General features: G+C 49.4%; 45 protein-coding genes (1 of these 45 running past the window's edge). 16 read left to right on the top strand and 29 right to left on the bottom strand.

All coding sequences use genetic code 11. The features are described from left to right. From H6F86_RS14380 to H6F86_RS14360, 5 genes are all read right to left on the bottom strand, one after another. Positions 1–536, bottom strand: the 5' portion of a protein-coding gene (locus tag H6F86_RS14380; protein WP_190449297.1) for a PTPA-CTERM sorting domain-containing protein. Its footprint begins 163 nt before the window's first position; 536 of the gene's 699 nt are visible here — the first part of the coding sequence; the start codon lies at positions 534–536; its stop codon lies beyond the left edge, outside the window. A 505-nt stretch (positions 537–1,041) separates the two neighbouring features. Then, the gene (locus H6F86_RS14375; protein WP_190449296.1) at positions 1,042–2,517 is read right to left on the bottom strand and encodes a CoA-acylating methylmalonate-semialdehyde dehydrogenase; all 1,476 of its coding nucleotides are present in this window, start codon (positions 2,515–2,517) and stop codon (positions 1,042–1,044) included. Positions 2,518–2,701: 184 nt separating this feature from the next. Continuing rightward, entirely contained in the window at positions 2,702–4,180 is a 1,479-nt protein-coding gene (locus tag H6F86_RS14370; RefSeq protein WP_190449295.1) for an alpha-amylase, read from the bottom strand. A 631-nt stretch (positions 4,181–4,811) separates the two neighbouring features. Beyond that, positions 4,812–5,447, bottom strand: a complete 636-nt coding sequence (locus H6F86_RS14365; RefSeq protein ID WP_199305285.1) for a DUF1003 domain-containing protein — start codon at positions 5,445–5,447, stop codon at positions 4,812–4,814. After that, on the bottom strand, positions 5,447–5,695 hold the full coding sequence (locus H6F86_RS14360) for a Ycf34 family protein (protein ID WP_190449294.1): 249 nt from the start codon (positions 5,693–5,695) through the stop codon (positions 5,447–5,449). The genes H6F86_RS14365 and H6F86_RS14360 overlap by 1 nt, the downstream gene beginning before the upstream one ends. A 243-nt stretch (positions 5,696–5,938) precedes the next feature. Here H6F86_RS14360 and H6F86_RS14355 point away from each other — a divergent pair, with 243 nt between their 5' ends. From H6F86_RS14355 to H6F86_RS14335, 5 genes are all read left to right on the top strand, one after another. Next, complete coding sequence (locus H6F86_RS14355; protein ID WP_199305284.1) at positions 5,939–7,372, top strand: CCA tRNA nucleotidyltransferase; 1,434 nt, start codon at positions 5,939–5,941, stop codon at positions 7,370–7,372. Positions 7,373–7,643: 271 nt separating this feature from the next. Next, the gene (gene bchM, locus H6F86_RS14350; protein ID WP_190449292.1) at positions 7,644–8,336 is read left to right on the top strand and encodes a magnesium protoporphyrin IX methyltransferase; all 693 of its coding nucleotides are present in this window, start codon (positions 7,644–7,646) and stop codon (positions 8,334–8,336) included. Between the two features lie 120 nt (positions 8,337–8,456). Then, positions 8,457–9,176, top strand: coding sequence for a bL12 family ribosomal protein (locus H6F86_RS32220; protein ID WP_242033522.1), 720 nt, complete (start codon positions 8,457–8,459; stop codon positions 9,174–9,176). A gap of 111 nt (positions 9,177–9,287) precedes the next feature. Further along, the gene (locus H6F86_RS14340; RefSeq protein WP_199305291.1) at positions 9,288–9,665 is read left to right on the top strand and encodes a DUF423 domain-containing protein; all 378 of its coding nucleotides are present in this window, start codon (positions 9,288–9,290) and stop codon (positions 9,663–9,665) included. Between the two features lie 322 nt (positions 9,666–9,987). Continuing rightward, positions 9,988–11,061, top strand: a complete 1,074-nt coding sequence (locus H6F86_RS14335) for a hypothetical protein (RefSeq protein WP_190449290.1) — start codon at positions 9,988–9,990, stop codon at positions 11,059–11,061. Positions 11,062–11,304: 243 nt separating this feature from the next. On the opposite strand, the gene H6F86_RS14330 is transcribed toward H6F86_RS14335, so the two are convergent. Continuing rightward, positions 11,305–12,615, bottom strand: a complete 1,311-nt coding sequence (locus tag H6F86_RS14330) for a D-alanyl-D-alanine carboxypeptidase (protein ID WP_347240357.1) — start codon at positions 12,613–12,615, stop codon at positions 11,305–11,307. Between the two features lie 273 nt (positions 12,616–12,888). Between H6F86_RS14330 and H6F86_RS14325 the strand changes: the two genes are divergently transcribed. Together H6F86_RS14325 and H6F86_RS14320 are read left to right on the top strand one after the other, a co-directional pair. After that, complete coding sequence (locus H6F86_RS14325; RefSeq protein ID WP_190449288.1) at positions 12,889–13,554, top strand: cofactor assembly of complex C subunit B; 666 nt, start codon at positions 12,889–12,891, stop codon at positions 13,552–13,554. 50 nt (positions 13,555–13,604) lie between these two features. Further along, positions 13,605–14,114: a DUF456 family protein gene (locus H6F86_RS14320; RefSeq protein WP_190449287.1), complete on the top strand. Its 510-nt coding sequence runs from the start codon at positions 13,605–13,607 to the stop codon at positions 14,112–14,114. Here the strand turns inward: H6F86_RS14320 and H6F86_RS14315 are convergent. The 3 genes from H6F86_RS14315 to H6F86_RS14305 all read right to left on the bottom strand — a co-directional run bounded on the left by H6F86_RS14315 (position 14,111) and on the right by H6F86_RS14305 (position 18,332). Beyond that, a complete protein-coding gene (locus H6F86_RS14315) occupies positions 14,111–14,866 on the bottom strand; it encodes a methyltransferase domain-containing protein (RefSeq protein ID WP_190449286.1) in 756 nt (251 codons plus the stop codon). The two genes, H6F86_RS14320 and H6F86_RS14315, sit on opposite strands and share 4 nt — an antisense overlap. A 13-nt stretch (positions 14,867–14,879) precedes the next feature. After that, a complete protein-coding gene (gene ppc / locus H6F86_RS14310) occupies positions 14,880–17,894 on the bottom strand; it encodes a phosphoenolpyruvate carboxylase (protein WP_242033532.1) in 3,015 nt (1,004 codons plus the stop codon). 174 nt (positions 17,895–18,068) lie between these two features. Next, positions 18,069–18,332: a hypothetical protein gene (locus H6F86_RS14305; protein ID WP_199305283.1), complete on the bottom strand. Its 264-nt coding sequence runs from the start codon at positions 18,330–18,332 to the stop codon at positions 18,069–18,071. A 356-nt stretch (positions 18,333–18,688) separates the two neighbouring features. On the opposite strand from H6F86_RS14305, the gene H6F86_RS14300 reads away from it, so the two are divergent. After that, positions 18,689–21,976 carry a DUF1574 domain-containing protein gene (locus tag H6F86_RS14300; RefSeq protein WP_190449284.1) on the top strand — a complete coding sequence of 1,096 codons (3,288 nt, stop codon included), beginning with the start codon at positions 18,689–18,691 and terminating at the stop codon, positions 21,974–21,976. A gap of 59 nt (positions 21,977–22,035) precedes the next feature. Here the strand turns inward: H6F86_RS14300 and H6F86_RS14295 are convergent, their stop codons facing one another. From H6F86_RS14295 to H6F86_RS14260, 8 genes are all read right to left on the bottom strand, one after another. After that, entirely contained in the window at positions 22,036–23,097 is a 1,062-nt protein-coding gene (locus tag H6F86_RS14295; RefSeq protein WP_190449283.1) for a glycosyltransferase, read from the bottom strand. A 415-nt stretch (positions 23,098–23,512) separates the two neighbouring features. Further along, positions 23,513–24,064: a serine O-acetyltransferase gene (locus tag H6F86_RS14290; RefSeq protein ID WP_190449282.1), complete on the bottom strand. Its 552-nt coding sequence runs from the start codon at positions 24,062–24,064 to the stop codon at positions 23,513–23,515. Next, the gene (locus H6F86_RS14285) at positions 24,061–25,050 is read right to left on the bottom strand and encodes a glycosyltransferase family 2 protein (RefSeq protein WP_190449281.1); all 990 of its coding nucleotides are present in this window, start codon (positions 25,048–25,050) and stop codon (positions 24,061–24,063) included. The genes H6F86_RS14290 and H6F86_RS14285 overlap by 4 nt, the downstream gene beginning before the upstream one ends. Before the next feature lie 260 nt (positions 25,051–25,310). Then, positions 25,311–26,639 (bottom strand): O-antigen ligase domain-containing protein, encoded by a 1,329-nt coding sequence (locus H6F86_RS14280; protein ID WP_190449280.1) that lies wholly within the window; start codon positions 26,637–26,639, stop codon positions 25,311–25,313. A 153-nt stretch (positions 26,640–26,792) separates the two neighbouring features. Beyond that, positions 26,793–27,623: a 2OG-Fe(II) oxygenase gene (locus tag H6F86_RS14275; protein ID WP_190449279.1), complete on the bottom strand. Its 831-nt coding sequence runs from the start codon at positions 27,621–27,623 to the stop codon at positions 26,793–26,795. Between the two features lie 158 nt (positions 27,624–27,781). After that, a complete protein-coding gene (locus H6F86_RS14270; protein WP_190449278.1) occupies positions 27,782–29,116 on the bottom strand; it encodes a glycosyltransferase family 4 protein in 1,335 nt (444 codons plus the stop codon). Positions 29,117–29,174: 58 nt separating this feature from the next. After that, the gene (locus tag H6F86_RS14265) at positions 29,175–30,560 is read right to left on the bottom strand and encodes an oligosaccharide flippase family protein (RefSeq protein ID WP_242033521.1); all 1,386 of its coding nucleotides are present in this window, start codon (positions 30,558–30,560) and stop codon (positions 29,175–29,177) included. An 11-nt stretch (positions 30,561–30,571) separates the two neighbouring features. After that, positions 30,572–31,876 carry a glycosyltransferase gene (locus H6F86_RS14260; protein WP_190449276.1) on the bottom strand — a complete coding sequence of 435 codons (1,305 nt, stop codon included), beginning with the start codon at positions 31,874–31,876 and terminating at the stop codon, positions 30,572–30,574. Positions 31,877–32,605: 729 nt separating this feature from the next. On the opposite strand from H6F86_RS14260, the gene H6F86_RS14255 reads away from it, so the two are divergent. The 6 genes from H6F86_RS14255 (at position 32,606) to H6F86_RS14230 (ending at position 41,989) form a co-directional block, all read left to right on the top strand. Next, positions 32,606–33,751, top strand: coding sequence for a polysaccharide biosynthesis/export family protein (locus H6F86_RS14255; protein WP_190449275.1), 1,146 nt, complete (start codon positions 32,606–32,608; stop codon positions 33,749–33,751). Positions 33,752–33,822: 71 nt separating this feature from the next. Next, positions 33,823–36,186: a tyrosine-protein kinase domain-containing protein gene (locus H6F86_RS14250; protein ID WP_190449274.1), complete on the top strand. Its 2,364-nt coding sequence runs from the start codon at positions 33,823–33,825 to the stop codon at positions 36,184–36,186. 91 nt (positions 36,187–36,277) lie between these two features. Continuing rightward, positions 36,278–37,486 carry a glycosyltransferase family 2 protein gene (locus H6F86_RS14245; RefSeq protein WP_190449377.1) on the top strand — a complete coding sequence of 403 codons (1,209 nt, stop codon included), beginning with the start codon at positions 36,278–36,280 and terminating at the stop codon, positions 37,484–37,486. A 547-nt stretch (positions 37,487–38,033) separates the two neighbouring features. After that, the gene (mgtE, locus tag H6F86_RS14240) at positions 38,034–39,383 is read left to right on the top strand and encodes a magnesium transporter (RefSeq protein WP_190449273.1); all 1,350 of its coding nucleotides are present in this window, start codon (positions 38,034–38,036) and stop codon (positions 39,381–39,383) included. A 560-nt stretch (positions 39,384–39,943) separates the two neighbouring features. Beyond that, positions 39,944–41,494 (top strand): carotenoid oxygenase family protein, encoded by a 1,551-nt coding sequence (locus H6F86_RS14235; RefSeq protein ID WP_190449272.1) that lies wholly within the window; start codon positions 39,944–39,946, stop codon positions 41,492–41,494. A 90-nt stretch (positions 41,495–41,584) separates the two neighbouring features. Then, on the top strand, positions 41,585–41,989 hold the full coding sequence (locus H6F86_RS14230; protein WP_190449271.1) for an NIL domain-containing protein: 405 nt from the start codon (positions 41,585–41,587) through the stop codon (positions 41,987–41,989). Positions 41,990–42,021: 32 nt separating this feature from the next. Here the strand turns inward: H6F86_RS14230 and H6F86_RS14225 are convergent, their stop codons facing one another. The 3 genes from H6F86_RS14225 to argB all read right to left on the bottom strand — a co-directional run bounded on the left by H6F86_RS14225 (position 42,022) and on the right by argB (position 45,309). After that, complete coding sequence (locus tag H6F86_RS14225; protein ID WP_190449270.1) at positions 42,022–43,047, bottom strand: alpha/beta fold hydrolase; 1,026 nt, start codon at positions 43,045–43,047, stop codon at positions 42,022–42,024. Positions 43,048–43,238: 191 nt separating this feature from the next. Then, on the bottom strand, positions 43,239–44,270 hold the full coding sequence (locus H6F86_RS14220; protein WP_190449269.1) for an alpha/beta fold hydrolase: 1,032 nt from the start codon (positions 44,268–44,270) through the stop codon (positions 43,239–43,241). Between the two features lie 145 nt (positions 44,271–44,415). Beyond that, on the bottom strand, positions 44,416–45,309 hold the full coding sequence (gene argB, locus H6F86_RS14215; protein ID WP_190449268.1) for an acetylglutamate kinase: 894 nt from the start codon (positions 45,307–45,309) through the stop codon (positions 44,416–44,418). A 194-nt stretch (positions 45,310–45,503) separates the two neighbouring features. On the opposite strand from argB, the gene H6F86_RS14210 reads away from it, so the two are divergent. Next, complete coding sequence (locus H6F86_RS14210) at positions 45,504–46,139, top strand: thioredoxin family protein (protein ID WP_190449267.1); 636 nt, start codon at positions 45,504–45,506, stop codon at positions 46,137–46,139. Between the two features lie 18 nt (positions 46,140–46,157). On the opposite strand, the gene H6F86_RS14205 is transcribed toward H6F86_RS14210, so the two are convergent. Together H6F86_RS14205 and murG are read right to left on the bottom strand one after the other, a co-directional pair. Beyond that, complete coding sequence (locus H6F86_RS14205; protein ID WP_190449266.1) at positions 46,158–46,538, bottom strand: VOC family protein; 381 nt, start codon at positions 46,536–46,538, stop codon at positions 46,158–46,160. A 162-nt stretch (positions 46,539–46,700) separates the two neighbouring features. Continuing rightward, positions 46,701–47,822, bottom strand: coding sequence for an undecaprenyldiphospho-muramoylpentapeptide beta-N-acetylglucosaminyltransferase (gene murG / locus H6F86_RS14200; RefSeq protein WP_190449376.1), 1,122 nt, complete (start codon positions 47,820–47,822; stop codon positions 46,701–46,703). Positions 47,823–48,021: 199 nt separating this feature from the next. Here murG and H6F86_RS14195 point away from each other — a divergent pair, with 199 nt between their 5' ends. After that, positions 48,022–48,885 (top strand): nuclear transport factor 2 family protein, encoded by an 864-nt coding sequence (locus H6F86_RS14195; protein ID WP_199305282.1) that lies wholly within the window; start codon positions 48,022–48,024, stop codon positions 48,883–48,885. A gap of 34 nt (positions 48,886–48,919) precedes the next feature. Here the strand turns inward: H6F86_RS14195 and rfbB are convergent, their stop codons facing one another. From rfbB to H6F86_RS14160, 7 genes are all read right to left on the bottom strand, one after another. Continuing rightward, a complete protein-coding gene (gene rfbB / locus H6F86_RS14190; protein ID WP_190449265.1) occupies positions 48,920–50,020 on the bottom strand; it encodes a dTDP-glucose 4,6-dehydratase in 1,101 nt (366 codons plus the stop codon). Between the two features lie 97 nt (positions 50,021–50,117). Further along, positions 50,118–51,557 (bottom strand): glycosyltransferase family 4 protein, encoded by a 1,440-nt coding sequence (locus H6F86_RS14185; protein WP_190449264.1) that lies wholly within the window; start codon positions 51,555–51,557, stop codon positions 50,118–50,120. A gap of 251 nt (positions 51,558–51,808) precedes the next feature. After that, positions 51,809–52,882 carry a glucose-1-phosphate thymidylyltransferase gene (locus tag H6F86_RS14180; RefSeq protein WP_190449263.1) on the bottom strand — a complete coding sequence of 358 codons (1,074 nt, stop codon included), beginning with the start codon at positions 52,880–52,882 and terminating at the stop codon, positions 51,809–51,811. Positions 52,883–52,910: 28 nt separating this feature from the next. After that, on the bottom strand, positions 52,911–53,456 hold the full coding sequence (gene rfbC / locus H6F86_RS14175; RefSeq protein WP_190449262.1) for a dTDP-4-dehydrorhamnose 3,5-epimerase: 546 nt from the start codon (positions 53,454–53,456) through the stop codon (positions 52,911–52,913). 554 nt (positions 53,457–54,010) lie between these two features. Then, the gene (locus H6F86_RS14170) at positions 54,011–54,409 is read right to left on the bottom strand and encodes a hypothetical protein (RefSeq protein WP_190449261.1); all 399 of its coding nucleotides are present in this window, start codon (positions 54,407–54,409) and stop codon (positions 54,011–54,013) included. A 262-nt stretch (positions 54,410–54,671) separates the two neighbouring features. Further along, a complete protein-coding gene (locus tag H6F86_RS14165; protein WP_190449260.1) occupies positions 54,672–56,888 on the bottom strand; it encodes a phosphoketolase in 2,217 nt (738 codons plus the stop codon). A 157-nt stretch (positions 56,889–57,045) separates the two neighbouring features. Continuing rightward, entirely contained in the window at positions 57,046–57,456 is a 411-nt protein-coding gene (locus H6F86_RS14160) for a DUF202 domain-containing protein (RefSeq protein ID WP_190449259.1), read from the bottom strand. Positions 57,457–57,671: the final 215 nt, after the last annotated feature.

Here is a 57,671-nt window from a genome sequence, read left to right as displayed (position 1 = left end):
CCAGGCTGGAAGCGACCAAGATCGTTGCCATTCTCGTTACTTGCTGCCCAAAACCAGTTAAGGCTAGCATCGGCTTCAGTATTATTGACAATTGAGAGTAGATAGCTGCCAGCCTGAAGCGTAAAGGGCTGCGATGGCGCAAACGAGTAGTTGTAGAAGAATACACTTTGTGGATTGCTTGCTCGCGCAACGCTAATGTCATTAAAGGCAATGATGGGTGAAACCGCAGGTCTATCGTTAAGAAACTCAAAGATACGAACCGAGAATTGATCGATCGTGGGCGTAACGGAAACAGCTTGCCCAGCAGCGTACAATCCACTCCAGGTAATTTTTGTCACGTCATTACTGCTAGTAAGCGTGAAATCATCACCCGCTTCTACTGGCAAAGCAAAATCACTCTCGATCGCAAGTTGAAAATTGGGCGCACCGTTGTTAAAAAGCACTGCTGCTTGAGCAGGGTTATTAATGCTACAAGCCAGAAGCGCTGCACCAAGTACGCCCAGCGTAAGCTGTTGTGGAGCAGTCAGGGTCATCATAAAATTCACTCTTTCAACAGGGGCTGATGAAGCTACTTAAAAGTACGAAGATGCATTGCTAGTAAGAGCCAGCAGCGAAGGCAACCATCTGTTCGCATTACCTCGGCAAAGTGAGAACAGTATGATCTACAGCGATCGCGGTGCCATTTGTTGAGAAGACGTTCATCGAATAAGCTTGCTTTGCTGCGATGTTTCATCCCAAGAAAACAAAGCTAGTCAGTAGGTAGCCTCAATTAAATGCAAGCAGGGGATATGGGGCTTTGCTGCTAAGCAGGAGCTTTTACCTCCCACCTCAAACTCGCTTTCAGTTAATTGCACCCAGCTACTTCACTCCACAACCTCAACATATGCCAATGTTTCACTGCAACCGCCCCACTCCCAAGCCGATGTTGCGGTTACCTTACTCAAAAATTCCTGATAGTTACTTTTGCACAGGCCCTGAGTTATGTCCGGACAATTGTTTTTTGTACCACAACAACCTAATCGATTCGCCCCTGCATTCCCCCTAAAACTGCCGCGTCCAGTCCTTCCAGCGCTCAACTACTACCTTTGTTTGCGTGAAGAACTCAACGGCTTGATGCCCCTGCCCATGCAAATCACCAAAAAAGCTGTCTTTCCAGCCGCTAAAGGGGAAAAACGCCATTGGAGCCGCAACACCAATATTGATACCAATGTTGCCAACTTCGGCTTCATAACGAAACTTGCGTGCAGCGGCACCACTGCTGGTAAAGAGGCACGCCATGTTGCCATATTGCCCACTGTTAATCAGGGCGATCGCGTCCTCAAAGGTTTCTAAATGCATCAGACTCAGGACAGGACCAAAAATTTCAATGCGGGCAATGTCGCCTGTAGGGTCAACGTTCTGAAGAATCGTGGGTCGCACAAAGTAGCCCTTTTCGTAGCGAGAAACCCTCGGCTGACGACCATCTACTAAAACCGTTGCGCCCTCGTCTGCCCCTTTCTGAATCAGTCCTTCAATGCGCGTCTGGCTTTGGGCACTGATGACTGGTCCCATCTGCACATCGTCATTTAAGCCATAGCCAACAATGCGGGACTGAGCCACATCAGCGATCGCCTCTGTAAAAGGTTGTCGTGCGCCTCCAATTGTCACGGCGATCGAGGCTGCTAAACAGCGCTGTCCCGCACAGCCAAAGGCGCTATCCGCCATGATGCGCGTTGTCATGTCGATGTCGGCATCCGGCAAAATAATTACTGGATTTTTGGCTCCGCCCTGACACTGAGCGCGCTTACCATTAGCGGCAGCACGACTGTAGACGTATTTGGCAACGGGTGTCGAACCCACAAAGCTAATCGCTCGAATCAGTGGGTGGTCAAGTATGGCATCGACAACAGTTTTGTCACCATTGACCAGATTGACCACACCCTTTGGCAAGCCCGTTTGCTCTAGCAGTTGCACGATCGCCTGCATCGTCAGCGGCACTCGCTCAGATGGTTTGAGAATGACAGTATTGCCACAAGCGATCGCATAGGGCATGAACCAGAAGGGAATCATGCCGGGAAAGTTAAAAGGTGCAATCACGGCTGTCACTCCAAGTGGCTGACGAATCATGCTTTCGTCAATGCCTTTGGCGATATCTTCAGAGTTGTAGCCCTGCATCAAGATAGGAATGCCACAGGCGACTTCAACGTTTTCGATCGCCCGTCGCAGTTCACCCTTTGACTCGGCTAACGTTTTGCCACACTCCTGCGTAATGGTTTGTGCCAGCGCCTCAAGTTGTTCTTCTAGTAAAGTCTTCAGCTTGAAAAGGTATTGAATGCGATCGGTGGCAGGTGTACGCCGCCAGCTTACAAACGCGGCTTGAGCAGCTTGAGCGGCTTGATCGACTTCACTAGCAGACGACAGTGGCACCGTTGCCAATACGTCGGTTGTCGCTGGATTAATGATATCCAGATGAGTCGTTGCACTAGAAGAGCACCAAGCACCATTGATGTAGTTTTTTAAGACAGTCGAAGCACCCATGTCGATCGTTCTGAAGATGTACAGTACGTGACTCAGACGTTGGCGATCGTGCTGTCGCTAGCACAGGCATGGATGGGTAAAAGGCAACTCATCCACGCATTTATGCCAGAACGGCGACCAGCACCATCACTATCCTGCACTAAATTTTGCTGTGTCGATCGGAGCAGGGGTTTAGCCGCTCTATTTAGTGTTTGGGCACCCAGACAGAGACTGAGCCAGCGTTACAGCGAAAATCACCCCAACCGTCGTCATTGGTAGTCACTGGTTCAGTGATATGACCAGTGATATCAATAAACGTTGCGTTTGGTTGCCCCACTTCCATCAGCTTAGTGCCTTCATCGCCGTTGCTAAGAAGCACTGCCAACCCGCCAGGATGCTCGTCATCGCCCAGACGTGTCCAGCCGATCGTGTTGGGGTGGTCAAAGTAGTCGTACTGCTCACCGTAGGCATAGGTTTGCCGAGCCGAGAGCATTTGATCAAGTATTTCTTGAAAGCTATCTAGCCAAATTTCATGCTCCTCACCATCGTTGCCATGATCTGTATAGTGTGCGCCGTAATAGTCAGCGTAGAAAAGGCATGGGTAGCCCTCACGACGCAGCAAGATTAGCGCATAGGCAAGGGGCTTAAACCAAGGCTCGACTACTGATTCGAGTGATTGCAACGGTTGCGAATCGTGATTTTCGACCAGCGTTACCGCAAGGGTGGGCTGTTGTTGCACTAACGTGTTGTCAAAAATCTGTCGCATATCGTAGCCGTTGCCCGACTGGCTCGCCACGTGAAAGTTGTAGTGGAGCGGTGCATCGAATAGCGTCACTTTGCCGTTGGTTGTTTCAACAAAGCTATGGAGTGCTTCTACGTCATACGACCAGTATTCGCCCACACCAAAAATGTCGCGTTCAGCATAGTGACTAACATGAGCTAGCCATTCTCGAAAGAAGTCCGCTGAAACGTGTTTGACAGCATCAAAGCGAAAGCCATCGACACCCGTTGTATCGATGTACCACTCGCCCCAATACTTGAGTTCGCCGACGACTTCAGGATGATTCATATCTAGATCGCAACCCATCAGGTAGTCAAAGTTGCCGTTCTCTAGGTCAACGTTGCGATCGAACTCTTTGCCTTTAAGCAAGTAAATCGCGTTTTCAGAATCGTTGTAGGCATTGTAATCGATCGCATCGAAGTGCCACCAATGCCATTTCATGCTGGAGTATTTGTCATCGCGTCCAGGAAAGGTGAAATGTGTCCAGGCTTTGATCGTCTGGTACTCGCCAATGGGTGCATTGCGATCGTCCATGCTGAAGGGCGTTGCTTCTGCCTCTTCTTGTTCGTCAGCACCCAACTTGTGATTAAACACCGCATCGGCATAGACTCGGATACCCGCTTTCTGTGCCACTTTAATAGCGTGCAGATATTCTTCTTTCGTGCCGTATTTAGTGCGTACAGAGCCTTTCTGGTCAAATTCGCCTAGGTCAAATAAATCATAGACACCATACCCTACGTCATAGCCCCCGCCAGTGCCTTTATAGGCGGGTGGTAGCCAGACAGAAGTAACGCCAACTTTTGCTAAAGTGTCTGCTGCTTCGGCAAACTGCTTCCAAAGTTGACCATCCGGCGGCAGATACCAATGAAAGTACTGCATCATAACGCCGTTTGTTTCAGACATAGTAGTGATCCGGATAGGGTGAATTGATGGCGAATTTAATCTTGCCCATAACTGATCGCGTCTACAGGCAAACTGCCGTTGATTGCCGGATCAAGATGTTGAGAAACTCGCTGATATAGTCTTATTTTTGTCTTAATAGCAAAATAGCCGGAATTGCACTACCCTACAATCCCTCGCTCGAAAGATTTACCGTCATCCCCAAGACGAAGGAGATGCCCGTAAAACTTCGCTGTGATGTTCTTCACAAAAAAGCTGGCTCTATAGCAGTCCTAAGTCATTTGTAAGTAAGACTGAACTATTTAGCAGTCAGCGGTCAGCTTTTTTGGCGTTGCTGAACGTAGGTATGAACTGCCCTCATCCCTGACCCTTCTCCCCAAGGAGAAGGACGTAGAACGCCTGTTCCCTCTCCATTAGGGAGACGGCTGGGGTGAGGGTCAAGCGGAGCATTCAGACATCAATTCAGCAACGTCGCTTTTTTGCTGGCTGCTGACCGCTGACCGCTCATACCAGCGTAATTCTCAGCATTCAATCAGCATTCAAATAAGATGGCTAGATGTGGCTGAGAGTGGACGCAGCACTATCTACAGTAGGGTTAGCTACAGAGACAAGCTTGTTAAGTTTAAGGACTGCATTACTTTGGCTTCAGGGCATCGGTTGCAACATCAGTTGCCAACTCTTGCGCCAAGTTTTCCTGAAGTGCGTCTAAGACTTCGATCGGATCGGCAGCTGTTTGCATTGCTTGCGCTTCTAGATCCGGTCGATCAATCACGTTGGGCAAATCGGTACGGAGTTCTTCGAGCAGCGCAATAACTTTGGCAAGCTTTTGTTCTGAAAGCAAATTGAGCTGTAGCATGAGTTGAGATCGCTGTTCGGCAAACTTCTCTTGTCGTGATTGCCGGACAAGTACCCCGGTCGAGATAAGTAAGGCAGCCATGTCTAGCCCCTCCTGTGACCATTGAAAGGGTGGTAGGAAGGGTGGCAGAAGACCCGCCTGACTCAGCAGGCTACCGCTAATCCAGAACAAAAAGCCTGCCAACAAACTGTACAAAAACTTGGGTTGCCCAAAGAACGTCGAGATCTGCTCCAGTGATTTTTGATGCGCTGGCAGATCCTGCGCTTCTTGACGATGAAGTGAGATGATCGCATCAATACTCTGGGCGATCGGGTCGGGCAGCGGTGCCGTCAAAACTCTCTGCGGATGGGCTTGGAAGTTAAACTCAGTTAAACCAACTGCTGGGTGCTCATTGTTCGCTTCAACCTTCATCATCAGGTGGGCACCAGTTCGCCTGGACGCAGTTTCGACCACTTGCCTTTTGATTCAGTAAAGCTCAAGCAGCCAACTACATCCCATTCCATCTCAATCACATCGCCATCATGACGAATATTGACGTTGATTGTTGGTTCGGTTGCTTCAAAGTCTGGCGTTTCAGTCAGATGAGGCTGCTGGTGCTGATGTTCGACTGCATTGTAGGTGGTGCAGCGATCGACGTAGTGGCAGTTGATGCAAATACACATGGCTTTACTTCTCGCATCGAAGTGTGAACACTCAGAATGTCAGATGCTTTTCTGTTACTCTAGCTCAGGCGCTCTCATCATGCAGCGCTCATCAGGTTGATTTTCGTTGCACTGCTTTTTGTTTTAACGTGCATGGAGCTTCCGGCAGCGTTAGGCTGGGGTGAGCCGGCTAGGGAAGGGAGCCGTTTGGCTGCTAGATGTTCAGCCAGTTTGTATTGTCAGCGATCGTTGGATTAGACCGGATTGAATCAGCGTTTAGATTTAGAGTATCAATTACGTGTTCCAGCAGTGTCTTCTGCGCTTTCTCCTAAAACCTGGCCCTTTAGCCTGGAGTGGTTGCCACACTCGGCGTGTTTGGTGGGCGGTACGGTGCGAGATGCGCTGTTGGAGCGAGAAAGCGAGTATTTAGACCTCGATTTTGTGCTGCCAGTTGGCGCAGTCGAAACGGCACGGGCGATCGCACGTCACTACAAAGCAGGTTTTGTGCTGCTGGATGCCGAGCGTCAGATTGCCCGTGTGGTGTTTGAGCAAGGTACGGCAGACTTTGCACAGCAGGTTGGTCCAACGCTGGAAGCCGATTTGGAACGACGGGATTTTACGGTCAATGCGATCGCCTACAATCCTCATACTGACCAACTCCTCGATCCGCTTCAGGGATATGCCGATCTGCAAAAGCACCAGCTTCGCATGATCTCGCCCGAAAACCTGCGGGACGATCCGTTGCGTCTACTGCGAGCGTATCGACAGGCAGCGCAGCTTGGCTTTACGGTCGAGGCTGAAACACGGGTGGTGATTCGTGATTTAGCAACGCTGCTGCAACGCATCGCGGCAGAACGAGTGCAGTCAGAGCTAAACTACCTTCTCAATTCGACGAGAGGGGCAACATGGCTCACAATAGCGTGGCAGGATGCTCTGTTAGCTGATTGGTTTCCGGCGGCGACGGCTCAGAGTTTAGCGCTGGTGGGAGCGATCGATCAGGCGGCAGCACTGTTGCAAGAAACCTTGCCTGACTTTGCCTGGGAATTGTTCAGCCGTATGCGTCCGGGTGCTAAAAAGCAGCAAGCGTCTAAGGGCGAAGCTGGCAGCGGAGACTCGACAGTACTATTACCAGCTGTATCGGGTTCAACTCGTACCTGGCTCACCACCGCGAAGCTGACCAGTTTGCTGCCAGCCAATCTTGCTCAAGCAGAAGCGCAACTGCGACGGCTGAAGTATAGCCGTACCGATATGCAAGCGGTTTGCACGATCCTGAAGTGCTTGCCGTTGTTGTGCGCTCCTGGTCAGCCCGAGGACAGTAATCAGACCGAGGACGGTGAGGCTGATTGGAACCTGCAACCGCTTGCCCAGTTAGACCTATCGCTGCGGGAGCAATACGAGTTTTTTCAACTTGCAGGGGCAACCTTTCCCGCGATCGCGCTCTTGGCGATCGCGATCGGCACACCTGTAGCCGCGATCGTACCTCTGGTAAACCGCTTTCTCACGCCAGGTGATCCAGTCGCTCATCCCATGCCCTTGCTTACAGGACAGGATTTGATGACGGCTTTGAATTTGCCTGCTGGACCTCGTATTGGCAAGCTGCTAGCAGCCATTCAGCTAGCCAGAGCCGAAGCAAAAATCACGACATCGATCGAGGCACTGCAATTAGCAGAAACACTGGTGAATCACTGCGATCGATGAGATTTCTGAGAAAGAATGTACCGCTTGTAGGGGGCAGGTTTTGCCAGAAGCTTTGCTGATAGCCGATCACGTTGGTATCAAACTTGCCCCTACGGGTCTTTTGTTTGCTAAAAATCTCTAAGTTAAAACCATACCCGTCCTTCACCCTTCCACCTCTTTACCCCTTCACTTTTCCCCCTCCTCCCTTTCACCCCTTCCCCCTCCCACCCTTCCACTAAAACCCACACAGTAATAGGATGAAGCTGTGAGCAAAATCATGTAAGCCGAATTTATGACTGCTGTTGATGATAAGACCGTTGTTCGCGAGTATTTCAATGCCACTGGGTTCGATCGCTGGCGCAGAATCTATGGGGATGGCGAAGTTAACAAAGTGCAGCTTGACATCCGCACAGGGCATCAGCAAACAGTCGATACAGTGCTGAGCTGGCTACAGGCAGATGGCAATCTAGCGCAACTGTCCGTTTGTGATGCGGGTTGTGGTGTCGGCAGTCTCAGCATTCCGTTGGCAGAAGCAGGCGCAACGGTTTTCGCTAGCGATATTTCTGAAAAAATGGTGGGCGAAGCGAAAGAGCGATCGCAAGCCACGCTAGGACAATCAACCAATCCCACCTTTGCAGTGCAGGACTTGGAAACTCTGAGCGGTCGCTATCACACTGTCATTTGTCTGGATGTGCTGATCCATTATCCGCAAGACAAAGCGGCAGCAATGATTAGTCATCTCAGTTCTCTGGCAGAATCGCGGCTTATTCTCAGCTTTGCGCCCAAAACTCTTGCTTACAGCCTGCTTAAAAAAATTGGCGATTTCTTTCCTGGTCCCAGCAAAGCCACTCGCGCCTACCTGCACCGCGAAGCCGCAGTCGTAAAAATTCTGGAAAGTCAGGGCTGGACGGTACAACGCAACGCCATGACCAAAACGAGCTTCTACTTTTCGCGGTTGCTAGAAGTGACGCGGGAGAAGGGATGAGGGCAAAAGGATGAAAAATGAAGGCTAAAGGCTAATTTTTTTATCCTTCAGCATTTATCCTTTAGTCTTTAGTCTTTCCAAAGGCTAAGATCGCGGCATCGTTGGGAAGTGTGCCGGGTTATGGGGCTAGTCACAAAAATAATGGCAGGTGTGTTGCTGGGTATTGGACTACCAGTCACTGTTTTTACTGTAAGCGCTCTGAACAATCCAGAGGCGACAGATACAAGAAAGGTCTGGTTAACACTCTATGCCCTTGGATTGACACCGATCGCTATTAGTCAGCAATTGATCTCGGAAGAACAGCGTAGAAGTAGAAAACAGCAAGAAGAACACGATCGCCTTCAGTCCACCTTCTTCAAGCTACTCAAGCAAGGTGACGGGCGCATCACTGCCCTCGGCTTTGCGATGGAAACAGGGCTTACTGGTGCGATGGCAAAAGCCTATTTAGATGAACGCGCCGAAGAATTTACCGCCAATTTTGATGTGGATGAGGAAGGCAATATGTCTTACCGCTTCAACCTGGGTGGCGTTAGCCTTCCGAACAGTGGCAGTAAGGTGCAACCGAGAGCAAGCCTGCTTCAACAACAGCAGTTGGTCGTTGGACAGCCAATGGCAGCTCAGGGTAACTTTGATGTCATTTTAGAAGCCGTACCTGGCGTTCACAAAATTGCTGCTATCAAGCTGGTACGAGAACTGACTGGGCTGGGACTCAAGGAAGCAAAAGACCTAGTGGAAGCCGCACCAATGCCCCTTGTCACAGGTGTAAGTGGAACGATCGCCCAACAGTGCAAAAAACAACTAGAGGCGATCGGCGCTACGGTAATGGTGATCGAAAATTAAGTGCGGCAAGCGATCGATTTCGCAATGATGAGACTTTGGCTTCACCGTCACTGAACGTTAAAAAGCCGCTCCCTCCTGATTTTTAGCTACTTGCCGAGGTTTGAGATGCTGTTGACCCGTCTTTTTCTAACCGTTGCCGCCATTCTTGCAGGTTTAGCCGTTGCAGCGGGAGCCTTTGCCTCTCACGCCTTGAAGGAACGCCTAACAGAACGTGCGTTGGAAATCTTTGAGACTGCTGCTCGCTACCAGATGTATCACGCATTAGCACTATTTTTGGTGGCAATACTGCTAAGTCGAGCCGAAACGATCGCACCAACTTTGAGCATCGCAGGCTACGCGTTTATTACTGGCATTACCATCTTTTCTGGTAGCTTTTATGCCCTTAGCCTTACGGACATTAAATGGCTAGGTGCCATCACACCCCTGGGTGGTGTAGCGTTTCTAGTTGGCTGGGGCTGTGTAGCGGTCGCTGCCTGGAGCTTCAAGTGAATCATCTCAGCCTCTTTAAGAAGCGATAAGGGGATCAGGCGCGCTCATCTTTGTATCGCTGACCCTTTGCTTGAGCTATTTCCTTTCCCTCGCTTGACAGAGTAGAGACTGATCCCGTAGACGGAGAACTAACTAGGGTAAAATTTCTAACCTTTAGCTAGTCAACAACAGCTAATCGAATTTTACCTGGAGTCAGTCGTAGCTAACTGAGACTCCCATTGAAGCATGACTCAGGCTGAGGTTAACAATTTGGGAAAGGTACGGCTAGCTGTTGAACGATTGCAAAACGATTCGTCTCAACTGAGGCTCAAAGGAGATATCAATGGACAGAAACAACTCTAGGACTTTACTTATCAAAGCAGCTAGTTTTTTGGGTGCGGCTGGACTCAGCGCTTTAATTAGTCTTCCTGCACTTTCGCAACAGTCTCCTAACAACAGCAATCCTGATGTGCCTTCGACTGCTACTCCAACCAATCCAGCAGGTAGAGATGCTGGCACCACTAATGGTGGAGAAGATCTAAACCGGGTACCAAGCAGTGGTACGAATCCAGTTCCAGGTTCAGATGCTAGTGACCGCCTTGAAAGACAAGGGCAAGAAACCCAGCAGCGCACAAATGTAGCCCCTCGTAGCACCAACCAGCCAGTCAACCAACCTGGTGCAACCACAGGTGGTGAGGCAGTGCAACAAGTACGACCCACTGGCGGTTCGATGACGCAGCAACGGCAAAGAACTCAGCAGCGATCGAACACCAACATATCTCCCCGTAGCATTAACCGTCCAGCAAATCAAAACCGACCAGCAAACCAACCTGGTGCCACCACAGGTGGTGAATCGATACAGCAGGTACGACCCACTGGTGGTTCAATGATGCAGCAACGGCAGGAAACTCAGCAGCGATCGAACACGACCGTATCTCCCCGTAGCACCAACCAGCCAGCGAACCAACCTGGCGCAACTGTAGGTGGTGAAGCAGTACAGCAGGTACGACCCACGGGTGGTTCGACAATGCAGCAACGGCAAGAAACCCAGCCAGCCAGTGCATCACCTCGCAGCGATGGTCAGCCAGGAGATCCAGCCATGCAGCAGATGCAACCTATGAATGGTTCGATGCAGCAGCAACCAGGGCAAGGAGTCTACCCTCGCACCAACGCAACACCTCGTAGCAATAATCAGCCAGACAATCAATCTGGTACGACAACGGGTATCGATGCAGATCAACCGGCGCAACCAACTAATGGTTCAAGTCAGCAACGTACGCAGACAACACCACGAAGCGGTAGCCAAGTTGAGTCTCAGCAAAGCACGCCACGTCGTAACAACGACTCAGAGTTGAATAACCGCCAGAGCAGTCCACAGTCCGAAGCTCCGGGTGAAGGTGTACGCGCTCTTTGGTAGAGGCATCTACAGCAAAAGGATGAGGGATAAGTAGAAGCTCCTGCTTAAAGGAAGTTTTAGGGTTTACGCCTGTCCTAATGTTCTCTCCAACTGCTGTAGCAACTGAGGTGAAGCGGTTGGAGCTGAAGGTAAGGATGTGCTCTCATCTCTGATCCTTCGCTCGCTAAAGTAAACCAACAGCAAGAGACCGCTTGGACTGCATCCAGGCGGTCTTTTAATTTAGACGTTTACGCCTTCATACGGCTAGCGGCGTGAGTCAATACTGACTGGAATCGTTGATCGTATGATCTCATTGCGATCGACTGCACCTAAACGTTTTGCCACGGCTTCGGTGTGGCTAGAGGACAGCGCTATTGGTCGAGTGGTAACTGCGCCCCAGCGATTAACCAATGCTTGCAGGAGATTGTCCTGCTGCTGGCGTAAATCCTCAAGGTCGGTGCCACGATTGATGATGGTGAACCAGACAAGTCCACGATCGCGCGTTGGCACGACACCAGCCAGCGCACTAACATCGTTTAGCGTACCTGTCTTGACGACCGCTGCTAGTGGAAGGCTACGGTAATCGATCGTGCCATAATCAGTACCCGCAACCGGAAATAGATCTGCGATCGTTAGGCTACGAAACTGTAAATAGCGCTGGATTGCAACAAACATCGCGCAAACGGCTCTGGGCGAGATTTGATTTTCGGTGCCTAAACCGGAGCCATTTTTCAACCGAATTTCGTTTTGCGGTATGCCTGCTGCGATCGCGGCTTGCTGGGCAATAAGCGTTGCTCCGCCTATTGAATGAGCGAGAGAATCTGCAATCACATTGTTGCTGTAGATATTCATCAGCTTGAGAATGTCGGTCAAAGGCAGAGAACGATGCCGCACTAGCAAAAGTTGTTTAGGAAGAAAATCGGTGCCATAGGTGATGACCTGAACATTGCCGGCGATCGCAATTTGTGGACGCGGTGTTCCGGGTGGCAATTGTTGATATTGAGCAGCGACCTCATCAGACCAATCTTTTGCATTCAGTGCTTGCTTAAAGAGCGCTCCTGCTTTTTGTGGTTGGGTTTCAAAGTTCATGGCAAAGTCGCCTGTTAGCACCAAATTGCCTGCCACTTTCGTGAGACCGAGCTGCTGCAATGCATTGCCAAGCGCGATCGCCTCTTCCCAAACAAGCAACGGATCGCCACTACCCTGTACGACCAAATCCCCCTGTAAAACCCCATTTTCGATCGGACCCGTCGCGCTAATCAGCGTCTCGAATTGATGGTCTGGTCCCCAGGTCTGCAACGCTGCCAGAGAAGTGGCAACTTTGGTTAGCGAAGCCGCGGGAAGAGGCGTTGTACCCTGATTACTGGCAAGAAACTGAGAGCCAGTCTGGAGCCAAACGCCTTGGGTTGCCTCAGGTAAACCTTTGCGGTTAAGCGTCGCCAGATATTGCCGGAGCGTTGTCTGCGTTACGGCATTGGGTTCTCCTGGCTGCACAATCCAGGGTGTATCTTGCCAGGCAAAGGTACTTGCTCCCGGAGGGCTACCCACGGTAGTAGGACGAGTAAGCCCTGCCATGTTCAGCCAAACCGATATAAGCCCAGAGCTAAATAATTCCAGCAATTTCTGTGTCTCCAACTATGCCAAAGACTATACGGTATGAATAGAGTAATGCGATGCGATTGCTAAGCGGTATTCTAGGTTAGCTCTCAGCCTTCACGTCGTTGGGCTAATCAGCAAGCCACCGTTCTAAAAGCTGCTTGAATAGCTAGCTTGACTATGCATAAATCCTTTCATACTGGCAGCGATCGTTCTAAATAGAATGAATATAAAGGCTTTTACCATAACGGAATGACTAAATCCGACCAAAACCAGTCTTTACGCTTACTTCCACTTGTAGTTGGCGGGTTAGCAGGGTGCCTGTTACTGGCAAATCGACTGCTGACCGCTGATCTAACCAACTCTCAGTCACGATCGGACGCGTTAGGAGTAATTGTGAGTGCCGTCCTGATTCTAACGGGTTTGCTTTGGCAACAGGCGCAGCCCCGCACGCCCGATCGTGTCGATCTGATTGGTGAAGAAGGCTTTGAACTTGATCCAGCGTTACCAGATGCACTCAAAACTGAGCTTGCTTGGGCATCACACCTGCTACTGACAAACACAGTAACGCGATCGCTCACCATCTGGTACGACGGCAAAATTTTGTTGCGACGCGGCATTCTGTCAGCCAAGCGGGACGTTACTCCTGGTCCCATCTTGCAGCGAGTGCTAGAAAAGCAAACACCCGTTTATTTAGTAGCGCTTAAAGTCTATCCGGGACGCATTGAGTTTGATTACTTACCCGAAAACACTCAGGGCGTAATCTGCCAACCCCTTGGTCAGCACGGTGCCATGATCCTGGGCGCAAATGCTCCGCGTAGCTACACTCGCCAGGATGAAAAATGGATTGGTGCGATCGCGGACAAGTTAGAAAATACACTGCTTCAGTCTCTAGAGGTTGAGAAGGCTAAAGGCTAAAGGCTAAAGTAACTTAAAGCTATTCCTTTCCCCACTCCCCACTTCCCAAAATGCTTGCTCTTTACTGGCTACTCGTTGCGCTCATGGTCGTTGGCATTATTGGTGCCGTTGTACCAGCGATTCCTGGCATTAGCTTAATTGCGATCGCTATCTTTGTTTGGGGACTGGTGAACGGTTTTAGTAGTGTCGGTCTCTCGCTGGCGATCGCGATCGTGTTCCTGCTAGTGGGCATTGGTGTTGATTTTCTGGCAACGTACTACGGCGCACAGAAAGCAGGTGCCAGCAAGTGGGGTCAGATTGGTGCTGTCGTTGGTCTTGTTGTCGGCATTCTGGGGCTGCTGCCTGCCTTGCCCATTGGAGGTCCTATCTTGGGCATTCTGATTGGACCGATCCTGGGGGCGATCGTCGGTGAATATATTTATCGTCGCGATCTGAAGCTGGCAGCCAAAGCCGCACTCGGCATCGTAGTTGGCTCACTGGTTGGCAATTTGATCCAGGGGGTTTTGGCGATCGTGACGGTCGGTGTTTTCTTGTGGACAACCTTTCCCTCTGCTGGTTAAGCCTGCTTGCCAAAAAAGAGAATGTGCTGTTGAGGCAAGGTTTCCTTTGTTTCTAGCCAGGTCAAGCCAACGGCTGCCATTTCGCTGCGAACCTGCCGCTGGGTCATTTTGTGCAGAGGCTTGATCGGAATCAAGGGATTCTCGCCGCGATATTCGACGAGGACAACACGCCCATCTGGTTTCAGTGCCTGAGCGATCGCCTGCATCATTTCTCGCGGGTGGTCAAATTCGTGATAGGCATCCACCATTAGCGCCAGGTCGATCGATCCAGCTTTCAAATTTGGAATTGTAGTGCTGCCCAGCACCGTCTCCACATTGCCGACCTTCTTTTCCTGTCTAATCGCTTCGATAATCGCCAACATTTCTGGCTGCACATCCACTGCCAGCACTTTTCCCTGAGGCACCAGCGAACTGATGCGGAAGCTGAAGTAGCCAGTGCCTGCACCAATATCAGCGACAACATCAGTTGGTTTAAGGTCAAGGGCTTTGATTAGTGCCTGCGGTTTCTCCTCTCGTTCGCGGCTGGGGCGCTCTAACCAGCCTGCGCCGAGATGCCCCATTACTTGCGCGATTTCTCTACCCATGTAAAATTTACCAATGCCATCCCGGCTAGGCGATCGCTGTTGGTAAACGGCATCGGCACTGGTCGTGGTCGTTGCAGGCGAGGTCTGACAACCTCCAAGCAAAACAGTGAAGCCGATCAGCAGGATCAGCGCACCATTTAACCAGCGAGATTGCCAACGATGATTCATAACCGTGTTCAAATTAACCTGTATTCCGCATTCCAGCGGCAATGCCGTTGATGGTCAGCAGGGCACCCCGCAGCAGTTCACCTTTGCTATAGCGCGATCGCACTACCCCTGTCACAGCTTCAGTATTGTGCTGTCGCAGCCGCTTCAGCAGCGATACTTGCAGGAAGCCAAGGGGCACGATCGTGCCGTTACGCAACTGCACCGATCGCTGCAAATCGGGATCACCATCCAGCAAACGTTTGTGCCCTGTAATAGCAAGCACCATCTCACGTGTCAGGTGGTATTCATTGGAAATTTGCTCGAACACTGGCTCCAGTCGCGCTTTGTCTTCTGGCTTAGCAAGCTCGTGAACGTAGTGTCCAGCAATTTGCAGATCGACTTTAGAGAGAGTCATTTCGACTTTGGAAATTGCCATCTTAAAGAACTGCCACTTGAAGTAGAAATAGCGCAAGAGCTTCAAATGTTCTTCAGGTTCTTCAACTAAAAAGTCGTTTAGTGCCGTGCCCATGCCATACCAGGCAGGCAGGAGAAAGCGGCTTTGTGTCCAGCTAAACACCCATGGAATTGCCCGTAGACCGCTGAGATCTTTTTTGCCGCCACCGCGCCGTGCTGGACGAGAGCTAATTTGAAGCTGGCTGATTTCTTCGATCGGCGTGACCTGCAAAAAGAAGTCTAGAAAATCTGGTTGTTCATAGATGAGGGCACGATAATGGCTGCGCGATCGTGCTGCCAGTTCTTCCATAATTTCGTGCCACGGCTGGATATCATCAAACCCAGTACGCAGTAAACTGCCCTGAATCACGGCTGTCGTGACGGTTTCCAGGTTATACAGCGCCAGTTCCGGCAACGAATATTTTGATGCCAGCACCTCGCCCTGCTCTGTAATTTTGATGCGTCCATTCACGCTCCGACCGGGCTGCGCCAAGATTGCTTCGTAGGCAGGTCCGCCACCTCGACCGACTGAGCCACCTCGACCATGAAAGATGCGTAGTGACACATCGTACTGCTCCGCCACTGTCTGCAATGCTTGTTGTGCCTTGTGAATTTCCCAACTACTGCTTAAGAAGCCAGAGTCTTTATTACTGTCGGAGTAGCCCAGCATGACCTCCTGGAGCGATGGTGCTTGCGCTTCTAACTGGGCATAGCCACCCGCTAGCACGGCTCGATAAAGGGGCAACTCAAATAAGTGTTTCAGCACGGATGGCGCTTTCAGCAGATCCTCCACCGTCTCAAAAAGGGGCACTACATGAAGGGCACTCGTGCCAGTCGCAGGATCATATAGTCCGGCTTCCTTCGCTAAAAGCAGCACCTCCAACAGGTCGCTCACCTCATGACTCATGCTAATCACGTAGGTGTTGCAAATGTCGGTACCAAACTCCTGCTGGAGCCGCCGCACCATACGAAAGGTTTCGACGGCTTCGCGCGTTTTAGCTGAGAAGTTCAACTCAGTAGGAATCAGCGGTCGGCGTGTCTGTAGCTCGGTTGTTAGCCAGAGCGTCCGCTCATATTCTGTTAGCTCGTTGTATGGCTTAGCCAGCAGTTGAAGGTAGTCAACAATTTCGCCAATAGTGTCAGAGTGGCGCGTACTTTCCTGGCGTACGTCTAGATGCGCCAGCGTAAAGCCGTAGATTTCAACCTGGCAGATTAACGTTTCCAGATCACGGCAGCTTAAGCCTGTTTCAGTCAGGCTCCGCTCGATTAGGCGTAGTTCTGCTAGAAAAGCTGCGCCAGAGGCATAGATAGTGTTGGGGTTGGAGTCTGGGGCATCACCGCGCAGGCAATCGCTGTTGTTGATGATGGCATTACGATCGCGCGTATTCTCCAGACGCTTTTGAATATACGACAGCTTGAGTCGATAGGGTTCTTGGCGATAGCGAATGGCAAGCTGATCATAGACCACAGGCATTTGGAGTTGGTCTTGCTCCAATGATTCCAGCAGTTCAGGCAAGACATCACTCCAATGCAGCGACAAACTTAGCAAGTCCTTGAGCCGATGCACTGATTGAATGTATTTTTCGATGACCATGCCACGCTGATAACACGCAGTCTGCCAGGTGATTTGCGGTGTGACTGAAGGATTACCATCGCGATCGGACCCCACCCACGAGCCAAATTTACAGAAGTTGTTGCTGGGTGGTTCCATCGTTGGAAAGGACGCATGCAATGCTTGCTTAAAGCGTTGGTAAAGCTGCGGAATTGCATCAAACAGCACTTCTTGAAAGTAGTGCAGCGTGTAGTCCACTTCATCCAGCACCGTTGGTTTGAATTGATGCAACTCGTCAGTGCGCCACCAAAGGCGAATTTCTTCTGTCAATTGTTCGCGCAAGACCTCTGCTTCCCAAGAGGCAGCCGGAAGCCCCTGAGCAGTGAGCCGATCTTCTACCTGATCAAGCTGGCGTAAAATGCGCGCAATCCGACGTTGCTTGTCGCGAATAGTATGCCGCACAATTTCAGTCGGATGGGCTGTAAAAACCAACCGAATATCCAACTGCTTGATTAAATTTTGGACGTGCTGCGGCGGCACATTGAGGCTACGAAGCTTGGGAAAGAGCCAGTGAAACGTACCCATCTCTCTACGTGCTTCTGGATCTTGCAGGCTTTTTTCCAGCAGATCTGCTTCGAGCCTGCCCAGTGGTGTTGACGATTCGCCATGTGAGCCGGGATAACCCGCGATCGTCTTACTTTGCTCTACCGCAGCCGATGACGCAGTATCGCGTGAGGCTCGGTATTGCTGCTGCTGATCGCGCTGCTCGTAATGCTGCTCCACAATGTTGATGAGTTGGAAGTAGAGCGCAAAAGCACGCGCTGCCCGGATTGCCTCGTTAAGGTCTAACCGCTCTACCACTCGTAACACTTCTGACTCTAAAAAACTGGGCGCTTGTCCATCCGGTGAACATAGCTCCCGCAACTGATTCAGCAGATCGACTAGTTCCTGACCACATTCCTCTTGCAGCACACAAGCCCATAGATCTTCAACAATCTTGAGCCGATGCCGCAAAAACAAATCAGAGGTAGAAGTCACAGTCATAGCCTCGGGAACTATGGACTCGATCGCTGTTCCAGAGTTCAATCCATCATCTGACGAAGGTCGTGTCGAACTCATGAGGCTGCTCTTGTCAAAGATATTTCAATAATTCTATGGGGTAATCCTCAGTTTTGTGGCTGCGGGAGCCACCAATTTACTTTTTGAGTCAAGGAAATGTTAAGGAGCAGCGCTGTCATCCGGATTTGAGGCAGTATTGCTGGGGAAGTGAAGCACAGGGAGGCGATCGCCCCGAAAAACTTCTTCACTAAACACACTCAGTTCATAGACAACTTTAGTCAAGGCTTTACCACCCACAAAGGCGAACAACACGGGTGCAGTAGCAAGACTTAACAAAAAGGTTGGCGGTACAAAGGGCACAGCATCCGCGCCAGCTTGGGTGTCGCTAGCTTGAAAGGCTTTTTCGGATTCTTCTAATGACATAGTTGAAGCTCGTAAGGTTTATTAGTAACTGCGTTGGGACTGTATGCCAACGGTGATGGCACCGATCATTTGCTCTGACCATTCGCTCTAAGGAGAGATGGATTCAGTGGCTCTGTCAGCTTTGCGGCAACGTAGCCGCTATGATGGTGCAAACTTGCTTGATGAAATGAGTAGCACTGAAAGTCTGATACTCAGGTCTATATGTTTAGATCTAGAGTTACATACAAACTGTGCCAGATCCCCGGGTATGTGTTATTCATATGGGGCAAAATGACTGAATCTCATACTTTAGTCATAGGTTTGCTCGCAACGGCATCTAACCACAACTGATTTAATCGCAACTGTATAAGGCGCTCATGCTGGATGTACATGGACAGAATCCTTCCTCGGCTCGTGAAAAACGCTCTCCAAGAGCGGACGGCACTTTGCTGAACGGTTGGATACAACAGCAAGTAGATCTGCCATACGTGCGGGTAAAGAGCAGACTGCGTGGCAACAACCTTCATCTCTTATTAGAAGGAAGTCCTTGTCCGTCTGGTGCTGTGGTCATACCAAAACTAAGACAGGCACTCTCTGTGACAGCACTAGCTGATCAGCTACCACCGGAGTCTCCTCCAGTCTATCGTGTGATTGTCTATGGACGGCTACCGCAATGCTCCAAGCCAGAGTGGACAGAATCATTTGTGCCTCATGCCGCCGATCGCCCTGCTCTAAAGCCAGGGTCGCTTGAAACAACGCGATCGCCAGAACAAACAAGTCCACGATCGCTCTCAGAGCTTGCTGGCTCTGCCTCTCAAGAATGCAACATTGAAGCAACGGGTGTTTCGATGCTTCATGCAGCACGTCAAGGTCAGCCAGAGGCAATCGCCCGTCATTTGAGCGATGTTTTTGGTTCGCTTGGTATTGCTGTCCGTATTCGGCAAGGAAGCCCCAAGCCCTCTCAGCCAGACGCTTCTTCCACTCCCATTGGGCTGAGCGCTCAGGTCGAAACGCACTCGCCACTCGTCACGCCCCCGTCTTCGCAACGCCTCTTCATCGTCTGCGAGTCTGCCTACAGTCCTGACCCGCTGCTGTTAGCAGAACCGATCGCCCAACGGCTGCGCGCACTCGAACTCAAAGGGTTTCAGGATGCCGTGATCTTTGGGCAGGTCACTGGCGAAACGAAGCCAGAGTGGTTGTTAAGGGTGGATTTAACGCCGCCTAACGACATTTTGAAGGCATGGGCGCGTTGGGGTGATGTGCAGTCCATTACCCGCTTACTTAACCGCATTCTGCTGCCCCACCAGGTGGAGACCTCTGCCTTGCTGAAAGATGCAACCCTTCACTTAACGTGTCGAGGTATGCAGTCAGCTAAGCCGGATAAGCTGACTATGATCGCGGCGATCGTCCCCTTGCTAGAAGCGCTCTCGCCTCAGGGCATCCGTGCTGCCACACTCTACGGCTTTGCTCAGGATGCAAGCAGTGACCTTGTTGAGCCAGCCAGCAGCAGCACTGGTCACCAGAATGGCACTACACCTGCGCCTCTATGGGTACATTGGCTCGATCTATCTACCGATCCCCAGCCCAAAACGGCGCTTAATCTGGCTCAAGAGGGCAATTTGGACGCAATTGCCTTCCTGTTAACTCGGATGCTAAACCCTGACTTAGACACCAAGCTCGCCACTGGTGGTATTCAGCTACAGGTTCGGCAAAAAGCAGATTTGCTGCATGTGATGGGTGAGGCGCCTCTATGCCCGTCACAAAGCCAGATGGGTGGAGCGATCGCGCGGTTTCTCAAACCGTTGCAACTTCCAGCGATTGCAGGAGTACGGATTTATGGTCGCCGCGCAGGGCAAAAACAGCCCCTGTGGAGCTACGGTGTCGATTTTGCTTCGCGCGATCGCCTGGTGCCTGAAGCAGCTCCCGAATTCGCAGTGTCTGATGCATATGTCGGCGATTTGCTGTCACCACCTGGAGCCTTGGTGCTTCGCACAGAACAAGCATCTGAAGCATCACAGTCATGGTTAGGCACTCTGTGGGACAACTCTATCCAGCGTGTGCAGCGATCGCTCCTCTGGTCACAGCTTTTCGTGCCTCTAGAAACGGTACCCCCTAGCCCACAACTGCAACGCTCCTACCGCTCTGGGTTAACGACGCAGCGCAGCGCCTCTGTAGCAGTAGTTTGGGGTACGCTCGGCTTATTGCTTGTTGTTCAAGCCGACTGGCTGCTGAGCCAATGGGTAAAAACACCTCCACCGGTACCGATCGCTAAAGAGATAGAACCCCCAGCCTCCTCGGCTCCAGCCCCAGCCCAACCCTTTCCGACCCTATCGTTGAAGAAAAGCAAGCCTGGGGATCCAACTGTTTTCAACAAGTCTGGCTTCACGCAATCAGGTGAGATCGCGTCTTCCCCAGCAGCAGACTCTAGTGGTTTGGTTGCCGCTGCACTGCCCGCTTCACCACTGCGACCCAAAGCAGGCAATCTCTTGCGCGGGTTAGAGTCGTATCCCACCTTCAACAGTCGTCAGCTCGACGAAAAGCTTGCCCTCTACCAGGCATACCTTACAGACTACGGTACGCCGGATATCTTGATCATTGGCAGCTCAAGAGCATTACGTGGTGTTGATCCAATTGCACTTCAAAAAACGTTGGCTGAACAGGGTTATAGCGGCGCAAAAATCTTCAACTTTGGTGTGAATGGCGCGACCGCTCAGGTTGTTGATGTGATCGTGCAACAGTTGCTACCCCAAGACAAATTGCCCAAATTGATTTTGTGGGCAGATGGTGCCCGTGCCTTTAATAGCGGTCGCAGTGACGTAACGTATGATGGCATTATCGCCTCTGATGGCTATCAGACTCTGGCAGCAGGTCGATCGCCCATTCCTGGCACAGCTACAGCCGAAGTGCCGGACCCTCAAGAGTTGGAAACCAGCAAGACAGAGATGGCAGCAGCAAGCTCAGTTGCAGGAGCGCCAGCCACGTCACTCATGGGTGGTTATCGAACAGTTAACCAGAAGCTGAATCAAGGTCTTGAGGGACTTTCTGCCCTTTACTCTCAACGTGACAACCTCAAACGTTTCTTGCGTGACGGGCTGGTCAGCTTAGTACCCAAAAGCCCTACTGCGATCGCCCTGAATGACGTGATTGTGCCCAATAATCTTAGTGAGGCAACCAGTCCAGGCGCTGTTGCTGCAAACTCTCCAGGCTCTGTACTTTCTGACGGACAGAGCGCGATCGACATAGATGGCTTTTTACCGTTGCCGAATCAGTTCAACCCCGCTACGTATTACCAGAAGTATGCCCGCGTGAATGGCGACTACGACTCTGACTATGAGTCCTTTAACCTTGAAGGCAGCCAAGCTCAAGCTTTGACAAACTTAGTTCAGTTCAGTCAAACGCATCAAATTCCACTGGTCTTTGTCAATTTGCCGCTGACAGGAGATTACCTTGATCCAACGCGCAAGCGACACGAAGAGGCTTTTCAGCAACATATGTTGCGTCTTTCTACCCAGTTAGGGTTTGTCTATCGCGATTTGAATCAGTCTTTGGCAAACCAACCCGCCTACTTTTCCGACCCCAGCCATTTGAATCGCTACGGAGCTTACGAAGTTGCACGCAGGCTGGCGATCGACGTTATGATTCCCTGGAATCAAGCTCGTCCCTAAAGAGGCATTCTGGCTCAAACTTCAGGTTGAAGCAGCACCTCATTGATAGGGTCACTGACTCAACAATCTTTTTTTTGCTGCTCAATCTTTTGCTGTAAAGCTAACAGTTCAGCTTTTAGCTGCTCTGAGAGCGGTAAAGCTAAAACATTGAACATATCTTTTAAGCGATAGCGCCAGTCATGTCGCAACAAACATTCAAGCGAATTTCTCTGTGAGTTAGCAGTGAGGAACTGATCATCATTTAATAACCCTTCTAGAAAGGGAACCCATTCTGATGCCTCGTCTGGCAGTTCGATGGTGCTATCTTCCCAATCCATCAGTGAGGCTACACCTTTGCTTAATGGTCTTTTACCCACGATAGTACAGCCACCAGCCCAACCTTCAAACCACCGGAACAAAATGGGTGAACGACCGCAAAAGCGATCAATCTGACTTGGTTCAAAGCAGAGACTGATACGCGATCGACTTAATAGCTTTGAGTGTAAAGTAATATGCTCTCCCAAATCATGAACGATAGAGCTGTTAAATGTAGAGTGATAATACAAGCGCTCACTACAAGGTTGCGAGTAGTACGATTGCAAGCATTTATGTAGCTCAAGATTTGTTCTACCGTAGTTAATAATATCAATGGGTCGCTGCCTTGCGTTTGAACCTAATCTTAAGGCATCAGTTGCTAGGGGCAGAAAAGTAGTTGCAATCGGGAATGTGCTATTAATTTCAGCCGCCGCCTCAGCATCAATGACAAATAAATGATCTAGGTCAGCAACAATGGAGCGATCGATGTGATTGGGTTCAAAACTATCTAACAAATAAGCAACTCGAAGATCAAACTGTTTTAGCAACGGTCTAAGCGTGTGCATAGACAACAAAAAAAAGGGCGTCATACCTACAGCCAACAGCACGTTTGGTCCATTGCCTAAAGTGGGCAGATCCTTTAGTTCATACCATGACTTAAAAAGGCGATGCCGATAACGCTTGAACAAGCCTATCTTCTTATTGCTTGAAGGATATAAGAACGTTGTCTCACAAACATCTGCCAGTATCGTTTCAAGCGTATGGTTTACTGCCCAACCAACTCGATTATTCTTAAGATAAATTTCTGACAATACAAATAGGTGCATAGCTCGATGGTTAGCCAATAAACAACTATTTCGGCAACTATATTAAAGAGTAAACTACATCAATTAAAGCGTCTGTACAGAAGTTTGCTGCAATTTGCTACAAAGTAATACCTTTGCAACAAAATAACATACTTTTTCAGTTTCTAAGTTCAGGGGATAGTAAAAAACGGCATAAGTTTGTAACCAGTCTTCTACATATAGCAGTCCTAAATCAGTTGTAAGGTTGAGAGGCTTTGTGAGAAAGGATTCCAGTGGAGTCCTTTCTCACAAACCAGATAGGATCGCTATATATGCAGTCATCATGAGGTAACTCACAGACAATACGATGGACACCTCCGCAAAAATCTACTGGCTGATTAGACAACGCAGTTAGACTTGAGCAATTATTTGCCATGCTGGACTTTTGAAACAGATGCTAAGAGGTAATCCCAGTTTTTTGAGAGCTAATTACTTTAGCGGGTATACCAACAGCTGTAGCACCAGGTGGCACATCTGACAGTACGACAGCATTCGCTCCAATATTGGCATCATCGCCAATGGTAATATTGCCAAGAATCACTGCACCAGCGCCGATATTTACTCGCTTACCAAGTTTTGGTGCATCGAACAAGCGATCGAGATAACGTAAGCCAAGCGTTACACCTTGTCGAATGATGCTGTCATCACCGATATGGCAATAGCCATGAATGACGATCGTCCCTTGATGTTCAATGACCACACGCCGACCCAGTTGAACGGTGTAAGGCAATTCAATACCATACCCATTGCGAACTTTTCGATAGAGCGATCGATACAGCAAGCTCAAGGGTGCTCGCAGCAGCCTCGGTTCAATAGTCATGCGCCATACTCCAAAGCGATAGACTGCGACTGCCCGAAACCCTGGTTTTGTCCAGTCTCGTCCGTGCGCTACCCAGTCTTCCTTCAATTGTTGCCACAATCCTAGTGATTCAGCCTCGTTGTTGTTCAAAGCTGTACCCCTCTAACAAAAATGCTGTTAAGCAAAAAATCACTCCATAAATTGGGGCGATCGGTGTCCGGCTTACGTTGAATGGCTCGTCGCCAGCGCCACAGCGTAAAGCCTGAAAGCCAAGCTGCATCTGCAAATGCCGTAAACAGCCAGCCATGATTCTTCAAAAAGTACCGTCGTCTAGAGTCAAACCAGTAGGTCGGCATCCGTTTCGGTGGGCGCTTCGAGTCAGTCACACCGGAACTCTGACCAACAAAGTGAACCACGTGGCTCTGCGGCACGTACCAGCAAGACCAACCCGCCCGATGTGCTCTCAAGCAAAAATCAACTTCCTCAAAATACATGAAGTAGTTCTCATCGAGTAGACCGATCGCGTCAAACACTTCACGGCGAATGATCATGCTTGCACCTGCCACCCAATTAGTCTCATGTGGACAATCGGCAATCGGCGGCACACCAATCCAGCGTGAAAGCAACTTTGACACAAATCCCAAACGCAACCCAAAGTCTAATTCGCTGATCACGCTAGGAAAGCGAAACGCCGAGTGCTGGGGAGAGCCGTCTAAATCTTCCAAACGGCTACCTGCAATACCAGCCTCTGGATGCTCATTCATAAAAGTGAGTAATGACTTCAGCGCACCCGGTCGCACTACCGTATCTGGGTTCAGCAAAAGTACATAAGGACAGGAAACGGCTGATGCTAGAACAGGACGAATGGCAGCATTATTGCCAAAAGCAAAACCGCCATTTTTCTCCAGGGGCATCAACTCAACCCAATCGTGCCAATGGTTTTCACTAATTGCTGACGCAATTTTTTCGACTGAGCCGTCACCAGAGGCATTATCAGTTACCACAACACGGCTACCAGGTATCGCATTGATTTCATCTACTAGCGATCGTAAACAATCGATTGTTAAAGCCGCTGTCTTATAGTTAAGAACAACAACAAGTAGGGTTATTGGTTGATTTAGCTGAATTGTCTTCATAAAAGCAACCTTCGAGTTAGATAGAGCTGTAATTCTTCACTCAGAACCAATGGGTATGGATACGTACGCAAGACTGAAAAAGTGCAGTGACAGTACCTCGTTTTAAGGATGCCTTAAAAGCTTTTTTACATTCTGAAGGGAGAAATGCCGACCATAGCATACTTGACCCTTAGCAAAACTGAGGGTTGGACACTCTTATAAGATACATCGTTACGTTAAGCTCTATCGCCCGCGATCGATAAGCTACAGAATGACATGACTTATCTAACAACCGATTGCCTGGCTGGAAAGCTCTGAAGTTTCTGATTCAATAATATTCCAGTTAAACCACCACTACCTAAGATGAAAACTGGGTTGTAAAAAGCATTTAAGACGTTATCAAATGCGTGCATAGCGAGACCGACAGCAAAGGCAGCGATGATCACGATTGTAGGATGAGACCAAGAAGCCGGTGGATAGAAGAACCAGAAGCTAAAGACAGGCGTAAGCAACGTTGCGAAAACGCTGATCAAGCCAACCAAACCATTCTGCCCAAAAGCGATAATCCAAAGGCTGTCGGTGACGGTAATAGCATAACCGCCCTCCTTATACAGCATGTTTCTGCCAAAACCGCCCCAGCCAAACAGTATTTGTTCACGCGCTTTAGCTGAAAGCATTTCCTCATTCATAAACCTAAATCCAAGCGATTGAAGGCGATCGGGAGGAACGAACTGCCCTAGAAAGTCAATAATTTCCTGACCTGGAAAATCACCAACCACACCAAGATAAAGATAGACAAACGTTGCTCCAAGGAAAAGCCATAGCAAAGAGCCTGTGCCATACCATAGTGCCGTAAGCACAATAGCGATCGCTACAAGCAGTAAAAATGTTGCGCCAGTTGCTTTTACTAAAATAAACGTGATTAGTAAGGCGGTAATAAGCCAAGTAATAGGAATATTTTTAACTTGCTTAATCGTTTTGGTTTTCCATAGAACAACGCCCATTAGCGAAGCGAACATCATCCATGTACCTAAAACCAATCCGTTCCGCTGAAAAACTGATGGTCTATAGCTGCCGTAGCGCAGATCGGCTGCCCCAACCGTGAAACGGTAGATCAGACCGTGTGTATTAATGTGAGTAGCAACCTCAAAGAGACAGAACGGGATGTAAGCCAGTCCACCCAAAAAAATTCCAACCGCTAGTTGCCGAAGCCCAGCAAAGTTGTTGAGATAGATCCGACCTAAGAAGTAAGGTCCTCCCCATTCTACAGTCCGTCCCAAAGTGCTTGAGAACCCATCATAAGCGCCAAGCCCGTTCGTAACTGATGAAGCGAAGGAACAGAGGCACCAAACTACTATAGGAAGATCGAACCAATGAAATCGAAATGACTTAAGACGCTCAACGTCGTAAAGACACGTTGCAAGCAAGATTGCTAAACACGTTGCTGACATTCTGTTGTACTCGAACGGAATTCCAGGCAGCTTGAATCCTGCTAGCGGTAAAAATAGCCATGCTGAAACAAAGCTAATGATCAGCGCCCTTTGAGGTGGAAAGCGTCTGAACAGGTAAAGGACGATTGGAAACCAAGAGTACAGAACAAGACTATTCATAGCCCACCTTTATGAATTCGATCCAGGAAAGAGAAGCAGGACGAGAAACATAAGACGTAGTAAATACTGAAGAATAGCTTATGACTTTCTCGTCCTTATGGTTTAGCAATGCTGTAAATAGAACGCACCTATCAAGAGAAGCTTTCTATTTAGCTATTTGTTTCTTAATGCATCTCTAACATCAATCAAAATCGGCGGTACTAACTTCTTCAAAACAGCTTTAACAGTCAGTGGAGACTCGTCTAATTTGAAGTCATCTTGTGTGCGCGCTTGAAATATGGTCGTGTGTGGCTTTCCTGTAACTTCTTCCGCAGGTCTTCCATTGGTGTAGTAGTAAAGTGCCAGCGATTTTCTTGTTCGATCGTCTGGGCAAGTTAAGGGTTCAGGATGACCGTGATAAGAAAAATCAGTTGTACTAAAAACAACACATCGGTTAAACACGGGGAGGATTTTCTTTTGACATTGAGTCATCTTCGTATCCCATAGCTCAAGGTGTCCGCCGTATTCCTCTTTCCAGTCTTGATTGAGATAGAGAAGGAAGTTTAAGCGGCGATCGAGTCGCAGTTTTTTGTGGTGATTGAAGTCCACGTGCATCTTCAAAAAGCCACCTCTTTCAATTTGATGAAGTCCTCCCCCTTCAAAGTGAGGATCGGGCAGGATGCCATCAATGCCTGTCAGAATTTCTAAGAAAGTGATAAATGTGGAAGAGTTGAGACTATACAGCAGAAGACGCGTTGCATCACCCATTTGCTGTTCATGTCTTGAAGCAAGCTTTTTCTCAGCCGGAGTCTGAAATGTCTGCCAATCAATTTGCTTGGGGTTAGGAAATTCTTTTAGAACTTCCTCTAAAAGAGCTTCGGGTAGAAAATTATCAATAACAATGTGAGGGAAGGGACTAGCTGTAGCATATGCCTCACGATGCTCTAGTGCTAAAGCTTTTAGATAATCTACATCCAGGCGAAACATTGAGAGAGTTGAATTCATGGCGTTCTCCAGAGTTTTTTAGTTAGAGGGTTGACTTCAGTGCAATAAAAAGACGTGGGACAGAAATAGTTTGAAGGCTCTGTTCTATGCAGGTATTTTGTACTCGTGTAGTGAAGTTGTCTTTGGCAGACATCACATGAGTAGAGAAATTTAATGTCTCATAACCTTGTTGTAGCTTTTAATGAGCCGTTTCTACTTTGCGACCAGCGTTCTAGCGTTTCTCGATAAAAGTCGATCGATTGCTTCGCAACGACTTCAGGTGAAAACTGTTCGGCGCAACTTTCACCAGCCTGATGACCAAGTTGAGCAGCAAGGTCTGGGTTTTTTAGCAATCGGATAACCTTAGCAGCAAGATCATCCGCGTTGCCAGCTTGAAACAGTAGCCCAGAAACGCCATCAGCTACGATTTCTGGAATCCCCCCAGCACAAGCTCCAACAATGGGGCAGCCCAGGCTCAAAGCTTCCAGTGCAGTATAGGGGAAGTTATCGTAACGTGATGCCACGATAGTTACTTGCGCTCGCCGCCGCAATTCGCGCAACTTTGAAGGAGGCTGTTGCCCCAAACAGCTAACCTGCCCTGCTTCTAAAGCTCCTGGTATACGGTCACGTATGTACTCTTCAAGATGCCAAACACGGCCATCGTCGTCAATGCAACCACGATCGGGTCCTGCAAAAAGTAGTCGGGTTTTTGGGCATTCTCGTAATACTTGGGCAAACGCATCAATGACAAGATCGCCCCCTTTATGACGGTCAAAGCGACCAATAAAGGCAATAGTATTCGGCTCACAATCATCTGATCGCCAACGCTGCTCTCTAGGCGTACTTGCAATCGGGCAGGGGATAACGACCGCTCGCTCCAAGGGGAGATTGTAGTACTGGCGAGTTTGGTCTAGAACATCACGTGAAGGTGCAGTAATGGCAAAGGCCTTAGCGATCGCCTGCCTTTCGTCTTGCACCCGTTGCAAAAAACCTTGATCTTGCTGGACACCCATCGCCTTGCCATTGAGAAACCAGGGACCGTGAAGGCGTACAACCACTGGTATAGGGAGGCGATCGCTTAAAAAGCCAACCGAGCCAAAGCTCTCCTCCATTTCAAATATATCTAATCTACTTCCAGACATGATGGTGTTGATGCTTTCATGTGCGGCACGGGCAAAGCCAGATTTAAAGGGCATACCTGGTCGAATCCGCCTAGTAACAGCATTAATCAAATAACCAACCATCCCTCCGGGAGGACGGCGGGGAAGTTGAAAAACATTTTGACTATCGTGTTTTAACTCCGTTGAGTCATCAAAGGGAGGTGTCACAACATAAGATTGATGACCTAGCCCTTCTATTCCTTTAAGCATTGATGCTACGTAAGTAACAATCCCATTCGATGAAACTTCAGGTGGCCAATCGGGCGAAAAATAACCAACAGAGAGTGGATCACGACGATGCGTCTGGGAGAATGTGTGGGTATCTATTTTGCTATTAACTGCGTGTTCTTGCATATAACTCTCAGAGGCTCAAATTGAAATTTCTAGAGAAAGCTTGTAGTCCTACAGCTTGCTATTGAGATGAAGCAAACAGTGCATCAAATGGTGTTCCTAAACCTGTACTTATACGAATTGCAATCACCAGGCTTAAAATTGCTAGAAATAATGCCGTCATCAAAAGGTCTTGCCGGAGCGCCAGCAATTTTTCGTGCCAGAGACCGTACATCACTACAAACCAAACGGGAATATTGCTGACTGCTACTGCCAGAACTGCTCCCACTTCACGTAACGGGGAGTTATAGCCCAATGGAATCCCGATGGCATAGCATAGAAAACTCAAGAATGAACCGAATGTCCAATAGTTTGGTTTCCCCAATGCCCACAAGCCTTGATCAATAGTTTGGATGAGAATCAAAGGCCACATTCCTATAGCCAACATAGGGAACATCCAGGTTGCTGCGAGATAGCGATCGTCATAAAGAAACTCTATAACTAAATCTCCTAGTCCAACAATGGAGGCAGTAGCGAGTGCCGACACAATTAACATTGGTTGGCGATGCTGGATGATTTTGGCACGAAATTCAGAGCGAGGCAGCTCGACCAGCTTTGAGTATGCAGGGTAAATAACCTTAGTGGCGACTGCAAAAACGATCTGACGTGGAACCTCCGATAGTGTCAGTGCAATGGTGTAAACGCCCAAGAGTTGAAAGGAAACAAGCTTTCCAAGAATCAGCCGATCAGTCGATGAGGATAAGAAATAAATGGCAGTAGAGAGGAAAATCCATTTGCCAAACGAAATAAGTTCTTTGATTGCGCCACGATCCCAGGCAAGATGGTTGCGCTTGCCATCGTTTAGCCGATGGCTCTGCACTAAGCGAAAGACTGACGAAGCTAGCCCGCCTGCTATCAATGCCAAAATGGATGGGTGAAGCCATGCCCACAAGAGTGTTACAGTAAGGCTTACAAGTTGCCCAGACAGTTCAAATAAAGATAGAGATTTTAAGGATAAATGGCGGTTTAGCGTAGCTAGAGAGGTTGAGTTAAAGCCTCCAATTAATGTGTCGATCCCTACTAGAGGAAGCAGCCATAGTAGCCTGGGCTCGCTGTAATATTGGGCGGCTGGATACGCAATGCCGATACAACACAGCCACAGAAAGGCTCCTCTAATAATTTGCAACGTCCAGGCGGTATTAAGGAAAACGGGATCATCTCCACGTTTACTCTGCACGATGCTGGCGTTAAGACCTAGGTCGGAAAACAGGTGCAACCCGGTTAGGAATGTACCCACCAGTGCCATTAAGCCAAACAGTTCAGGGAAGAGCAATCGCGTCAGGATGAGATTGCTACCGAAACGTAGAATTTGGCTAGCTCCAAAGCCTGCGATCGTCCATACAGTTGCACGAATAGCAGTTTTTTTCAGTGAAGGCATTACTTTATGAGAAGGAGCAGGGTTAGTCATGAAGCACTTTTCTAGTCCAGACTAATATGTTTTTGAGGCTGAAATTTCGTAGTTCTACTTACGCTAAGAAGGGAACTGCCAGGAACTAGTTCCTCTTTAAAGGCTGGTTCGCTTTGTAGCGCAGACTGAAACAGCGTTTTTAGTTTACCCACTTCGATCACAACATTATGCTGTTCAGCAACTCGCTTAGCTCCGGCGCTGCCCCATTGCTCTAAGGTTGCTGGCGAAGCCTCCATCGCTGATTGAATTGCTGTCATCAATGCCTCGACTGAGCCAGGCGGCACCAGCCAACCGCAAACCCCTGGCTCTACAAGTTCAGGAATGCCCGCCACATAAGTGCTAATGACCGGACGACCCAGAGCGAGTGCTTCCATAATTACGACTGGCAGACCCTCCGCAAAGCTAGGTAGCACTAGCACACGCGCATTCAAAATTGCCTGACGAACCTGGTCACTATCAGCCCAGCCTGTAATTTCAACGTGATCGTGCAGTCCGAGTCGAGCGATCGTCGCTTCCAGTTCACTCCGTAAGGGTCCATCTCCAACCAGTACCAATTTAAAAGCTAGCCCGCGCCGCATCAGCTGACCAGCAGCTTCAAGTAGTAGCAGCTGACCTTTTTCAGCACAAAGGCGACCCACACAAACCAGCTTTGGGTCTGATGGTATGGGAGTTGGTGTCGAGTTAAAGAACGCTGAATCCACACCGCAGTGAACAACATGAACTTTTGACCACTGTGCTACTGGGCACCAGCGATAGAGTTGGCTTCTGCCAAAGTTGCTAATCGCGACAACAAAAGCCGCCCGTTCCACTTTTTGCGGCAGAGCGATCGCCGTCACCTTATCAAACTCTTCAGGACCATGCACTGTGAAGCTGTAGGGTGGACCTCCAAGCGCACGGCACAGCAGCGCTACTGTCGTTGAATTGGTACCAAAATGAGCATGGACATGGCTGACATTTGCTTCATGGAACCACTTCAACAAAAGGCACGCTTCAACCAAATAGATTAGATGCCGTAGCATGCCCCGCTCTGAGTGCCAACCTAGCTTAATTGCTAGCTGTATGGTTAACAGAAGTCGAACTGGTCTTGTCAGAACCGCTTGAAGCAGTCCTGAGAGCAGCGCAAGCACTCCAGCCTCTAAAACCACTTGAGTCTTCTTCAACTCAGCTTTATCTGCTGCATCGACCAACTCAGTGCTGCAAGACCGAATCGAGAAGCGAACAACCTCCAACCCGCAAGCCTCTAAACCAAGGATCTCGCGTCGAATAAAGCTATGACTGACTTTAGGATACTGATTGACTAAGTAAGCAATTTTCAAAAAATTCTGGCTCAAGTAGGTCACCGCATTCGTCTTGCCCACTAATAATATGTATAGAACCAGGAGACATGCGATGGTCTTCTCACCCAAACTTTATTTCTTCTTTGATCTAAGTACCTTTATTGAGCCCAGTTATGAATCTTATATAAAGTGACAGGCAAGCTATAGAGAAAGTACAGACGGGCTTTCATAATGGTTTGTACCTAGTATGTGTTGCCTGTTGGCATAACTTGAACTATCGTGAGCTCAGGGAATCTACTTATGAATGACTGGTTGAAAGGCTTGGCGTTGATCGAATGGTAGCTAGATAAAGGGCTTGTGGAAAGGTATGAGCCGTCCGATGGTAGCACCAGGAGTTATTTGTGCAAGCAGTATGACCTAAATTTCCAGTACTACCTGCAATCTTAAGAGCCGCTCCGACAGGCATACAGATATTTAGTCTTTGAGCTATCTAGAATCTTGTGATAGTAATGCCGTAGCCCATGCTCGCCAGCTCATCCGTCAAATATCCTAGAACCTTCTAAAGCCATCACAGTTTTGAGCAAGTCTGAAACATTTAGTCGTTCTTAGTCTTCTTTGTTGTATCCACGACGCTACCGTACTAGCCAAAATGATGAGGCTTATAGTGAAAGAGTTTTTGTGCAAAGCAGCAGTCTAAGGTTTTAGTTCTCCCTAACTCGCCTTGCTTACAGTCCAAAGTTGAATTTTTTCTGCAAATATATAAACATCATGATGAAGGGAACCAATCGCTTAACCGCAAGACTTTTGCTGCTCGTGCTGATCACGGAATGCTATTCTCTGCCAGCATTCGCTCAGACATCGCCGCTGCCACCAACTGTGGAGCAGCAGGATGCTAGCCCTCCGCAATCGAGCGGTGCCAGGCAGCCAGAAAGTGCTTATATCCTTGGCGCAGGCGATTTGCTTAAGATCGATAGCTATGACACTCCAGATCTCGTTTTAGAAACGCGTTATTCTGTTCTACCGGATGGGTCAGTCAATTTACCCTGGGTTGGCAGTCTTCCTGTTGCAGGATTGACGCTTAAGCAAGCCTCTGATCGTCTTAAAACAGCTTATGGCAAATTTATTAAGAACCCTACTGTTACCGTAGGCTTAATTGCTGCCCGCACTTTGAAAATTGGGGTCATTGGCGAAGTTACTCGTCCAGGCTCCTACATTATTGCCAGCAATCTTGTTAGCAGTTCTGCCGTTAGCACTACAGGCACAACTCAAAATATTTTGACTGGGCAGCAGGGAGGCAATGAAAGTGGCAGCCAGTGGCCAACAGTGAGTAAAGCGATTCAAGCTGCTGGAGGCATTACTGAGCAGGCGGATATTCGCCAGATTCAAATCCGTCGTCAAGGCTCTCTTGAAACCGAACCGTTAACGGTTAATCTTTGGGCGTTTTTGAGTGCAGGTGACTTAACCCAGGACGTTCAAGTGAGAGATGGCGATACGATCGTCATTCCGAAAGCAACCTCCGTTGATACGGCAGAGGCACTTCAAGTTGCCAGCAGTAATTTTTCACCAGACGCAATCAAGGTTAATGTTGTGGGTGAAGTGTCTACTCCCGGTGCTGTCGCTGTTAAACCTAATACAACATTAAACCAAGCAATTTTAGCGGCGGGTGGATTTAAAGGAGGACGGGCAAAGAAGGCTGTCGAACTAATTCGTCTTAATCCTGATGGCACGGTTTCTCGGCGCACGATCGCCGTTAATCTTTCCCAGAACCTGGATGAGAAAAGCAATCCGCCCTTACGCAACAACGATGTAGTGGTTGTTAATCGTAATGCGATCGCTCAGATTGGCGATACGGTAGGAACCTTTTTAGGTCCGCTTACCGGTGTATTAGGACTTTTTACTATCTTTGGGCGGTAGGGTTGGCTAGTCCGCCCTAGTAAAGTTCCAAAAAATCGGCATTGAGAGTTAATGAGGAAGAGAGAAAAACCATGAAAGCTGAACAATCCACTCAAGATTTGTCGTTCAACAATCAAGAGCGTTTTAGTGAGAACGGCACATTAGGTGATGAGACAGTAGACTCTAATGCCGGGCAGAAAGGTCTAGACTTGTCACCCGTAGTAAGGATGGTTCAGCGCAATGCTTTCCTCATTGCAGGGGTAACAACCATCTCTGCAGCTTTGGTTGCTTCTTCAATGCTGAATGGTCCGCGAACCTTCAAAGGTAATTTTCAGGTTTTGGTCGAGCCAATCACGTCACAAGCACGTCTCTCTGACCCGGCTGCTATCTCACGACCACTGGCACAACAGGGCGATGGTGTTGACTACCCAACGCTGTTACAAGTGCTACAAAGCCCTGAATTATTAGCCAAAATTGCTACAGAAATTCAACGCCGTTACCCTGATGTTTCAGCTAACTCACTAGCAACGGCTGTAAGCACCAAAAACCTGGAGATCCGACGGCATGAAGTGGAGTCACAGCGTTTTGGTTCTCAGTCCTCTGAGCCAACGAAGCTTATACAAGTTTCCTACAAGGGTACCGATCCTCAAAAAGTAGAGTTTATCTTGCAGGAGCTGGCTAAGGGGTATCTGAGATATAGCCTTGAAGATCGAAAAACCCGCATCGGTGGCGGTGTCCAATTCATCGAAGATCAACTTCCCAGCTTACAGCTTCGCGTTAACGATTTAGAAGCGGAACTACAGGCACTGAAGCAGCGCTATCGGATTACTGACCCAACGACAGAAGGCGCGGAACTCTCTAAGCAAGCTCAAGAGGTCCAGTCCCAGCAATTAGAAACGCAGCGTAATTTAGTAGAGCAGCAAGCACTTTATCAGCGTTTGCAGGCGCAACTCGGTGCGACACCAGAAGTTGCTTTGGCTGCCGCTTCCTTGAGTGAAAACACAAGTTATCAGAGCCTCGTTGCCGAATTGAAAAAGGTGGAAGCCGAGCTTGCGGCTAAATCAGCTCGGTACAATGATGCAAGTCCGGTGATTCAGGCAATTAAAGAGCGTCAAAGGAAACTAGAGCAGCTTTTGGCAACTGAAGCGCGTAAGAACCTGGGTTTAAGTGGTTCTGGCGCGTCTATTGATCCTCGCGTTCTATCGTTTCAAAATGCGTTGCGTGTGGACTTGATCAAACAGCTTGTGGCTGCCTCGAATACAGCGCAACAATTACAAGTACGGAGGCAGGCGATCGCACAATCGCAGGTTTTCCTCAATCAAAAGCTTCAAGAATTTCCCGTTGTGGTGCGTCAGTATACTGGTCTCAGCCAACGACTGGAGCTTGCCAGAACAACATTAAATCAATTTTTGACTCAGCGTGAAACGCTGCGGATTGAAGCGGCTCAGAAAGAGGTGCCATGGGAAATTGTTTCGGCTCCTACGATCGAGCGAGACGGTGCAAACAATCCGATTCCCTCTGCTAACGTTGAACCAAAGTTTTTGATTGTAGCGCTAGGAGCCTGCTTAGTGCTTGGGCTAGCCGTCGCTTTACTCAAGGAGAAGTATCAGAATCGCTTCTTCAGCCCTGAGGATATGGAAGGTGCCTTAAAACTACCGCTTCTTGGTAGGATCCCTTTCCATAAAGGCTTAGGTCAGGGTACTGGCTCTCTGTCGGCTCCGCGATCAAGTGCGTTTTCAAAAGCATTCAGCTCCCTTTATACCAACATTCGCTTTCTTGGTTCCAAGCCATCAGCGCGCTCTTTGATTATTAGTTCTGCAGAATCTGGTGATGGTAAAACAACTACTGCTTTAAACCTGGCTCTCGAAGCAGCTTCAATGGGACAGCGTGTGTTACTGGTTGATGCAAATTTACGTTCACCTCAGATTCACGCGCTTCTTAGCTTGCCAAACTCGGCGGGTTTGAATGAAGTGCTGACAGGCAAAACTGAGGCTGAGCAGGTCACTCAACGAGCGCCCGCAGACAGCAATCTCTCTGTCTTAACGTCTGGTCAATCCTTGATGGATTCAGGTCGTTTGCTTGCTTCCAAAGAAATGCAGAACTTGATGCAAAAGCTGCGTGATCGCTTCGACCTTGTGATTTATGATACGCCTGCACTTTCAGAGTTTCCTGACGCTAATTTCCTGGCTGATCAGTCCAACGGGTTTATCTTTGTGGCTGGCGTTTCCAAGACAAAGCGCTCTAAATTGACCCAAGTCTTAGCAGAGATGAACAAATTTCGACTCCCTATCCTGGGTCTTGTCCCGAACCATCCTGGTAAAAGCACAGCTAATGCCTACAGCCAGTCAAATCAGTACGGACAGAGCTATGGAGAAAAGCCAACCTTGCTAGAAAACCTTAAAATTCTCAAGCCGAGTGAATCAGCCGCTGAACGATCAGGTGACACTTCCCGCTAGGCAATTCGTGACTTGATTCACCATTTGTCTTAGGCTAGAGCTGTCGATCGAAGCGCTATTTAGCACGGGTGGGAGCACCAAAATCTTTGTGATGTATCAACTGCTCAATTTTTTATTGTTGACGGTTTCTCTCTTCCTGTTTATTCCAATCGTTGTCCTGTTTGTTGAATGTCTTGCCGCCGCCGTTACAGGCAGACAAAAAACTACTACAGAGCTGTTGCCGGAGCGACCACGCGTTGCTGTTTTGGTGCCAGCGCATAACGAGGCAATGGGTATTAGTGCAACACTGAAGGAATTACTGCCACAGTTGACGAGTCACGATCGCCTGCTTGTGGTAGCTGACAACTGTTGCGATGAAACTGCTGCCGTTGCGCGAGCGTTTGATGTTGCAGTTCTTGAACGGCACGATCTGGAAAAACGAGGCAAAGGCTATGCGTTAGACTTTGGGCTAAAATTTCTTGCCTCCGATCCGCCTGATGTAGTGGTGGTGGTGGATGCTGATTGTTTCGTTGCAGAGGGCGCGATCGCAAAAATCTCGCATCTGGCAGCAACGAAACAACGCCCAGTGCAAGCGCGTTATCTGCTTACTCCGCCCGCGAATGCTAGTCCTGGGGCAGCGGTTTCGCTCCTTGCTTTTACAGTGAAGAATTTAGTGCGTCCCTTAGGGCTGGCGCAACTGGGTCTGCCCTGCCTTTTGACTGGGACTGGTATGGCGTTTCCCTGGTCGGTTATCAGGAATGCTTCCCTCGCTAGCAGCAATATAGTAGAGGATATGCAGCTTTCTGTTGATCTCTTAATCGCTGGCTCTCCTGCAATATTTTGTGCTGATGCTGAAGTTACTGGCTTATTGCCCCAGCAACAGCATGCTGCCAAAAGCCAGCGCACCCGATGGGAACATGGACACCTGCAAACGCTACGCACCCAAGTGCCGCGGCTACTTAAAGAATGGGTTAACCAGAAGCGATTTGATGTTCTGGCGATCGCGCTTGATCTATGCGTTCCTCCACTCTCGCTCTTGGTAATGCTGTGGCTGCTCCTTACAGTCGCCGCGATCGTGACAGGTCTGACGCTGAAGCTCTATGCACCATTACTGGCGGTGGCATTGGAAGGGTTGCTGATCTTAGTTTCAGTTATTGCTGCTTGGGCAAAATTTGCAAGGGACACCCTACCGTTAAGCGCCCTCTTATCAGTGCCAGGTTATATTCTTTGGAAAATACCGCTCTACCTGACGTTTTTGGTTAAACCACAGACAAAGTGGGTACGTACGGAACGAGATGTAGTAGATTCTCAAGAGCTTTAGCAGCCAAAGATAGTCCTATTGAGCTAGTCACGTAGATAAGCCAGTTCTAAACAAGCTGCTGTTTTGCAAAGAGTTGTAGGTTTTCTTGCAGTCGTCTGCAATATGTTATGGACGATCGTCTGTTATGATCCAGAAGTCTCACTGAAACTGAAGCAGAAGCTTGACAAAGGTAAGCAGGCGGGCATAATTGCATCAGCGAGCGATCGCTACAACTTATAGTTCCAGGATGGATACCAGACTATCCACCTGAATGTTAGTCAGGCAACGCTCATTAGTTACGCTGTTTTTATTTCTGACAAAAGAATTCTTCTCAGCATTATGCAGAATGGACTGAAAAGCATAATTTTATAGAAAATTTTAAGAAGTGTCCTTCTTTACATTGTGTACGGGGCTGATAACGGTTAGCATAGGTTCAGCGATACCTCTAGTGGGCATCGATGTCGCATTTTGTGAACTTCATGGACTCTAGTCCATCCCCTTACAGTAATACCCTCCTCTGACCTGGCGAGTTTAAGTCTCCCAGCGCGGGGGAGACTTAGGAGACGTTATGCTAACTCAGGAAGGTCGTACTTCACTGTCGGATATTGCCGACTTGAATCGTTTGAAGCTAGAACTAAATCAGCTTCAGCCAGTGGATATTGGGGATTATATTGAGGATTTGCCGCCAGAGCAGCGTGCGATCGCCTTTCGTTTGTTAAATAAAGGTCAGGCGACCGAGGTGTTCGAGTACTTGGGTCACGATGTCCGGGAGGAACTGATTGGCTACCTACACGACGTACAGGTCTGTCAGCTGGTTGAAGCGATGCGACCGGACGATCGCGCGGAGTTGTTTGATGAACTGCCTGCGGGTGTCGTTAGACGCTTGATCCAGCAGCTTAGTCCGGTCGAACGGCAAGCGACTGCTACTATCCTGGGCTACCCAGAAGGCACTGCTGGACGGGTCATGACAACAGAGTATGTGCGGCTGCGGCAAGGGCTAACAGTCGAACAAGCTCTCAGCAAGATTCGCCTTAATGACCAGGATAAGGAAACGGTCTACTATGCCTATGTCACTGATGACAACCGCAAGCTAGTACAGGTCGTATCACTGCGGCAATTGCTTTTCTCGCTTCCAGCCGCGTTAATTGGCGATATTGCGAGCGATCGTGTCCTTAAAGTCCGTACAGACACGCCTCAAGAAGAAGTGGCACAACTAATGAAGCGCTATGACCTCCTGGCGCTTCCTGTAGTGGATCGTGAGGATCGGCTGGTTGGCATCATTACGATCGATGATGTGATCGACATTTTGGAAGAGGAAGCGACTGAAGATATTCAACGGTTGGCAGGGGTTGGCAACGGTGATGAATCATCCCTCTCTCGCCCGTTGGAGAAGCTGCGGAATCGCTTGCCCTGGCTGTTGGGCATTATGGCGTTGTACATTGGTGCCTCCAGCGCGATCGCGCCTTTTCAGAAAACGATCGCCATGGTTCCCGTCTTGGCAGTAATTATGCCATTGTTCTCCAACACAGGCGGTACAGTTGGCATTCAGGCATTGACGGTAACCATTCGATCGCTGGGTGTTGGTGAAGTCACGCCTCACGACACACTCAAAATTTTACGCAAAGAACTACTGGCAGGGGTGGGAGCCGCCTTTGCGTTAGGAACAACGATGGTGCTGCTAGCACTGATCTGGACACCCCCACAGGAGCGCTGGGTTGCACTGGTGGCAGGCTTTGTAATGGCAATTAATACAGTGGTTGCTGTCACGCTGGGAACTCTGCTACCCATGGCAATGAAGCGGCTCAAGCTTGACCCAGCGTTGGTCAGTGGACCGCTTGTGACCACGATGCTGGATACAATCGGGTTTATCCTTTTCTTGACGCTGATTACAATTTCGTTGCGCTTTGTTTCACCCTAGCCGGGCGGTGCGATTACTACCAATGCGATCGCTTTCAAGAGTCTGCTTGGAGTGTGGTCAAGCATAGCTTAAAGCCCACTCACTTAGGTGCAAAAGTGGAGGCTATAAGTGGGTGCCATTTTCGTCAGTGGGTTGCTCGATCGCCGCCTCGGGAGCCTGCAAAGCCTTTGAGGCGAGGCATAAGTTTTTACTGAGAAGGGCACCAGAGTGCTGTCTCTTTGCCCTCTTTCGCAATATTTCGTTACCATTGATTTTTATCGGCTCTTGTCGGGTAAGCAGCAGTGCAAGTCTTTTGAAGTTCACAGCTTTGGAGTTTGAGTGAGACAACCGTTATAAGTTCTTGGGCATGAAAAATCATCTTGTGCAGCCTTCGGCTGTCGGTATTCCCGTGCTGCCGCGTTGTTGCATTAGAACCAAGGGAGACTACAGCCTTTGTCTTTCGTTGTGTCTAGTTACTCAGAGCAACTGTTATCACGCTCCTTGCTTGAACTATTTCATTTGCTTTTGCATGAGCGGTTTCCTGGCTTAAGTAAACCGTCACTAATACTACTCTTTTATCTATGCAAAGCTTCCAGCTTAATGAACGTGCTTCTACAGTGCCGACAGTGCTTTCCTACACTCGTGAGGATTGGCAGAAAGGCTACAACTCCCTGAAAGAAGAATTCGACTACTGGATTGAGGATATTGAGGGCGAAATCCCGCCAGAGCTTCATGGCACGTTGTTCCGTAATGGTCCTGGATTACTGGACATCAATGGTCAGATGATTCACCATCCCTTTGATGGAGACGGCATGATTTGCGCGATCACCTTTGATAGCGGTCGTGCTCATTTTCGCAATCGCTTCGTTCGATCGGAGGGATACCTTGCAGAGCAAGCCGCAGGACGCATTCTCTATAGAGGTGTCTTTGGCACCCAAAAACCCGGAGGTTGGTTGGCAAATGCCTTCGACTTCCGGCTGAAAAATATTGCTAATACCAACATTCTCTACTGGGGCGACAAACTGCTCGCACTGTGGGAAGCAGCCGAGCCGCATCGCCTTGACCCCACAACGCTGGAAACAATCGGACTCGATCGCCTGGACGGGGTGCTAAAGCCAGGTGATGCTTTTGCCGCCCATCCGTGGATTGACCCTGCGTGCAATCAGGATGATGGCGCTCCATGTCTCGTCAATTTTTCGATCAAGCCGGGTTTATCCTCAACTATCACGCTGTTTGAGTTTAATCCTGCGGGCAAGCTGTTGCGGAAACACGCCCATTCTGTTCCTGGCTTTGCTTTTATCCACGATTTTGTGATCACACCAGATTACGCCATCTTTTTTCAAAACCCCGTTAGTTTTAACCCACTGCCGTTTCTTTTTGGCAAAAGCGGTCCAGGTGAATGCATTACTTTTAATCCTGAAAAGCCAACGCGGATTGCTGTCATTCCAAGAGCGGTAGGATCAAAGAAGGATAAAAAGCCAGATTTAGCCTTTGAAACTCATGCTGGCTTTGTGTTCCATCACGCGAATGCGTTTCAGGACAGTGATGAAATTGTCATTGATTCCGTATGCTATGGGTCACTGCCAAGTGTAGAGGCAGGTGCAGATTTTCGCGAGACGGCGTTTGAGAAGCTGGCTCCAGGGCAGCTTTGGCGGTTTCGACTCAACCTTACAACGCAACAGGTGCAGCGTGAGTTGCTAGAAAGTCAGTGCTGTGAGTTTCCTTACGTACATCCGGCAAAAGCAGGACGATCACACCGCTATATTTACATGGGAGCAGCGGACGTGGCGGAAGGCAATGCACCGTTACAAGCGATCCTTAAAGTGGATGTTGAGTCAGGTGAACGTCAGCTTTGGAGTGCGGCACCGCAGGGGTATGTCAGCGAGCCTATTTTTGTGCCACGATCGTCGGCTGCGTTCAAAGATGGACTGCCTACTGACACTCTAGTCGGCGCTGAAGATGACGGTTGGCTGCTGACATTGGTTTACAATGCAGCTCACGAGCGATCGGAGGTCGTCATCCTCGATGCACGCAATCTGCACCAGGAGCCAGTGGCACGGTTGCGTCTGAAGCATCATGTTCCCTATGGTCTGCATGGTAGCTTTACACCTCATTGCTTCCTAAACGAATAGATTTGTGAATGCGTCATCCGGCAGTGGGTATTAGGATAGAAGCATTAGTGCTGCAATTTGTACCCTTACGCAGGCTTTTCCCCTAAACGTGTGAAAAAACGGGTGACGCTCACATTTCCTAAACGCTCAGTGCAAATGCCAGTCACCTATCGTCTGGCAAAAGACTTCAACGTGGCAGCCAATATTATTCGTGCCCAGGTCGCGCCAAATCAAGTTGGCACACTTGTCGTCGAGTTAGCAGGCGATATAGACCAATTGGATGCGGCAATGGACTGGATGCGATCGCAAGACATCAACGTTTCGTTCTCCAATCGCGAGATCATGATTGATGAAGACGCTTGCGTGCATTGTGGTCTTTGCACAGGTGTCTGTCCAACCGAGGCTCTAACGCTTGATCCACAGTCCTTTCGGCTGACTTTTACGCGATCGCGCTGCATTGTCTGTGAGCAGTGCATTCCTACCTGTCCAGTGCAAGCGATTTCCACGAATTTATAGGGACGTTGCACGTAACGTCCCGACCAATAAGGCTACGCATCAGTATCAAGGCTGGAAGGATTGCGCGACTGGACGATTGCCGCTTTGTCCATCATCGTTATCATGGCGGGCAAGTCAGGACTAACGCGCTTGCTAAGACCCAGTTCTGCCACAATGGCGGGAAAGGTTTTGCCTTGAGTGAGGCGAAAGCCAATTTCTTCGACTTCTGTCCAGGTGAGATCACCCCCGACATACGCTTTTACCATAAAGTTAAGAATGCCTTCCCAGCGGTTGCCTTCACCGATCGTCATCATGGTGTGTGGCACCTTATAGGAGCGATCGAAGCAGTGATACCAGCACTTAGGCTGTAACTTAAGTGCATCGGCAAAAAAGGCTTTGTGGTCGTTTGTATCGACTGAATCGTCAATTTCAGTAGAGAAAAGAAACATCGGAGCCGCAGGCGCTTTGCGTGCGCGTTTCAGCAGTTGAGTACCTAAATCGAGAAACAATCGCAGTGCTGGCACTTGAAAACTGGTGTAGCCGATCGCCAACTCAGGATTGCCACCCCAGCCATAGTAAGAATTGGAGAGCTTAATGAATAGTTTATCGGTGATACTATTGCCGCTTAGGTAGGGAGCAAAGAGTAAGGCGCGATCGATTAACGTTCGGTGTTCCAGCGCGACCCAAGCGCAAAGGGTGCCTCCCCCTGAGAGTCCACCGATGACAACCTGTTGCCCCAGTGCCTTTGCCTGCTGAATCCAGTGCAACGCAAAATCCTGATAGACCTTTGGATCGGTAGGAAGTGGGGTGGGACGATCGCGGTTCCAATTTCCTGCTTGCCCATGCCCTGGCATCAACGGAATCAGCACGTTGTAGCCCTGCTCAAACAACGCTTTACCCAGCGGCAAAAACTGATTTGGGTAGCCAGTAAACCCGTGAAAAAACAGGCAAACTTTTTGGGTTGGCGTACGGTGAAAGAGAAATTTTGAGCGACAAGACTCGTTGCGAACAGGCAGGGCATCCTCGCGAGCTTTCGCCTGAGCCGCGATCGTGGTGGTTAAGTCGGAATAGTTAGGCATGGATCAGGGGAAGCAGAGGATAAACGTTAGCAGAAGGTAAATTGCTGCCTTATCTTAGTTCATGCTCTGCCGCCTCATGCTCACCCGTCCAAGGTAAGGAATGGTTAGGACTGGATCAAAGCAGCTTTGAGTTTAAGCGTTCAGCCGTCAGCGTTCAGCTTTTAACCACTAACGGCTCACGGCTTCTCCTATCAAATTTCCTCGGATAGACTCGGATTTCGTGCCAGGACGATCGCTCGTTTATCTACCATTGTCATCATGGCAGGCATATCTGGTGAAGCCTTCGCCACCAAACCTAATTCCGCTACGACGCTAGGAAATGTTTTACCTTGCGTCATGCGATAGCCAATTTCCTGCACATCTGTCCAGGTTAGATTGCTTTCTACAAAAGCTTTTGCCATCACAGGCAGCAAACTTGCCCACCGATTGCCTTCCTGCACCGTCATCATCGTGTGCGGAACTGCCAACTCTCGGCTAAAGGTGTTGTACCAAGTAATGGGCTGATGCGATCGGGCATTCTCAAACAGCGTCTTGTGATCAAAGCTGCCTGTAGCAATATCGCTATCACTAGAAACGATAAACATGGGTGCCGCAGGTTGTTTTTCGGAACGCTTGAGAATGTCTTGCCCCAAATGCAGAAAAACCCGCAAAGCCGATACTGAGAAGCCGTTGTAACCGCTACCCTTAGATGGATTAATGTTGCTGACCGTCCATTCAAAGTAAGTGTCAATCTTCTTGACAAATAGATCGAGGACTCGGCTACTGCTGCTTAAATAGGCAGCGAACAGGATAGCGCGGTTGATGGCTTTCGGACGTTCCAGTGCTAACCAGGCAGTAAGCGTGCCCCCTGCCGATAGCCCGCACACAGTAACCGTTTCCCCTAATGCCTGTGCCTGCTCTAGCCAGTGCAGCGCAAACTGCTGATAAACCTTAGGATCAGTTGGTAGCGGTGGTGGGTTCTGGCGGCTCCAGTTGCCTGCCTGTCCGTGACCCGGAAGCAACGGCACTAGCACGTTATAGCCTGCCTTAAAAAAGATCTCTGCCATCGGTACAAACTGGTAAGGTCCGGCTGTAAACCCATGTAGAAAGAGACAAACGCGCTTAGTTGGTTTGGGCTGAAAGAAAAACCGAGAGCGACAGGACTCGTTTAGCAAAGGCAGTGCGTTTTCACGGGCTTTTGCCTGCTGCACGATCGCTGCCGTTGTTTCAGAATAGCTAGGCATAGGGGATTCCACTCAAGTAGATGCTGAAGAATGTGAAGCTGAAGACCGTAAACATAGCGACGTTAAACACAGCGACGTTGATAGTCCCTGATCACCGTACGTTTGATCCTTCTACTTTACTGTTCCCTTTTTTGACCCTTCCTCTCTAGCCCATAAACTCTGATGCCACGATCATCGAGCCAATGCCAGCATCAGTAAAGATTTCCAATAGCAGTGCGTGGGGGATGCGTCCGTCGATGATGTGAGCAGCACGGACACCTTGAGCGAGCGATCGCACACAGCAATTTACTTTTGGTATCATGCCCCCTGAGACGATCCCCTCCTCAATGAGCTTCCGGGCTTCCTGAATATCTATTTTCGGAATCAGCGTTGCCATATCTTTGTAGTCGCGCAGAATGCCTGCGGTATCGGTCAGCAGGATCATTTTTTCGGCACCCAAAGCAGCGGCGATCTCACCCGCTACCGTGTCAGCATTAATGTTGTAAGTTTGTCCCGTCTCGTCTGCCGCCACGCTGGAAACAACCGGAATATGTCCCGCATTCACCAGCGTCTCTAGAATTCGGATATCAACACTGGTTACTTCACCGACAAAACCGACGTCTACAGCATCTACAGGACGGGCTTTAATCAAGTTGGCATCCATCCCGCAAAGCCCGACTGCCGAACCACCTGCTTGGTTAATCAAAGCAACTAGCTCTTTGTTTACTCGACCAACTAAAACCATCTCCACGACATCCATTGTGGCGGCATCTGTCACCCGCAGCCCATTTTTAAACTGTGGCTCAATGCCTAACTTGTCTAACCAAGTGTTGATTTCTGGTCCGCCACCATGCACGACGATCGGGCGTAGACCCACACACGCCATGAAGACAACATCGCGAATCACTTTGTCTTTCAGGTTGCTGTCCTTCATCGCAGCACCGCCATATTTGACCACAACCGTCCTACCAGCAAACTGCTGAATGTAAGGCAGCGCTTCGCTTAAAACACGGACTCTCGTTGCTTCCGCTTTGCGGATATATTCACTCTCGTTAGACATAGCAGCAGCATCAAAACAGACCATATGCAGTGTAGAGGAGCTTACCGCGTTCAGCTACGTCAATTGCGACAATCTGGAAAATCAAATCTGGAAAATCAGGTAATGCTCAGAGGTCAGCAACAACCGTTCTAAAGTGCTAACCACGATCGCTACAATTGAGATACTTAACGTTCGTACCGTCAGCCTGTATCCCTATGACTGCTAACTCACCCGACTCAAAAAAGTCACTATCAGATGCGGCTCAGACTCCAATCGCTGAAGCTGGCAGCGCGCAAACCATTATCGGCAAGCGAGTCCGAAACTTTATTATTGTGCTGGTGGCGATCGTCCTTACTGCATCTGTGTTCTTAGGGTTGAAGACCGAAACGGGGACAGGGCTCCTGTCTACGATGGCGGAGGAGTCGGTGCCGTTGGAAATTGCACTTAGTAACGGTAAGCCAACGCTAATGGAGTTTTATGCCAATTGGTGTACGAGTTGTCAGGCAATGGCACCTGACATGGCAGCGTTAGAGCAGGAGTACGGCGATCGGGTCAATTTTGTCATGCTAAACGTGGACAATAGCAAATGGCTCCCCGAAGTGCTGTCCTATCGGGTGGATGGCATTCCACACTTTGTCTTTTTGGGGCAGGATGGTAACGCGATTGCCCAATCGATCGGCGAGCAGCCCCGCTCAATTATGGAAGCAAACCTTGTTGCGCTTGCTGGTGGCGACTTGTTACCCTACGCGAAGACCAGCGGACAAACGTCTGCCTTCTCTGCCCCTGTCACTACCAAAGCGAAGGCTGATAGTGATCCCCGCAGTCATAGCAGTCAGGTTGTCGCACCGTAACTGTGGTTTGCTTGAGGATCAAGCGGGTGGTTTGGGTGCGTGTAAGCCGACGCAGTTGCCTTCGGTATCCAGGATGATGCCGATGAAACCAGGATCACCAATCGCCGTTTTTGGCATTAGCATTTTGCCACCGTTTGGCTCTACTCGCTCTAGCGATTGTTCTAGCTGATCAACTGTTTCTACATTTAGATAAACGAGAGAACCTGTTGCTGCTGGCGTTAGGCGTTCACTCTTCACGATCGCGCCTCCTACACCTGTATCGCTTCCTGCAAAAAAGGCTTGTGGTTCGCCCATAAACTCGCTTTTCTGAATGTCTTGACCCAGAACAGTGCTGTAAAAGTGGACTGCCCGATCAAAGTCAGCAGCAGGAATTTCAAACCAGTTGATTGCGTTCTGCACAGTGTGCTCCTTGCAAAGCATTAGAACGCTATTCATTGTCTGCTATGAGCAGCGTTTTGTCGGTAACACACAATACAAGCGTACTACTTTGCATTCAGGCGACCATTGACTGTCATTCAGGTGCAAACCACCTTAGGGCTAGACTGCGAAGCAATAGAACTCTTACCTTTTCACAGATCGTCCAGGTGCGAGCCAATGACGCACGAGTTGAGCTAGTTGTTCAGCGCTGTCTGGCACTGCTAAACTGCCTGCCTGCTGCGCCATTGTTTGCAGTGTTAAGGAAGGATGGGTATGAGTGTGCCCCCTACTCAGCAGGCTTAATACTTCAGCATTCAGTACGTCCGGCGTTAGATCAGCCTGCTGAAACAGCTTAGCAGCTCCAACTTTCGTAAATACGGCTGCATTGTAGGTCTGGTGGTCTTCAGCCGCGTGGGGATAGGGAATGAGCAGCGAAGGCGTGTGGGTAATGGCAAGTTCTGTTAGCGTACCTGCACCCGATCGACTAATTGCCAGATCCGCTCGTTGCAGCAAACCCGCCATGTTGTTGTAGAACGGTAGCGCCAAGTACTGGGGATGCTGGAGGCTCTTTGCGTCTGGATCATTCTCGCCTGTAAGATGCACAACCCAGCAACCAGCATCAAACCAGGCAGAGGCGCACTGCCGCACCAATCGATTTACGCCTACAGCGCCCTGGCTGCCGCCAATCACAACAATCAGTGGTGCGTCATTGGGAATGGGGAGATCGAATACGTGTGAGGTTCCAACCTGAAACTGCGATCGCACGGGTGTCCCAGTGTGAATTGCCTTTGTGCGGGGAAGGTAGGTTGCTGCCTCCTCAAAGCCAACAGCCACTGCACTACACCACGGACCCAGAAAACGAGTCACTTTACCCGGCAGTGCATTCGATTCATGCAAGATGACTGGTAAACCGAGCGATCGCGCCGCAAGGACAGCAGGTGCAGCAATGTAACCACCCGTCGTAAACACGCCCTGAAAGCGACCTCTTTGCAGTAAGCGTCGTGCTTGCCAGATAGACGCGATCAGCTTGAAGCCAACGCGAAGGCTATCCAAACCACGTTTTTGAAAGCCTTCAGCCGCCACAGTATGCACCGGATAGCGACCAGCAATCAACTGGCTTTCCAAGCGATCGGGCACACCTAGCCACTCAATCTGGTAATCTGACAGGCACTCTGCCACGGCGATCGCTGGAAAGACGTGTCCACCAGTACCGCTGGCGGCAACCAGCAAGCGCGTTGAGGGCGTTACCGCAGTTACACCACTGATAGCTGCTGGCAGAGTAGAATCGGGAGAATTGTTCACGTTACTTTAAAGAGCTGCTTCAAAGCTTCAAAATATGGCATTAACGTTTTGGGGATCTATCAAGCAATGCTGCTCCAGTTAAACCGCCTTTACTCACCTTAAGATGTTAAGTTGCAGATTGTACGCCAAATTGTTAGCCGTCACTCACCCAATCCTGATCCTTATGCCTAAGCCTTTGCACTCCTTCACCACTGTGACTCAACCCATTTTACGATCCATCCAGGCACCACAAAAGCACTGGCAGGCTTTTTTAATGGCTGTAGGTGTGGCAATCACGTTGGGGGGCACATCGTACGCTAGCCCCGTGAGTGCAGAACCCCCAGAAACGGCTCCCGCAGCGCTCAAGGAGACTTTGACAGCGATCGATAAAGCTGCTAGTAGCCACAATATCCAAAGCGTACTCGCGTTTTATGGGCCAACGTTTACGCACTCTGATGGCTTGACACGTCAAACGTTGGAGCAGGCGTTGACTCAGCTTTGGAAGCGCTACCCAAATTTGACCTACCGCACTGAACTGAAGTCCTGGAAATCTCAAGGCAAAGGCATTACAGCAGAAACGGTAACGTATGTCACTGGCGCGCAGAAAGTGGGCGAGCGCGAATTGAAAATCGACTCTACGTTACAGGCGCAACAGCAGTTTGAAAATCAAAAAATCGTACGGCAAGATGTTCTTGCTGAACGGAGCCAGATTACCTCTGGCACCAACCCACCGACCGTCAAACTAAATTTACCCGCACAGGTCAATGCGGGTCAGCAGTTTAGCTTTGACGCCGTTGTGCAAGAACCATTGGGCAATGACCTGCTACTTGGCACAGCGCTAGAAGAACCCGTGAAAGCAGATGGCTTGATCAACCCCACCCCAGCCGATCTAGAACTGCTCTCCGCTGGCGGCATCTTTAAAGTCGGGCGCGCTCCACTCACAGCTAATAGCCACTGGATTTCAGCCGTGCTAGTCCGCCAGAACGGCATGACGATGGTGACTCAGCGGCTACGCATTGTAAACCGCGCCAAGAAGCCAACCTCGTAAGCGATCGCGTTGGGCGATTGACAACGATCGCCCCCTATGCGTTTGTGTAAACTTGCGCGTAGTATGCCTGATACTCGTCTGAGAGCAGCGGTTGCCACCACTCACAGTTAGTCAAAAACCATGAAACGGTATGACGCAAGCCGCTCTCGATCGTCTGTGCTGGTTGCCAACCCAATTCGCTTGTGATCTTGGTTGCATTAATGGCATAGCGGCGATCATGTCCAGCGCGATCCTTCACAAACGTAATGAGTTTGTTAGAGGGGCGAACAGGCAGTTCTGGTGCCAGCTCGTCCATCAGTGCACACAGCATATGGACGAGATCAATATTTTTAACCTCGTTATTGCCGCCAATATTATATGTCTCGCCCGGTGTGCCGCGATGAATCACTGCATCTAAGGCGCTGCAATGATCGCCTACATACAGCCAATCGCGAATGTTTTGCCCATCGCCATAGACAGGTAGCGGCTTGCCCATCAGAATATTGATACACATCAGCGGGATCAACTTTTCAGGAAAGTGATACGGACCGTAGTTGTTGGAGCAATTGGTAATCAGCGTCGGCAGCCCATAGGTGTGATAGTAGGCACGCACTAAATGGTCACTACCTGCTTTTGATGCAGAGTAAGGGCTGTTGGGCGCATAGGGTGTCGTTTCAGAAAATGCTGGATCATCGGCACCCAAGCTGCCATAGACTTCATCTGTAGAAACGTGGTGAAACCGAAAATGGGTCGGTTGATTGCAAGCGTTCCAGTATTGCCGAAAGGCTTCGACCAGCGTAAAAGTACCGTTCACGTTGGTTCGCACAAAAGCATCAGGACCTAGAATTGAGCGATCAACATGAGACTCAGCCGCAAAATGTGCCACTGTGTCAATTGCCTCTTCTTCCAGCAGCGCTGATACGACTGCACGATCGCAAATGTCACCTTGCACAAACCGCAGATTTGCTTTTTCCTCTAGTGGTGCAAGCGTCTGGCGGTTTCCTGCATAGGTTAGCGCATCTAGCACTACTACGCGATCGCCTGGATAGGTTTCGCACCAATAATAAACAAAATTTGCGCCAATAAAGCCAGCCCCCCCTGTGACGAGAAGCGTCCGTGGTCTGGTTCGTGTTTGTCCGTGATCTACAAGTGTCATAAGTTCTGAGTCTTTGTGTCAAGTTCAAGCCAGATTAGGAAAGAAATGTTCGTTCGGTATTATAAAAAACTGTCACTTTGCCATTAAGGTTTAAAAATTATGGTGAATGAACCGCTTGACCAGCAGTTTTTTGGCTCATCACTGGCTGTTTTAGTAATGGCATGGGCATTACCTCCCGATAAAGTTTGAGGATAGTATCCACTTTTACTTCCCAATCAAAATGGCTTAATACACGCTGGCGACCTGCTTCACCCATCGATCGCCGTAGGGACGGAGATGATGCTAAACGGAGCATAGCGGCGGCTAAACCGTCAATAAATGATGCACGTGATTGAGGCTCAACTAAAATGCCACACGATTCATCAAGATAGTCAGTTGGTCCACCCCACTTGGTAGCAATGACCGGAAGACCAATTGACATTGACTCTAGAACGGCGGCTCCACCGCACTCCAATAAGCTTGGCAGTACCATCACATCCGACTGGCACAGCCGTTGAGCACAGTCAGCTTGAGATAGCCAGCCCAGAAAATGCACAGCGCTGTCAGGATGCATGTTTACACCGTGTTCTACTGCCTGAAGCTCGTTTCCCACTTGTCTTTGATCCATTGCTTGAGGCTCATCCAACGACCGTAATCCTAATGCCACTGCCTGCTGCTTCAAGGCAAGACCTTCGGGTCCATCGCCAATAATTTCTAGTACAACAGGCATCTGTTTAGCGACACGCTCAAAGGCAAGCAGCAGTAAATCAACTGCCTTCCAATCCAGCAACCGCCCGACAAACACGAACTTAGTCGCCTGCGTTACGGCTAGAGCTGTGGTCATATCTATGGGCTGCACCGCTTCCGCAGTAACGCTTTCAGGCTTTTGCTGCCACACCGATAAATCAACGCCATTCTCACACAATTCAACGATATTGCTACATACACCCTTCGGCAACGCGGCGCGTGTGCGGGCATTGGCAACTAATAGCATTGCGGCTTGGCGCTTGCCTGGAATCAGCCAATTTAGCCACTTAGAAAGGAGCCTACCTGCTGCCAATGACACATGAACAAAGCGGCTTTGCATCTTTTGAAAGGCAGGCGGATAGTTCATCCCACCGTTCATGGGACCAATAATCACCGGCGCGTCCACAGCAAAAATTAGAGACGGTTCTTTGGGTGAGACCGGTATCGGCTGATGCACAACCGTAATTTGATGGCGCTGCACCAGCTGCTTTGCAAGACGGCGTTGAGCAGCCTGAGTCATCAAGCGCACCACAAACCCAAGCGTAAAGTAAGCCAACCGATGCGGCAAGAATTGACAGAGCCAATCCAAAAATCGATGCAAAGATGTATCAGTGATGAAGTGAATGCGATCGAAATCGGCTCCCAGTAATTGCTTTAGTTCATCACGAGTGCGATCATGCACAACCATCCAAACTTCGATCTGACGTTGACGCAAGATACGAAAGTAGTGAAAAGGCAGCGTTGCCTCACCACCGAAATTTGCTGAGGCGTGTTCTGCCACAATTAGGACGCGGGGTTCATTGCTGGTCATATCAAACGCTTCAACGCTGGTTGGACACTCATAGACTTGCAAAGAACCAAGGCACTGCTGATGCTTGTTGAGAACTTCTTCTCATTGTTTCTTGCTTATTGATCGCTGAGAAAATTTTATATTATTGACATTTTTGCTTGAATCTTTTATTCAGCTTCCCCTGCATCCATTTATAGGAGAATGAAGCTTACCCACCAGCTATTCTCTAAGTGGCTCGGAAGGTTCCAGGCCCATCTTAGACGAAGCAACCGCTAGGCAAGCTCAATTTGACTATCATCCCCAATCATGAACCGAAGCGCTTTAGGTCGCTGGGGAGCCGTTTTAAGGTGAGCTCGCTGCCCAATTACGCTGTCTACGATGCGCTGATGAATGCCAATAACCTGTGCGCCTTTGAGAATAACGCTGTGCTCTAGGTCTACATCAACCAGCGTGACTTGGTCAGCAATACTACTGTAGGGACCAATAAAACAATTTTCCAAGTGACAATCATTGCCGATGACTACTGGACCGCGCACAGTGCAGTTAATGAGCTTGGAACCCGTACCGATTTGTACCCGTCCAAAGGTTTGGCTCTTAGCATCCAGTTCACCACTGATTTCTGTTTTAAGGCAGGTATCCAGAATGATTTGATTTGCTTCGAGCAAGTCATCTTTTTTGCCAGTATCAAGCCACCAGCCTTCAATTTGGCGGGCTTCGACGTGTTTTTGCTGGTTGATCAGATCTTGAATCGCATCAGTAATTTCAAGTTCACCTCTAGCTGATGGCTGGATGCGATCGATCGACGCATGAATCGTATTTGCGAAGAAATAAATACCAACCAACGCTAGATTTGACGCTGGTACTTTGGGCTTTTCTACTAACTGAACAACCCGTCCTTGATCATCGACCTGTGCAACACCAAAAGCACTGGGATTGGCTACAGGACGCAGCAGAATGAGGGAGTCCATCTGTTCTGTCTTAAAGTGATTCAAGAATTCACCGAGTTCGTTCTGAATCAAGTTATCGCCCAAATACATCACGAAGGGTGAGTCGCCAAGAAAGGGGCGTGCAATCTTCACGGCGTGAGCCAAACCCGCAGGTGACTCTTGCAAAATATAAGTGATGTTGGCACCAAAGTGATCGCCATCGCCCGTTTTTGCTTTAACTTCTGCGCCTGTTTCTGGGCTGATAATAATGCCAATGTCTGTAATACCCGTTGCCGCAATAGCCTCAATGCCGTACCAAAGAATCGGTTTGTTAGCGACTGGCACCAGTTGTTTGGCACCAGTGTATGTCAGCGGTCGTAGTCGCGTGCCTTTGCCACCACTGAGAATGATTGCTTTCATAAAACGAGTCTCTTCGAGAAGGGTTGTGTCACGGGTAAACTTCAGCTAACTTGAGTGGCTTCCCAGCGTGATCTTTCGCTGATAGAAGCGGCTCTGCCTTTAAAGCCCAGTCGATCGCCAAATCGGGATCGTTCCAGAGAAGGCACCGCTCAAACTGCGGCGCATAGTAATCGGTTGCTTTGTATAGAACTTCAGCAACTTCTGAGATGACTGCAAAACCATGAGCAAACCCAGCAGGTACCCAAAGCATTCGCTTGTTGTCTGCAGTGAGGTAGCAACTTACCCATTGCCCAAAGGTGGGAGATTGCCGACGAATATCAACGGCTACGTCCAATATGGTGCCTGTGATCGCTCGCACTAGTTTGCCTTGGGGCTGCTGAATTTGATAATGCAGTCCACGCAAGACGTTTTGGCAGGAGCGGGAGTGATTATCCTGGACGAACTGAGCAGCTACTCCCGTCTTGTCTGTAAAAACCTGTTCGTTGAAGCTTTCAAAAAAGAAGCCGCGATCGTCTTCAAAAACGCGAGGTTCAAAAATCAAGACATCAGGAATTTCAGTAGGCAAGACGTTCATCGGAATTTCCTCACAACACTTCCTTTTAATCTAAAGGCTCAGAGTAACCCACGAGAAGTCTAAACCAATTTTCACCGCAAGTTTTGCCAACTGTAAGCGTTATAACGCGTTGCTTAATGAAGGCTCAAGCGCTTGAGGCAATCTTCATTAAACGCCATTGCAATGGTAAAGATTAACGAGGGCAGATGCCAAGCTAGCAGACAAGCGCTAAGTAGATGTGAAGCATAGCTGTTCTCTCAGTGGTATAGCAAAAGGCTAAAGGATTAAGTAGAACCTTTACTAGAAGCAGAACTGGAAACCCTAATCTGTCCTAACTCTCTCTTCAACTGCTATGGCAAGCCTTAACTATTTAGACATTTAGAGCAGTAGAGCGATCGTCACCGGGATAACCGCTATTAATAAATTTTAAATAAAGTTATTGCTGTAGAACGAGTAGCTTAGCAAGGTAGAGGCTAGGTAGCCAATCGAAAGCGTAGTAAAGCTAACCGAAACAACATGAGTTCACGACGTTGGGCTTCACTACGCTTGCCTGAGTTAATCAGAGGGTATGGGTGTTAGATGCTGCAAACAGGCTTGTCGTTTGCATTGAGCTTGATTGTGCCTTCGGTGCCACCAACGACGAAAGGATACTGTTCTTCTCCAACCGTTCTAACGAAGGTTGGTTTTTGCAGGGAACATTCTCTGATCGCTGCACCCCAAGCGGCATAATCACTGCCTAGTTTGTCAGTAATGGGAGTGTTGGTAGAAATTTCTGCATTTTTCACGATCGACAGTTCAATTGGCAATGTGAAGTAGATAGGCGCTACAGGTGGAGTCGGTAGATCGACCGAGCGACCACCCACAATGGTTTCTTCATCAGGCGAAGTCGTTACCGCTAGTGGGGCTGCTGATGCTGCGACAGCATGACCGACTGAAAGTGTAACAATGGCTGCGACAGCAAGCTTTTTCAACATAGCAAGATTCTCCTCAGTGATTTTTTAGTGATGGGTTTATCTCAGGCGATCGACGCACAAATCGTACGCTGATCGTCTGACAAAACTAACGGACTTCTCAACTATAGTTCCCAACTAGAGCTTAAGTGATCCATCAATCCGCTAGTCAAGCCTCATGAACGTTAACACAACTTGTGTACTTTTAAATACCACAATTTCTTAAAAGCAAATTTTGCTTCCGCGTTAGAGGTGGTAGGCTGAGCAGCTACTGCTGAAATACTCTTTATAGGGACAAGGCGATCGCCCGGTTTGCCAGAGCCTCGGCTGTAATGCCATTAACTGCCATCAAAGCAGTGGGGCTAGCCGTTGTTTCACCGCGCTTCCAGGCAAAGGTATCGCGCTTCGCCAAACTTCTTAGCATGATTGGTTCTAGCATGCCGCTGGCACCACCTGTCACACCAATTAGGACATCGCCGCCAAATAGCGACTCAAACTCAGCATCATTAAGAAAGGCACTATCAGGTTCGGAACACAGATCCCAGCCCACATCGGATGCGCGGTAAAGGCGACGGGGATTAATCACTGAAACGATGCGGACACCTATGCCCTCTGCGGTTAACTGGGTAGCTGCTTCAAAAACGGGGATCAGGGGCATATCGCCGATGACAGCAAACACAACGGTTGTACTGCCGCTAGTTTCGTGCAGGGTGATGGCACCATTAGCGATCGCCTGCTGCGTCTGGTCAAACGTCGTCCGAATGGGTAAGGGTGACTTACTAGCTGTAATCACTACCCCTTTATTTTTTTGAGTCAGCGCCCAGTCGTAGCAGACCTGAATGCTGTTGGCATCGGGCGGAAAGAGCGGGAAAACGTTGCCGTTGCGCATCATGGCAGCAAAATAGGCTTCAATTTCGGGGCGTTGATGCGTCCAACCGTTACGTCCTTGCTCTAGAGCCCCTGCTGTAAAGAGCGTTACGGTAGCAGGCGTAGGACGACGAAGTTCTGCCATTGCCTGCGTCACCGTTTGCCAGATGGGTAGACCGTTGATCGCGAACGATTCATAGGAACACCAGAGCGATCGCGATCCCATTAACGCTAATCCCGCTGCCAGCCCTGCACAAGCATCTTCGCTCAACGGTTCATAGACCTGTCCACCTGGAGCCTGATAGTACAGTGGATCTTCAGTTGGATGAATGATTTTGAGCGCCTGGTTAATATTGGCAATACCCGATGCCTCGTTACCATCAGCATTAGTTACTACATAGGCAGCATCGGCTTGCCCAACTGCTGCAACTAGCTTACCCATTGCAGTGGTGGAAACCTTTGGCTCGCCACCAACCGTAAATTCTTCTAGGGGCAGTTGACCAAGCGAGGGGAGCGATCGCTCAAATTCTGTTACCACCGTTTTGCTAGCAGGACCGCCACCTGCCCGCTCGCAGTTGGCGCGCACGAGTGCCCAGGCATTAGGCGAAAGCGCACGAGCTTTCAATGCCGCTACAATGTCAGGATTTTCTAACGTGTGCTGGGCATAAAGGTTGTGAGATTTTGCGCCACGTGCATGCACACCTGCACCTTTAAGCTGCTTAATAATCAGGACGGTTAGCTTACCACCAAGGGCAGAGCGAGCCGCTTCATCCGTTTTTGCTAGCACCGCTTTGCCGAATGCGAGGCGCTGCTCAGGGGCGAAGATAGTGCTATCAACGTATGCTCCAGGCTGGTTTTGGTCATCAAAGTCTTTGGCATCAATAAGTACCACTTGCTCAAAGCCGTTGCCGCGCCAGTATGACTCCATCTGCTCATTCGTTTTTAGTGACACCATGCTGTGGTGTTCCTGGGAGTAGCCGTTCCAGACCAGCACGGGTAGAAAGTTTGTTGCAGTGGGGTAAGCTGTGTGGAAATGAGCCATCGCGCTCACAATGTAGGGTTCGCCCAGGCCGCCATCACCGACTGTGAAAGGAAAGAGCTTGTCAGGGTGCAAGAGTGCTGCTGCCATCGCAAAGTGTTGCCCTTGCCCTAAAGGTCCGGCAGGTGCAAGAATGCCAGGGATAAAGCCAGAGAGATGACCTAGCAAGCCGTGCTGCTCGCGGAAACGATCGCGCAACTGCTGCACGGTGTTGATGCCCATGTCTTCCAGCGATCGATCCAGGAACATAGCGCTGTAGAAGCCAGGTGCATGATGCCCGACCTCGGTAATAATATTTTTGTAGCCCAACATGACTAGTGCGGCATACGCTTCTGCCTGACTGGCAAAGCCGCCGGGGTGCCCAGAAGCCTTACTGGCTGTCACCTGTAAGATTAGATAGCGCAAGGCATCTGCATACAAAAGCGTTTGATACGCAGCAGCAGGATCAGTAAGATCGGCGATCGCGGTTTGACCTTCTCCAATCGCTGGCACAGCACCATAGACATCAAAACCTGGCACTGCATCGCTGTAATACTGAATGCCATCACAGAAGGCGGGCGTGCTAACGGACTGGGGATTAGGACTAACTGCGGTCATGCTTCAGATACCTACTGCAACTAAAAATCTGGTGGCGATTGCCCCTAATCATAGTACACAGCCCATTACACAAAAAGAGCAGAGGGTTTTTGATGGTAGCGATTGTGGCGGTCTATAGCTGATAGGGTGACAGTATCAAGGATAATGATCGTTACAGTTAGGGCTTTTTGGGCATTGAAGGGGATGGAGGTGGCTCCTGTTGCAACAGTAGAGGAATGCTCAACGCTCCTAACACGATCGTGATGCCAGTAATGCCCCAAATGATTAGTCGATTCGGTCGGTAATCTCCTCGCTCAATCTGCCACAGCACCTGGTTGTAGCGCCAAGCAGCTAAAGCAATAAGCACAATGCCAAAGATGACCAAACTGATACCCAGGTTCTCTGAATTAAAAACAGGGTTGCTAGGCACCTCTTGGTCAGTAATAGCTACTCTTAGCTGACGTAAAAATAAGCCAAAGCGAGCAATGGCAAGTCCGAACCCGATTAAGGTAATAGAGGTACGAAGCCAAGCCAAGAACGTACGTTCATTTGCCTGATGCTCTCGTTGTCGATCGGGTAGTCTGGTCATGAAGCAAGATGCTAACGGTTAGTAGCCCACGATCGATCTGCTACAGGCTTCAGCATTACTAGGTCGATTGCACCGGCAGTTTAGCCGCAGTTCGCTCTTGTCATACCAATTTAAACGGCGTTCAAGGCAGATAGGGCATCCAAGATGAAGGGGTAACCTGTGACGGAAGCAACGCTTGCTGGTGTTAACTCAGCGAGGAGTTGATCAACTTTGGT

The organism is Phormidium sp. FACHB-592 (assembly GCF_014695795.1).
Taxonomy (GTDB): Bacteria; Cyanobacteriota; Cyanobacteriia; order Leptolyngbyales; family Leptolyngbyaceae; genus Stenomitos.
Note: the sequence above shows the minus strand (reverse complement) of the source record. Positions and strands in the feature narration are given on the sequence as shown.

Coding starts and splice junctions, on each gene's coding strand:
- H6F86_RS14375 (WP_190449296.1), bottom strand. CDS start 2,517: ATGGGTGCTTCGACTGTCTTAAAAAACTACATCAATGGTGCTTGGTGC.
- H6F86_RS14370 (WP_190449295.1), bottom strand. CDS start 4,180: ATGTCTGAAACAAACGGCGTTATGATGCAGTACTTTCATTGGTATCTG.
- H6F86_RS14365 (WP_199305285.1), bottom strand. CDS start 5,447: ATGATGAAGGTTGAAGCGAACAATGAGCACCCAGCAGTTGGTTTAACT.
- H6F86_RS14360 (WP_190449294.1), bottom strand. CDS start 5,695: ATGTGTATTTGCATCAACTGCCACTACGTCGATCGCTGCACCACCTAC.
- bchM (WP_190449292.1), top strand. CDS start 7,644: ATGACTGCTGTTGATGATAAGACCGTTGTTCGCGAGTATTTCAATGCC.
- H6F86_RS32220 (WP_242033522.1), top strand. CDS start 8,457: ATGGGGCTAGTCACAAAAATAATGGCAGGTGTGTTGCTGGGTATTGGA.
- H6F86_RS14335 (WP_190449290.1), top strand. CDS start 9,988: ATGGACAGAAACAACTCTAGGACTTTACTTATCAAAGCAGCTAGTTTT.
- H6F86_RS14330 (WP_347240357.1), bottom strand. CDS start 12,615: ATGGCAGGGCTTACTCGTCCTACTACCGTGGGTAGCCCTCCGGGAGCA.
- H6F86_RS14325 (WP_190449288.1), top strand. CDS start 12,889: ATGACTAAATCCGACCAAAACCAGTCTTTACGCTTACTTCCACTTGTA.
- H6F86_RS14320 (WP_190449287.1), top strand. CDS start 13,605: ATGCTTGCTCTTTACTGGCTACTCGTTGCGCTCATGGTCGTTGGCATT.
- H6F86_RS14315 (WP_190449286.1), bottom strand. CDS start 14,866: ATGAATCATCGTTGGCAATCTCGCTGGTTAAATGGTGCGCTGATCCTG.
- ppc (WP_242033532.1), bottom strand. CDS start 17,894: ATGACTGTGACTTCTACCTCTGATTTGTTTTTGCGGCATCGGCTCAAG.
- H6F86_RS14305 (WP_199305283.1), bottom strand. CDS start 18,332: ATGTCATTAGAAGAATCCGAAAAAGCCTTTCAAGCTAGCGACACCCAA.
- H6F86_RS14300 (WP_190449284.1), top strand. CDS start 18,689: ATGCTGGATGTACATGGACAGAATCCTTCCTCGGCTCGTGAAAAACGC.
- H6F86_RS14295 (WP_190449283.1), bottom strand. CDS start 23,097: ATGCACCTATTTGTATTGTCAGAAATTTATCTTAAGAATAATCGAGTT.
- H6F86_RS14285 (WP_190449281.1), bottom strand. CDS start 25,050: ATGAAGACAATTCAGCTAAATCAACCAATAACCCTACTTGTTGTTGTT.
- H6F86_RS14280 (WP_190449280.1), bottom strand. CDS start 26,639: ATGAATAGTCTTGTTCTGTACTCTTGGTTTCCAATCGTCCTTTACCTG.
- H6F86_RS14275 (WP_190449279.1), bottom strand. CDS start 27,623: ATGAATTCAACTCTCTCAATGTTTCGCCTGGATGTAGATTATCTAAAA.
- H6F86_RS14270 (WP_190449278.1), bottom strand. CDS start 29,116: ATGCAAGAACACGCAGTTAATAGCAAAATAGATACCCACACATTCTCC.
- H6F86_RS14265 (WP_242033521.1), bottom strand. CDS start 30,560: ATGACTAACCCTGCTCCTTCTCATAAAGTAATGCCTTCACTGAAAAAA.
- H6F86_RS14255 (WP_190449275.1), top strand. CDS start 32,606: ATGATGAAGGGAACCAATCGCTTAACCGCAAGACTTTTGCTGCTCGTG.
- H6F86_RS14250 (WP_190449274.1), top strand. CDS start 33,823: ATGAAAGCTGAACAATCCACTCAAGATTTGTCGTTCAACAATCAAGAG.
- H6F86_RS14245 (WP_190449377.1), top strand. CDS start 36,278: ATGTATCAACTGCTCAATTTTTTATTGTTGACGGTTTCTCTCTTCCTG.
- mgtE (WP_190449273.1), top strand. CDS start 38,034: ATGCTAACTCAGGAAGGTCGTACTTCACTGTCGGATATTGCCGACTTG.
- H6F86_RS14235 (WP_190449272.1), top strand. CDS start 39,944: ATGCAAAGCTTCCAGCTTAATGAACGTGCTTCTACAGTGCCGACAGTG.
- H6F86_RS14225 (WP_190449270.1), bottom strand. CDS start 43,047: ATGCCTAACTATTCCGACTTAACCACCACGATCGCGGCTCAGGCGAAA.
- H6F86_RS14220 (WP_190449269.1), bottom strand. CDS start 44,270: ATGCCTAGCTATTCTGAAACAACGGCAGCGATCGTGCAGCAGGCAAAA.
- argB (WP_190449268.1), bottom strand. CDS start 45,309: ATGTCTAACGAGAGTGAATATATCCGCAAAGCGGAAGCAACGAGAGTC.
- H6F86_RS14210 (WP_190449267.1), top strand. CDS start 45,504: ATGACTGCTAACTCACCCGACTCAAAAAAGTCACTATCAGATGCGGCT.
- H6F86_RS14195 (WP_199305282.1), top strand. CDS start 48,022: ATGCCTAAGCCTTTGCACTCCTTCACCACTGTGACTCAACCCATTTTA.
- rfbB (WP_190449265.1), bottom strand. CDS start 50,020: ATGACACTTGTAGATCACGGACAAACACGAACCAGACCACGGACGCTT.
- H6F86_RS14185 (WP_190449264.1), bottom strand. CDS start 51,557: ATGACCAGCAATGAACCCCGCGTCCTAATTGTGGCAGAACACGCCTCA.
- H6F86_RS14180 (WP_190449263.1), bottom strand. CDS start 52,882: ATGAAAGCAATCATTCTCAGTGGTGGCAAAGGCACGCGACTACGACCG.
- rfbC (WP_190449262.1), bottom strand. CDS start 53,456: ATGAACGTCTTGCCTACTGAAATTCCTGATGTCTTGATTTTTGAACCT.
- H6F86_RS14170 (WP_190449261.1), bottom strand. CDS start 54,409: ATGTTGAAAAAGCTTGCTGTCGCAGCCATTGTTACACTTTCAGTCGGT.
- H6F86_RS14165 (WP_190449260.1), bottom strand. CDS start 56,888: ATGACCGCAGTTAGTCCTAATCCCCAGTCCGTTAGCACGCCCGCCTTC.
- H6F86_RS14160 (WP_190449259.1), bottom strand. CDS start 57,456: ATGACCAGACTACCCGATCGACAACGAGAGCATCAGGCAAATGAACGT.